We start from the raw sequence: 48,200 nt of genomic DNA, 5'->3' as shown, positions 1-48,200 counted from the left end.
CCCCACTGTGGCGCGGTGGGCTGGGCCGGGGTGGGGGTGTTTGGGTGGCCCACGGGGGGCGGGCCGCCCCCGGGGGGGGGGCGCCCGGCCTCCGGTCGGGCGGGCTCAGCGGCCCGCGTAGACGTCCTCGACGTAGCGGCGCTCGTCGATCAGGCCCTGGAGCCAGGCCTGGGCCCGGCCTTCGTCGGCGCCGGGGGTCCGGCTCAGGTAGAGCTCGCGGAAGGCGGCGCGGACGCCCGGGGCCATCCGGGCGCCGTCGCCGCACACGTAGACCTCGGCGCCGGCGGCGAGCAGGCTCCAGACCTCCGCGCCCTCGGCGGCGATGCGGTCCTGGACGAAGCGCCGGCCGTCGACGGGCTGTTCGCTGAAGACCGGGCGCATCGAGACGGCGCCGGCCTGCTCGGCGGCGAGCAGTTCGTCGCGGTGCAGGTAGTCGGCGTCGGGCGCGTCACAGCCGAAGTAGAGCAGGGCCGGGGCGAGTTTGGCGCCCCTGTCCGTGGCCTCGTCGGTGGGGGTGGCGGTGGCGGTGGCGAGCAGGGCGCGGCGGTCGGCGACCGCGCCGCGGAACGGCGCCAGGCCGGTGCCGGCCGCGATCATGATCACCGGGGCGCGGTGGCCGATCCGGAACGTCTCGCGGCACGGCTGGAGGCGCGCCAGCACGGTGTCCCCGACGGCCACCCGGTCGAGGTAGCCGGATCCGACGCCCCGGAAGGAGCCCCGGCCGGAGCGGGCCGGGGCGTCGAGCACGGAGACCATCAGGTCCACGTGGCGCGGGGCGCTGGTCGGCGAGGTGGAGATGGAGTACATCCGGGGTCGGATCGGCGGCAGCAGTTCCAGCAGCACCGGCCAGGTCAGGACCTCCCGCAGGGCCGGGTGGTCCTCGACCAGGTCCAGCAGCGTCCGCGGGTCGTCCTCGGGCAGCGCCCGCAGCGCGGCCCGCTCGGGCGGGCAGGGGTTGAGGTCGGCCAGCGTCGCGCGCTGGGCGGCGCTCGGGCGGTCCTGCAACTCGACGTGGTGGGTGAGCAGTTCGCGGACCGTCAGCGGCCGGTCCACGGCGAGGATGGTGCGCCGGTTCGCCACGATGCCGAGCAGGGTGTCCGGGTCGGCGCCGAACACCTTGGCGGCGCGCTCGACCAGGGCCGGGTCGTTGGCCGGCAGCACCGAGACGTGGTCCGCGGTGCGGTAGTCGACGCCCTCCGGCAGGGCCAGCCGGACCAGGCGCTTGACCCGGGGGTAGGCGGGGTCGGTGAGGCTGCCGACCGCCGTGACGGTCAGCCCGATCACGCGGCGCTTCGCGGCCAGGGCGTCCAGCGGGCCGCCGGCCAGCTCGGTCACGGTGTACGTCTCCAGGGCGGCGGCCTCGGCGGGCGCGGTGCCGGTGCCGGGGGCGGGGGCGACGACGGGTGCAGCGGCGTCGCCGTACCGCTCCAGCAGGGCCCGGCCCAGCGCCGTGGTGAACTCCGCCACCTTCCCGGCCAGATCGCCGGAGGCGTCGGCCGCGCCCCGGGCGAGCAGCCGGGTGCCGCCGAGGGCGGCGAGGCCCTCGTCGATCAGCGTCGGCACGCGCTGGTACGTGGCGGCGTACGTCCGGTCGCCGATGCCGAGCACCGCGTACCGGACGTCCTTCGCGAACCCGGCGGTGCTCTCGGCGCCCTCGCCGCCCTCGGCCTGTTCGGCCTGTTCGGCCTGTTCGGCCTGCTCGGTCGCCGTCCGGAGCCGGCGGACGAACTCCGCCGCGTCGTCCGTCGGCTGGCCGTTGTACGAGGCGGCGGTGATCACCACCGGCCGGTCGGTGGGCAGCCCGTCCGCGTAGGCGTCCAGCGGGGCGACGGCGGTGTCGCAGCCGAGCGCGGCCGCCGCGTCGGCCAGCTGCCGGGTGAACTCGCGGCAGGCGCTGTAGTTGGAGCCGTGCAGGAGCAGCAGACCGGTGCCCTGGCGGACCCGCCCGGGCAGGTCGGCGGCGCGGACGGGCGCGTCCGCCACCGCCGGGGGCGTGGGCGTGCGCGGGGCGAGGGCGAGGGTGAAGTCGTCGGGCTTGATGGTGAGCGTCTGCTTGATGGTCAGCTGGTAGTCGGCGTGGTCGATCAGCCGGTAGCGGTGGACCAGCATGCCGAGCAGCATGGTCGCCTCGTGCAGCGCGAACTGCCGCCCGATGCAGGCGCGTTCACCGGTGCCGAAGGGCTTGAAGGCGTGCGGTGAGCGGGCCGCCTCCGGCTCGGGGTCGAAGCGGGAGGGGTCGAACAGCTCCGGGTTGTCGCCCCAGACGGGGTCGCGGTGCAGCATCATCGTGGCCACCAGGACCGGCTCCCCGGCGCGGACCGGGATCCGGCCGCCGAGCAGGGTGTCCGCGCGGGCCTCGCGGCTGAACGCGGGGGCCGTCGGCCACAGCCGCAGCGCCTCGTTGAGCACCTGCCGGGTGTACCGGAGCCGGCCGATGTCCTCGTACGAGGGCTCCGGATCGGCCTGGTCGCCCCAGAGCGCGTCCACCTCGCGCTGGACCTCGCGGAGTACGGCGGGGTGCTTGACGAGGTAGTACAGGGCGAAGGAGAGCGCGCCCGAGGTGGTCTCGTGGCCGGCGATCAGGAAGGTGATCACCTGGTTGCGGATGTTCTCGGCGTCCAGTCTGCTGCCGTCGGCGGGGTGCACGGCGTCGAGCATCAGGCCCAGCAGGTCCTCGGCCGGGCCCTGTTCGGGGCTGCCGGCGCGGGCGGCGATCACCTCGTCCACCACCGAGGCCAGGTACCGGGCGTCGCCCCGGGCGGCCTGGTCGGGCTCGCTGTGGTCGAGTTCCGGGTCGCGCAGGAGCTTGTTCATCGCCCAGTTCAGGGAGCGGACCATCGCCTCGACGAAGGGGTGCGGCTCCTCCCGGTCGAAGGAGCCGAAGTCGAAGCCGAAACCGGCCAGCCCGATGGTGTCCAGGGTCATCCGGGTCATGTCGCCGGGCACGTCCACGACCAGCCCGGCGGCCGACCGGCCGTCCCAGGACTCGATCAGGCGGCGGGCCACCCGCAGCATCACGGGGTGGTAGGTGCGCATCGAGCCGAGCGCGAAGGCGGGCATCAGGATGTCGTGCGCCCTGGCCCAGTTCGGCTCCGCGTTGTACGCCGTGAACAGGCCGTCCCCGGTGAACTCGCGGACGTTCTCCAGGGCCGGTCCGATCGACTTGGTGAACCGCTCCTCGTCGGCCAGCTCCTCGACCAGGTCCAGGCCGCTGACGATCAGGGTGTCCCGCCCGTGCAGGCGCTGGACGAAGGCCGGGGCGTGCCGCCGGGCCAGCTCCATGGTGCGCAACAGGGGGGCGGCGATCGGCGGCGCCGACGAGATGTCGACCAGCGGCACCCCGGCGGGGCTCTGCCGGGGCACCAGGGTCCCGGGCGGGAGCCCGGCCCCGGCCGGATTCGCAGCCTCGGCTGCCGCCGGGGTCATCGTCTCGGTCATGGGTTGTCGCCTTCCGTGGCAGGAGAAACCTCGTCGTCCTCCACTCTCGCCCGATCAGGGCGGGAACCCGGGCCCGAGGACTACATGTTTGTGCAGTAGCGGCGGGCGCGGAAGACTTGTCAACGGACCGTCAGGTCTGCTGCACGCGCAAGTTGTACACGGGAGGGGCCGGGCATGAGACTGACCGACTGCGAGTCGACGGCGGAGAGCTGGCAGGACCTCGCCGTCATCTGGCGCAACCGGACGCTGCGGTTGCTCGACCACGTGCCGGTGGCGCTGGCGGTGTGCGAGTTCAGCGGCCGGATCATGATCGTCAACCGGGCGATGGCCGCCGAATTCGGCCTGCTGCCGGGACAGTTGCGCAACCGGAAGATCCTGGAGTTCTTCACCCTCCGGGACAGCGCCACCATACCGGCGCTCGCCGAGGCCGTCCGCCTGCACCGCCGCTCGCAGTACCCGGCGCCGGTCTCCTGGTCGGCCGCCGACGGCACCGAGCGGAGCGGCGAGATGACCGTCGCCCTGGTCGGCGACACCCCGGAGGACGCCCCGAACCTGCTGCTCTCGCTGCCGGTCCGCACCGGGCCCGCCGGCCCGCCGGCCGCCCCCCGCCCCGAGGTGAGCCCGATCGAGGCCCGGATCCTCGCCGCCGCCGCCCGCGGCGCCACCACGGCCCAGATCGGCCGGGAGATCGGCCTCACCCCGGACGGCGTCAACTACCACCTCGCCCGGCTCACCCGCCGCTGGCGGCTGCCCAACCGCACCGCACTGGTCGCCCGCGCCTACGCCACCGGCGTCCTGGCCCCCGGCGCCTGGCCACCGGAGCCGGCCCCCCGACCATGACGGGGGCGGCTCGCGGGGGGGAGGCCGGCGGGCTGGGTTGCGCGGGCTGGGTTGCACGGGGCTGGGCCGTTCGGTGATTTAGTTATATGCTCACAATGATTTCAACAATACAAATACTTGTGGAGCCCCCACCATGCCGGACGCCGCCCCACGACGGCCCTGGCTCGTGCTCGCCATCTGCTGCATGAGCCTGCTGATCGTCAGCCTCGACAACACGATCCTGAACGTCGCCCTGCCCGCCATCCAGCGCGACCTGCACACCTCGGTGTCCGGGCTGCAATGGACGGTCGACGCCTACACGCTGGTGCTGGCCAGCCTGTTGATGCTCTCCGGCTCCACCGCCGACCGGGTGGGCCGCCGCCGGGTCTTCCAGATCGGACTGGTGGTCTTCACTGCGGCGTCGCTGCTGTGCAGCCTGGCCCCCGGGCTCGGCTGGCTCGTCGTCGCACGGATGCTCCAGGCGGTGGGCGGATCGATGCTGAACCCCGTCGCCATGTCGATCATCAGCAACACCTTCACCGACTCCCGGCAGCGTGCCCGCGCCATCGGCGTGTGGAGCGGCGTCGTGGGCATCAGCATGGCCGCCGGACCGATCGTCGGCGGCGCCCTGGTCGAGTCGGCCGGCTGGCGGGCCGTCTTCTGGATCAACGTGCCGATCGGCCTGGCCGCGCTGTTCCTGACCCGCAGGTACGTGCCGGAATCACGGGCGCCGCGGCCCCGCCGGGTCGATCCGGTCGGCCAGGTGCTCGTCATCGTCCTGCTCACCGCGCTCACGTACGCGATCATCGAGTCGCCGGAGCGCGGCTGGACCTCGCCGCTCGTCGTCGGCTGCGCGGCGGCGGCGCTGGGCGCGCTGCTGGGCCTGCTGTGGTACGAGCCCAGGCGCGCCGACCCGCTGATCGAGCTGCGGTTCTTCCGGTCCGCGCCGTTCGCGGGCGCCACCGTGATCGCGGTCGCCGCCTTCGCCTCCCTGGGCGGGTTCCTGTTCGTCAGCTCCCTCTACCTGCAGAACGTGCGCGGGCTCACCCCGCTGCACGCCGGGCTGTTCATGCTGCCGATGGCGGTGACGGCGCTGCTGACCGCACCGTTGTCCGGCCGCATGGTCGCCTCCCGGGGGCCGCGCATCCCCCTGCTCCTCGCCGGGGCGGCCCTGTGCGCGAGCGCCGTGCTCCAGGCGCTCACCTACTCCGAGCACCTTCCGACGGCCGTGCTGGTCGTCGCGTACCTGCTCTTCGGCACCGGCTTCGGCCTGGTCAACGCGCCCATCACCAACACCGCCGTTTCGGGCATGCCCCGTTCGCAGGCCGGTGTCGCGGCCGCGGTGGCCTCCACCAGCCGGCAGATCGGCCAGTCCCTCGGCGTGGCCGTCGTCGGCGCCCTGATGGCGGGCGGCGCGTACGCGCACACGGCGGCCTTCACCGACGCCGGGCGGACGGCGTGGTGGATCATCGCAGGCTGCGGCGCTGTCGTGCTGGTCACGGGTACGCTCACTTCCGGCCGCTGGGCCCGGGAGACGGCCCTGCGCACGGCGGAGCGGCTCGCCGCCGAGGAGACGCCTGAGACGCCTGAGACACCGGAGGCGCCGGGGACGAGGGAGACGAAGGAGACGGTGAACACCTGATGGACCGCCCGCACACCGGCGAGCACCACGAGGGGGACGAGGCCGCCACCAGCACGGCGACCAGGGTCTGGCAGGGGCTGAACGCGCTCGTCCTGGAGCGCTACGACCGCCGCAAGACCGTCGCCGAAGCCCTCGGCATGAGCTTCAGCCGGGTCAGGGCGCTGCGCCGCCTCGGCGCCGACCCGATCACCCTGCGGGACCTGGCCGAGCGGCTGGGCAGCGACCCGCCCTACACCACCGTCATCGTCGACGACCTGGTGCGGCGCGGCCTCGCCGAACGCGTCACCAATCCCGCCGATCGCCGGTCCAAGCTGGTCCATCTGACCGAGGAGGGCCAGGCGAAGGCCGCCCTCGCCGCCAGGATCCTCACCACCCCGCCCGACGACCTGCTCGCCCTGCCCCCGGAGGACATCCAGGCGCTCGACCGCGTCCTGGCGAAGCTCCTGGACTGAACCCCCCGGGGCGGGTGCCGTCATGGCCGCCGACGGGCTGTGAGGCCAGCGTGAAGGTCGTGGGTGGGGCCGGTGATCGGCCGTTGATCGGGCGTAGACGGCAAGCCTGCAGCATCTGGAACCGGAGGGGACCGGTTCGGAGGCCACAGCCTGACCACCGGGACCCACGCGGTCGGACCACGGACCGCGCGGGTGCCCAGCGCTGATGCCGCCACCGGTCCCGACCCCCATCAGGAGTCCGGACCACGAAGGGCAGACGAGGCATGGACGGCGGGCAGTGGGTGCAAGCGGTGAGGCCGGCGGCGGGCTTCGGCGAGCAGTTGAGGGTACGGCGCGAGCGGATCGGCCTGACCCAACAGTGCCTGGCCGATCACGCCACCCTGAGCGTGCGGGCGATCCGGGACATGGAGAGCGGCCGAGTCAGAAGGCCGCGGAACGAGACCGTCCGGCTGCTGGCGGACGCGCTGCGGCTGGAGGGCCGCAGCCGGACGGACTTCGAGGAGGCCGCCCGTCGGCACCCGCTCGCCGATGAGCCGGCGGCCGTGGCGCCGGTCGCCCCGCCGGTGGCGCGCGGGGCCATCGTCGGCCGGGAGATGGAGGCCGAGGTGCTGTCCGACGCCTTCGCCGTGCACGGGGACCGGCTGGTCTCGCTGGTGGGGCTCGGCGGGGTCGGCAAGACCCGGCTCGCCCTGGAGGTGGCCCGCCGCCTGCACCTGGCCGCCTGCTGGTCGGTGCGCTGGGTGGACTGCGCCGGCGACCCGGCCCCCTGGCACGGCCGGATGGACGACATCGTCCGGGACATCGGCGACCGGCCCGCCCTGCTGGTGCTGGACGGCGCCGACGGCGGGGTGGACGCCGGCCGGCTGGACGGGCTGTTCCACCACTGCCCCGGGCTGCGGGTGCTGATCACCGCCCGGGAGGCCTGGCCGCTGCCCGGCGGGCAGGTCGTCCCGCTCGCGCCGCTGCCCGTACCGGCCCCCGAACTCGACGCCGAACCGGAGGCGCTGGCGCAGATCGGCGCCGTCCGGCTGCTGCTCTCGCACCTGCGCCGGCTGCGCCCCGGCTACACCCTGGAGCGCTCCGAGGCCCCCGCCGTGGCCGCGCTCTGCCGCCACCTGGACGGCCTGCCGGGGGCGTTGGAGCGCGCGGCGGGGTGGACGCTGGTGCAGTCCACCGCCCAGCTGCTGGCCCGGCTGTCGGCCGGCCCGTTCACGCTGGCGGCACCGCCGGTGGTGTACGGCACGCGCGGTGACGTCCGGGACGAGGTGGAGCCGGCGATCCAGCGGTTGACGGAGCGCCAGCGGGCCCTGCTGGACGTGCTCGTGGACGAGCCCGGCGACTGGTCGGGGGAGGACGCGGTGGTCCGCAGCGGCTGGGCGCCGCAGACCTGCCTGGCGACGGTGCACGAACTGCTGTCGCGCGGGCTGATCCGCAGCGTGCCCGCCCGCGACGGGGTGCGCTTCACGGTGCTCAACGTGTGCCGCCGCCTCCTCCAGGAGGAGCCCGGGCACCGGTTCGCGCCGGCCGGGGACGTCCAGCTGCTCGCCGTCGCGGGCTGACCACACGGCGGCCGGCCGGGTGTCGATACTGCCGCATCTTGCCCGCATCTTGCCGCACGAGCTGCCGGTCGCCGGGCCCGATCGTTCCTAGCGTTCTCCGCAGGGCTGGACCGTCGCGGAATACGCGCCGGAATTCCCGGGCCGCCGGCTGGGGCGTCGGCGGAATTCCATCGAGGATCGCTACCGACGAGGGCTGGATTGTGGAGCACAGAAATGCTGGAGAGAGAAGACTGGACGTCGTCGTGACGACGACGGCCTCGGATTCGCACACCTGGAACCTGGTGTTCCTGCAACTGCTGCTGGAGGAAATGGGCCACCGGGTGACGAACCTGGGCGCGTGCGTCCCCGACGCCCTGCTGCTCTCCGAATGCCGCCGGATCGAACCGGACCTGATCGTGGTCAGCAGCGTCAACGGGCACGGCTACCAGGAAGGACTGCGGGTGATCCCGGCCCTGCGCGCCTGCCCGGAACTGCGGCGCACCCCGACGGTCATCGGCGGCAAGCTCGGCATCGCCGGAACCGACGACCCCGACCGCGAGCGCACACTGCTCGCGGCCGGCTTCGACCGGGTCTTCGAGGAGGACTCCGCGGTGGCCGGGTTCCGCGAGTTCGTCGACGGGCTGCACTCCCGGGTCCTGCTGTGACGAGCTTCGGCGCGTTCGTGGCGCAGGCCGCGGAGGCCGGCGCACTGGTCGTCCAGCCCCGGATGGGGATGGCGCAGGCGGCCCGGATGCGGGAGGGCCTGCTCGCCACCCGGGCGGCGGCCGCCGTCACCGTCGGCACCATCACCCTGGACAGCTACACCCGCACCGGCGACCTCGACGCCGCGCGGCGGGCCCTGGCCGCCGGGGCCGGCCTCAACGGCTACCCGATCGCCACCCACCCGGTCGACGTCACCCGGGCGGTCCTGGCCGGGGTGGCGGACGCGGGCTTCCCGGTACAGGTCCGGCACGGCTCGGCCGCGCCGGAGCACATCATCGGGGCGCTGCTGGCGGCCGGCCTGGACGCCACCGAGGGCGGACCGGTCTCCTACTGCCTGCCGTACGGCCGCACCCCGCTGCACGAGGCGGTGGCCCGCTGGCAGCGCAGCTGCGAACTGCTCTCGTCCATGCGGGAGTTCGGTGCGGATCCGCATCTGGAGACCTTCGGCGGCTGCATGATGGGCCAGCTCTGCCCGCCCTCGCTGCTGATCGCCATCAGCGTCCTGGAGGCGCTGTTCTTCCGCCAGCACGGGCTGCGCAGCATCTCGCTCAGCTACGCCCAGCAGGCCAACGCCCGCCAGGACGAGGAGGCGCTGGCCGCGCTCGGCCGGATCGCGGGCGAACTGCTCGCGGACGTCGACCACCACCTCGTGGTGTACGCGTACATGGGCGTGTACCCGCGCTCGCCCGGCGGCGCCCGACTGCTGCTGGAGGACGCCGCGCGGCTCGCGGTGCGCGGCGGCGCCGCCCGGCTGATCGTCAAGACCACGGCCGAGGCGCACCGCATCCCGACGGTCGCCGAGAACGTCCGGGCGCTGGAGACCGCCGCCGCGGCCGCCACGGCGGAACGCGCCCGCCCCCGGCCCGCCGCCCCGCCGGACACCGGGATCGAGGCCGAGGCCAGGGCGCTGATCGGCGCGGTGCTCGACCTGGACGCCGACCTCGGGCGGGCCCTGGTGCGGGCGTTCGCGGCCGGCTACCTGGACGTGCCGTACTGCCTGCACCCCGACAACGCCGGGCGGACGCGCAGCTCGCTCGGCCCGGACGGACGGCTGCTGTGGTCCGCCGTCGGCTCGATGCCGATCGCCGGGCTCGCCGAGGGCGGCCGCGCGCCGATCCTCGGCTCGGCCGGGCTGCTGGCCGCGCTCTCCCAGGTCCAGCAGCGCTACGACGACCGGGCCGAACGCTCGCCCGCACCCGCACTGCGGGGGCTGCCCGCCGCGCGGTGAGACGCCCGGTGAGACGTCCGCTGAAACGCCCGGTGAGACGTCCGCTGAGACGCCCGCTGAGAAACCACGCTTCACGCTCCACGCTCCACGAGAGAACGAGAGAAGAGGACCCCGACCATGCCCGACACCACGCCCCTGCCGCCGACCGACCCGGGCCGGCACCTGACCGCGCCGGCCACCCGCAGCGCGCTCCGGATCCAGCAGCACCTGCTCACCGCGGCCCGCGAGTTCCTGCGCGGCCGGGGCTTCACCGAACTGCTGCCGCCGATCATCGGCCCGGTCACCGATCCCGGTGCGCGCGGCTCCAAGCAGGTGGACATCGACTTCTACGGCCACCGCTACAAGCTGATGACCAGCGCGATCCTGTACAAGCAGGCCTCGCTGCTCGCCTTCGACAAGATCTTCTGCATCGCCCCGAACGTCCGCCTGGAACCGCTGGAGACCGCCGGGACGAACCGGCACCTCGCCGAGTTCCACCAGTTGGACGTGGAGGTCGCCGGGGCGAGCCGGGACGACGTCGTCCAGCTGGCCGAGGACCTGGTGGTGCACATGGTCGACAGCACCGTCCGCGCGCTGCCCAAGGAGTTCGCCGAACTCGGCCGGGACCCGCAGGCCTTCGCCGAACTGCTGCAGGGCTCCTTCGGCCGCATCCGGCACGCGGAGGCGGTCGCCGAACTCCAGGGCATCGGGCACCCGCAGAGCCCCGAGGCCGAACTCGACTGGGAGGGCGAGGCGTTGCTGTCGGCCCGGCGGGACCGGCCGTTCTTCGTCACCGACTACCCGAAGGGCTCGCGCGGCTTCTACGACCGCGAGCACCCCGACGACCCGGGCCTGCTGCGCAACTTCGACCTGCTGGCGCCCGAGGGCTACGGCGAACTGTGCAGCGGCAGCCAGCGCACCAACGACTACGCGGAGATCGTCACCCGGATGCGGGAGACCGGCGAGAACCCGCAGAAGTACCGCTGGTACCTGGACCTGGTGCGCGAGGGCGTGCCGGCCAGCGCGGGCTTCGGCATCGGGGTCGAGCGGCTGACCCGGTACGTCGCCGGGCTGGACGCCGTCTGGCAGGCCAGCGCCTTCCCGAAGATCGCCGGGGTGGTGTCCCCGTGAGCGACCTCAGCGCGCCGGGATTCCCGGAGGAGGAGGTCCGGCACCGGGCCCGCGCCGGGGCGGCCGCCGCCTTCCCGCCCGCCGAGGAGTACGGACACGTGCTGTTCGGCGCCGGCCAGTCGGGCGCGGCGGACCGGGCGGCGCCGCCGGACGCCCTGGACGCGCTGCGGATCGTCCCGCCGCTGTTCCTGCCGCAGCGGCTGGCCAAGCTGATCGACCTCGGCCGCGAGCCCGACTACCGGGACGTCGAACTCGCCACCGTCATCGGCGGGTTCGCCTCAGCGCTGCCGGTGTACGTCTCCGCGACCGGCTCCACCCGGGCCGCCGGCGGTGACCTCGGGCTGGCGCTGAGCCGGCAGGCCGGGGCACTCGGCATCCCGATGGTGATCGGCGAGAACGTGGTGCCGGTCAACGGCTACGGCCGGCTCGGCGAGGCGGCCGACCGCACGCTGCTCGGCCGGCTGCGCGCCTACACCGAAGAACTTCCGGACGGCCTCGGCGGCGTGGCCGTCCAGCAGAGCACCGAGGACGCCGACGCCGAGGTGTGGAACCTCGTCCACAGCGACCCGGCCGCCCTGCCGCTGCTGGAATCCGGGCGGCTGGCCTTCGAGTTGAAGGTCGGCCAGGGCGCCAAACCGGGCCTGGGCGGCATGACGGTGCTGGAGGCCGAGGCCGCCGCCGCGCTGGGCGACCGCTTCGGGCTGGACCCGTTGTTCGGCGACGGGCGGGTGCTGCGCGCCGCCACCCCGGGCACCTTCACCGCGGAGATCCTGCGCCAGCAGATCCGGCTGATGCGCAACAACTACCCGCGGGTGCGGATCTGGGTGAAGCTCTACCCCGGCCGGGACGTGGCCGAGGCCGCCCGGGTGGCGCACGAGGCCGGGGCGGACGCCGTCGTGGTGGACGGCGCCGAAGGCGGAACCGGCTGGGCGCCCGGGGTGTTCCTGCCGCACGTCGGACTGCCGCTCGCGGAGTGCCTGCGCCGGCTGGCGGTCGCGCCGCCGCCCTCGCTGCTGGTCTCCGGGCGGATCTGGGAAGGCGCCAGGGCGGTCAAGAGCCTGGCCTCGGGGGCCCGTGCGGTGGGCCTCGGGCGGGCGGCGCTGATCGCCGTGGCGGAGGACCGGGAATCCGGGCTCCGCCGTTTCGTGGACTGTCTGGCGCTGGAACTCCGACTGCTGATCAGCGCGCTCGGAAAATACGCTCCGCAGGCCCTGGACCGGGAGGACGTCTGGTCCCCCGAGGAATGCGGAATCACCGCCGGCCGGTAGCCCCGGCCTGCCCGGGTCGATTCCTGCGGCATGTCCGGAAAGCGGCAGCGGAAAACTGCCGATTTCCTTCCTCCTTTCCTGCCGATAGGGCCGTCGAATTCCCCCTATCGTCGAACTCGTCGCCGATTCATCTCACTTCTGGGGCTGGATGATGTCCTCTCGCGGTTTTCCTACTGAGAATGCTGCGCCCGAAAGCACGGCGCCCGAAATCACGGTGCCTGAAATAACGGTGTCCGCTTTCGAGCCGCCCGCTTTCGAGCCGTTCGCCTCCGCCGTCCGCCGCTTTCCGGAGCGGCCGGCCGTCCGCACCGGCGGCCGGACCGTCAGCTACCGGGAGCTGGACGGCCTGACCGCCGCGCTCGCCGCCCGGCTCGCCCCCGGGGGGACGGTCGCCGTCACCGGCCGCGACCGGCTGGACCACGTGGTCGCGCTGCTGGCGGTCCTGCGGGCCGGCGCCACCTACCTGCCGCTGGACCGGGAGGCCCCGGAGGAGCGCAACCGCTGGATCACCGAGGACGCCGGGGCCTCCCTCGCCCTCGGCGGCGAGGAGCTCACCGAGCTCGGCGACGGTGCCGCAGCGGGTGCCGGTGCGGGCTACGTCATCTACACCTCCGGCACCACCGGCCGCCCGAAGGGCGTGCACGTCCCGCTCGCCGCGCTCACCGGCCACCTGGCCGCCGCCGTCCGGACCTTCGGCCTGACCGAGCAGGACGTGGTGCTGCAGTTCGCCCGTCCGACGGTGGACGTGGCCGTGGAGCAGGTCCTCGGCGCGCTGTCCGCCGGGGCCTGCCTGGTCCTCCCGGAGCACCAACTCCTCTCCCCTGCCGAACTGCTGGACCTGCTGGACGCCGAGGGCGTCACCGTCGCCAACCTGGCCGCCGGCTACTTCCAGGACGTGGTGGCGGCCCTGGGCGGCCGGGTGCCGCGCACCCTGCGGCTGATGATCTCGGGCAGCGACAAGCTGGAGCCCGCCACCGCCGCCGCTTGGTGGGCCGCGACCGGGGTGCCGCTGCTGAACGCGTACGGACCGACCGAGACCGTGGTCACCGCCACCACCCACCGGCTCGCGGGCGAGCAGCCCGAGGCGGGTGTGCCGATCGGGACCGCGCTCGGCGGGCGGCGGCTCTACGTGCTCGACGAGCGGCTGCGTCCGGTGCCGCCCGGCACGGCCGGCGAACTGTACGTCGGCGGGCCGCTGCTGGCCTCCGGCTACCTCGGCCGCCCGGGCCTGACCGCCGACCGCTTCGTCGCGGACCCGTTCGCGGACCCGTTCGTGGCCCCGCTCGCGGACCCGGGCGGGGCGGCGCCCGCAGCGCCGAGCGGCGCTCCCGGCGCGCGGATGTACCGCACCGGCGACGTGGTGCGCCGCACGACCGAGGACGGCCCGCTGGAGTTCGTCGGCCGCAGCGACCACCAGGTGAAGGTCCGCGGCTTCCGGGTCGAGCCGGGCGAGATCGAGCAGGTGCTGGCCGGGTACCCGGGCGTCACCGGCTGCGTGGTGGTGGCGCGCGAGGGTCGGCTGGCCGGCTACCTGACCGGCGCCGCGCCGCAGTACGCCGAGGCGCGGGCCTGGCTGGCCGAGCGGCTGCCCGAGCACATGATCCCGGCGACGCTCACCGCGCTGGACGCCTTCCCGCTGACCGGCGGCGGCAAGGTGGACCGCCAGGCGCTGCCCGAGCCGCAGGCAGCCCCCGAGGGCCAGCCGACCGGCCGCCCGCCGCGCACGCCCGCCGAGCAGCTGATCGCGGCGGTCTGGGCGGACGTGCTCGGGGTGCCCGAGGTCGGGGCGGACGACAACTTCTTCCACCTGGGCGGCGATTCGCTGACGGCCGTGCGCGTGGTGGGCCGGGTCTTCGACGTCTTCGGCATGGTGTCCCCGTACACCATCTTCGACGCGCCGACGCTGGCGGAGTTCGCCGCCGCGGTGACCGCCGCCTCCGGCGGTGAGCGCCCGGCGCTGGTCCGCTCGGGTGCCGCCGAGGCCCCGCTGTCCAAGTTCCAGCGCGGCCTCTGGTTCCTCGACCAGTGGAACCCGGACGCGCCGACCTACGTGGTGCCCTGGGTGTTCCGGTTCGCCGGGCCGGTCGACCCCGAGCTGCTGCGCCAGGCGCTGGCCGGGGTGGTGGCGCGGCACGAGAGCCTGCGGACGACCTTCGAGCTCGCCGAGGACGGCCCGCGCCAGGTCGTCCACCCGGCCGTGGAGCTGCCGTTCACGCTCACCGAGACCACCGCCGGCCAGGTGGACGACCTGGTGGCCGAGGCCGCGCTGGAGCCCTTCGACCTGGAGGCCGGGCCGCTGGTGCGGGCGCGGGTCTTCCGGGCCGCCGGCGCGACCACGCTGCTGCTGCTCTTCCACCACATCGTCTGGGACGAGGGCTCGTTGCCGGTGCTGGAGGCCGAACTCCAGGAGCTGTACGCCGCGGCGGCCGAGGGGCGCCCGGCCGAGCTGCCGGAACTCGCCGTCCAGTACGGCGACTACGCGGCCTGGCAGTACCAGGACGACACCGCCGAGCGGCAACTCGACTACTGGCGCGAGCAGTTGGCCGACGCGCCGGACGCCGACGCGCTGGCGCCGGACCACCCCCGCCCCGAGGAGCAGGCCTTCCGTGGCGCGTTCCACCGCTTCGCGATGGCGGATCCGGTGGCCGGGGCCGTCCGGGCGCTCGCCCGCAGCGAGGACGCCACCCCGTTCATGGTGCTGCTCGCCGGGCTGGCGCTCACCCTGCACCGCCGCTCCGGGCAGCGCGACCTGGTGCTCGGCTCGCCGGTGAACGTCCGTGGCCGGGCCGAACTCGACGGCCTGATCGGCTACTTCGTCAACCTGCTGCCGCTGCGCCTGAAGGTCGAGGAGGGCGTCTCCTTCCGCGAGCTGGTCCGGCACGTGCGCGAGGTGTCGATCGCCGGCTACCGGCACCAGGAGGTGCCCTTCGACGACATCGCGAACGCGGTGGTGGAGGAGCGCCCCGAGGACCGCAACCCGCTGTGCCAGGTGCTGCTGGAACTGCACCCGCTGGACACCCGCCCGCTGACCGTCGGCGGCTGCGAGGTCACCCGCGAACTGCACTCCAACCCCGTCTCCCGCTTCGACCTGTCCGTCTCGGTGGACGACCGCGGCACCGGCTTCACCGGCCGCTTCGAGTACGACAGCGACCTCTTCGAGGCCTCCACCATGGCCGGCCTGTGCGAGCAGTGGCTGGGCACCCTGGCCGCCGCCCTGGAGGTGCCGGGGCACGCCCTGTTCGAGGCGCAGGCCGCCCGGGCCCCGCAGGCCACCGCCCTGATCTCCGGTGAACGGACCGTCCCGTACGGCGAGCTGAACGCCGCCGCGAACCGGCTGGCCCGCCACCTGGTGGGCCTCGGCATCGGCCGCGGCGACACCGTCGCCGTACTCGCCGAGCGCGGGCCGGAGATGGTCACCGCGCTGCTGGCCGCCCTCAAGACCGGCGCCGCCTACACCCTGCTCGACCCGGACTTCCCGGCCGAGCGGCTGGCCGGCGCGGTCGCCGACACCGGCGCCGCCACGGTGATCACCCACGGCCACGCCACCGTGCCGTTCGCCGTCCGGCGCCAGGTGGACCTGGACGCCGCGGCCGCCGAACTGGCCCGGTGCGCGGCGCACGACCTCGGCCTGCCGGTCGACGGCGGCGACCTCGCCTGCGTGATGTTCACCTCCGGCTCCACCGGCCGCCCCAAGGGCGCGGCCGTCCCGCACCGCGCGCTCACCACCACCTACCTCGGCCAGGACTACGCCCGCTTCGGCCCGGACGAGGTCTGGCTGCAGTGCTCGCCGGTCTCCTGGGACGCCTTCGCGCTGGAGCTCTACGGCGCGCTCTGCTTCGGCGGAGCGTGCGTCCTGCAGCCCGGCCAGCGCCCCGACCCGCAGGCCATCGCCGAGCTGACCCGCCGCCACGGCGTCACCGAACTCCAGCTCTCCGCCAGCCTGTTCAACTTCCTGCTGGAGGAGCTCCCGGAGACCTACGACGGCCTCAAGCTGGCCATCACCGCCGGCGAGCGGGCCTCCGTCACCCATGTGGCCAAGGCCCTGGAGACCTACCCCGGCCTGGTGGTCGCCAACGGCTACGGCCCGGTCGAGAGCCTCGGCCTGACCACCTGCCACCAGGTCGGCCCGGAGGACGTCACCGGCAGCTCCGTCCCGATCGGCGTCGCGCTGAACGGCAAGGGCATCCTCGTCCTGGACGAGCTGCTGCGCCCCGTCGAGCCCGGCGTGACCGGCGAGCTGTACGCCTCCGGCGGCGGTCTCGCCTACGGCTACCTCGGCCGGCCCGGCCTCACCGCCGAGCGCTTCGTCGCCTCCCCGTTCGGCGCCCCCGGCGAGCGCATCTACCGCACCGGGGACCTCGGCTACGTCAGCACCGGGGGCCTGCTGGAGGTCACCGGCCGGATCGACGACCAGGTCAAGATCCGCGGCTTCCGGGTCGAGCCCGGCGAGATCGAGGACGCGCTCACCCGGCACCCCGCCGTCCAGGAGGCCGCCGTCACCGTCCACGAACCCGCCCCGGGCGACCACCGCCTGGCCGCCTACGTCACCGTCGGGGCCGACGCGCCGGACCCGGAGGTGCTCCTCGACCACCTGGCCGGCCTGCTGCCCGAGCACATGGTGCCAGCCACCCTGGACGTCCTGGACGCCCTGCCGCTCAACCACAACGGCAAGGTCGACCGGAAGGCGCTGCCCGCCCCCGCCGGGCGCCGGGCCGCCGCCCGCGACCCGCTGACCGAAGCCGAACGGCTGGTCGCCGAGGCCATGTGCGAGGTCCTCGACCTCACCGAGGTCGGCCGGGAGGACAACTTCTTCCGGATCGGCGGCAACTCGCTGGCCGCCGTCCGGGTCGCGATGCGGCTGTCCCGGGAGACCGGCACCCGCGTCCCCCCGCAACTGGTGTTCCGGGCCAGGACCGTGAGCGCCATCGCCGAACGGCTGGCCGCCCGATGACGGGCCGCACCGCACACGAAGGGAACGAGGCCGTGAGCCCGTCCGACCACCCGGCGCGCACCGCGCCCGCCTCGGGGCTGCAACGCGGCCTCTGGTTCCTCGACCGCCTCGATCCGCGGCAGGTCACCTACTGCACGCCCTGGACGGTCGACGTCACCGGCCCGCTCGACCTCCCGCTGCTCCAGCGCGCGCTGGACGCCCTGGTGGCCCGGCACGAGGTGCTGCGCACCACCTTCGCGCTGCACCCCGACGGCCCGCGCCAGCAGGTCCACCACACCCTCGCCGTGCCGCTCGCGGTGACCGACCTGCGCCCGCAGGGCGGCCCCGAGCAGGCCGGACGCCTGGAGGAACTGCTCACCGCCCGCTGCGCCGAACCCTTCGACCTGGCGGCCGGCCCGCTGCTGCGCGCCGAGGCCTTCCAACTGGCGGACGAGCGCACCACGCTGCTGTTCACCGTCCACCACATCGTCTGGGACGGCTGGTCCGCCGAGGTCTTCGAGCGTGAACTCGCCGACCTGTACGGCGCCGCGGTGCAGGGCCGGCCCGCCGAACTGCCGGAACTGACCGTGCAGTACGCCGACTACGCGGTGGAGGAGCTCGACACCTCCTTCGAGGAGCACCTGACCTACTGGAAGGAGCAGCTGCACGGCGCGCCCGCCCTGCTGGAGCTGCCCACCGACCGGCCCCGGCCCGCCGAGCGCGGCGCGGCCGGACGGACCGAGGAGTTCGGGCTCGCCCCCGGCACGGCGGCGAAGGTGCGCGCCCTGGCCGAGGCGGAGGGCGTCACCCCCTTCACCGTCCAACTGGCCGCCTTCGCCCTGCTGCTGAACCGCTGGACCGGCGCCGACGACCTGGTGATCGGCACCCCCGTCACCACCCGCAACCGGCCCGAACTGGAGCACCTGCTCGGCTACTTCGTCAACCTGCTGCCGCTGCGCCTGCGGCTCGCGCCCGGGCTGAGCTTCCGCGCCCTGCTGGAGCACGTCCAGGACGTCGCCTTCGAGGCCTACGGCTACCTCGACGTGCCCTTCGACCAGCTGGTCGACCAGCTCGGCACCGCCCGCACCGCGCAGCACCCGCCGCTGGTCCAGGTGGTGTTCGGCGCCCACGGCGAGGACCGCACCCCGCTCGTGCTCGGCGCGGCCACCGCCGAGAGCCGGGTGCGCTCCAACGGCACCAGCAAGTTCGACCTCACCTGGTCCGTCTTCGACAGCAGCGGGACGGGCAGCGGGGCCGGCAGCCGGACCGGCGACCCCGGCGACCCCGGCGGCTCCGGCGGCTCCGGCGGCGAACTGCGCGGCGAGGCCGAGTACCGCAGCGAGCTGTTCGACGCCGGGACGGTGCGCCGGCTGGCCGCCGACTACGGCGCCCTGCTCACCGCGGCCCTGGACGACCCCGACGCCACCGTGCTGCGGCTGACCGGCCGCACCGCCGCGGCCGAGGCCGTCCGGGCCACCGACACCCCCGGCCACTGCCTGCACCGGCTGTTCGAGCAGGCCGTCGACGCCCACCCCGACCGGCCCGCCGTCAGCGACTCCGGCCACACCCTGAGCTACGCCGAACTCGACCGCCGGGCCAACCGCCTGGCCCACGCCCTGCGCGCCCGCGGGGCCGGCCCCGGCGACCGCGTCGGCATGCTGCTGGACCGCACGGCCGACGTCCTGGTCACCGTCCTCGGCGTGCTCAAGACCGGCGCCGCGTACGTGCCCGTCGACCTCGCCGCCCCCGCCGACCGCGCCGCGCTCGTCTTCGCCGACGCCGACGTCACCCTCGTCGTCACCGACCGCCCGGACCGGGCCCCCGAAGGCCCCTGGCAGGCCTACGACCTGACCGCCGAGGCCGCCGACCTGGCCGCCCGGCCGGACCACCGCCCGCCGGCCGCCGGGCGCCCCGGCGACGTCGCCTACATCATCTTCACCTCCGGCTCCACCGGCCGCCCCAAGGGCGTCGCCGTCGCCCACGAGCACGTCAGCCGGCTCATGGCGGACGGCGCGGAGCACTTCGGCTTCGGCCCGGAGGAGACCTGGACGCTCTTCCACAGCTACGCCTTCGACTGGACGGTCTGGGAGATGTGGGGCGCCCTGCTGCACGGTGCCCGCCTGGTCGTCGTCCCCTACGTCACCAGCCGCTCGCCGGAGGAGTTCGCCGAACTGCTGGAGCAGGAGCGGGTCTCCTTCCTCTGCCTCACCCCCTCGGCGCTGCGCCAGCTGGAGCCCGTGCTGCGGCGCGGCCCGCGCGACCTGTCCGCGCTGAAGTGGATCATGCTCGGCGGGGAGGCGCTGGACCCGGGCGTCGTCCAGCGCTGGTTCGAACTCGACCCGCCGCCCCCGGCCCGGCTCTGCAACCTGTACGGCATCACCGAGACCACCGTCCACGTCACCACCCACGACCTGGCCGGCAGCGCCGGCTTCGAGCGCAGCCTGATCGGCGCGCCCATGCCGCACCTCACCGCCCAGGTCCTGGACGACTGGCTGCGCCCGGTGCCGCCCGGCGCGGCCGGCGAGCTGTACATCGGCGGCGGCAGCCTCGCCCACGGCTACTGGGGCCGCCCCGGCCTCACCGCGGGCCGCTTCGTCGCCGACCCCTACGGCCCGCCCGGCGCGCGGCTCTACCGCACCGGCGACGTCGCCCGCCGCCTGCCCGACGGCGGACTGGAGTACATCGGACGCGCCGACTTCCAGGTCAAACTGCGCGGCTTCCGGATCGAGCTCGGGGAGATCGAGAACGTGCTCGCCGCCCACCCGGACGTCGACGCCTGCGTCGTCACCGTGCACGACGACCGGCTCGCCGCGTACGTCACCGGGCGCGAGCCCGCCGACGTGCGCGCCTTCCTCGGCCGCGCGCTGCCCCCGTACATGGTCCCGGCGAGCTTCACCGTCCTGGAATCGCTGCCGCTCACCGTCAACGGCAAGGTGGACCGCGCCGCGCTGCCCGCCCCCGGCCAGCGCAGCACGGCCACCGGAGGCCGCCACGTCGAGCCGCGCACCCCGGAGGAGGAGGCCTTCGCCGCCGTCTGGACGGAGGTCCTCGGAGTGGACGGCATCGGCGTCCACGACGACTTCTTCCACCTCGGCGGCGACTCCATCCGGGCCGTCCAGCTCGCCGGCGCGCTGCACGAGCGCGGCTGGGGGGTGAGCCTGCGGGACGTCTTCAACGCGCCCACGGTCGCCGCCCTGCTGCCGCTGGCCGAGCCCGTCGCCGAAGGCCCGGCCGACCACGAGCCCTTCGCCCTGATCACCCCGGAGGACCGCGAGGACCTGCCGCCCGGCCTCGCCGACGCCTACCCGATGGTCTCCATGCAGCTCTCCATGGTCTTCCACATGGAGATCGCCGGCGGCACCGACAGCTACCACAACGTCAACTCCTACCGGATCTCGGGCGACCTCGACGAACAGGCCTTCCGCCGCTCGGTCGCCGAGGCCATGGAGCGCCACGCGGTGCTGCGCACCGGCCTCGACCTGTCCGGCTACGGCGAACCGCTCCAGCTCGTGTACGGGCGGCTGCCCGCGCCCGTCGAGTTCACCGACCTGCGCGGCGAGCCCGACCAGGACACGGCGGTCCGCGAGGTGTTCGACACCCACCGGTGGACGCCCTTCGACCTCGCCACCCCGCCGCTGTTCCGGATCACCGTGCAGCGCCTCGCCGAGGACGCCTTCCAGCTCACCATCTCCGAGCACCACGCCATCCTCGACGGCTGGAGCTTCACCTCGCTGTTCACCGAGATCCTGGAACGCCACACCGCCCTGGCCGCCGACCCGCTCGGCGCCCCCACCCCGCCGCCGCGCACCGCCTTCCGCGACTTCGTGGCCGTCGAACGGCAGGCCGCCGGGGACGAACGGTCGCTCGCCTACTGGCGCGACCGGCTGTCCGGCGTCAGCGGCCAGCTGTTCCCCGGCAGCGAGGACGTGCACGAGGCGCCGCGCACCGTCGAGCGGGTGCTGCCCGAGGCGCCCGAGCAGCTGCGGCAGGTCGCCGACGCACTCGCGGTGCCCCTCAAGTCGGTCGCCCTCGCGGCCCACCTGCACGCCCTCGCCGCCATCACCGGGCGACGGCGCGTCACCACCGGCCTCGCCGTGAACGGCCGGCTGGAACGGCTCGGCGGCACCGAGGTGTACGGGCTGTTCCTCAACACCGTCCCGCTGAGCTGCGAGCCCACCGACGACCTGCTCGCCCTGGTGCGCGAGGTGCACCGGGAGGAACTGGACATGATGCCGCACCGCCGGGTGCCCTTCGCCCGGCTCGCCCGGCTGATGACCGACACCGCGCTGGACAGCCAGTTCGGCTACCTGCGCTTCCACGCCCTGGGCCAGCTCAGCTCGGCCCGCATCGTGGACGGCCGGATCGGCTGCGAGCCGACCCTGCGCCACGAACCCAACAGCTTCGCGTTCGGCGCCTCGCTGATCCAGGACCCGGTCTCGCAGCGCGTGCTGCTCGCCGTGGACCACCAGCGCTCCCTGGTCACCGACACCACCGCCGAGCAGTTCATCGACACCTACACGGCAGCCCTGCACGCCATGGCCGCCTCCGTCCGAGAGTCCTGAGGAACCGTCATGACCGACCTCCTGCACCGCCTGCGCGATGCCGTCGCCGCCCACCCCGAGCGCACCGCCGTCCTCGCCGGAACGGCCCGCCTGGACTTCGCCGAACTCGACCTGCGCACCGCCGCGCTGGCCCGCGCCCTGCGCGCCCACGGCGTCGGCCGCGGCGACCGGGTCGGCGTCCACCTCGCCCGCACCGCCGACCTGCCGGTCGCCCTGCTCGCCGTCTGGCGGGCCGGCGCCGCCTACGTCCCGCTCGACCCGGCCTACCCCGCCGAGCGGCTGGCCTTCATGGCCGCCGACGCGCGGCTCGCGGCCCTGATCAGTGCGGACGGCCTCCCGGCGGCCCAGGGCGTGCCGGTCCTGCGCCCGGACGCCGCCGGGCCGGACACCGCCGCCGGGCCGGACACCGTCGAAGGCCTTGAGCTGCCGGAGGCGGCCGACCCGCTCGACCCCGCCTACGTCATCTACACCTCCGGCTCCACCGGGCTCCCCAAGGGCGTCGAGGTGCCGCGCGGCGCCGTCGCCGCCCTGGTGGAGGCACTGGAGGCCACCGGCGCCTACCGCGCCGAGCCCGGGGTGGTCGGCTGGAACGCCAGCGTCTCCTTCGACGCCTCCGTCCAGCAGTGGGCCCGGATCTGCCGCGGCGACACCGTCCTGGTCATCGGCGACGAAGACCGCGCCGACCCGGCCCGGGTGGCCGCCCTGCTGGCCGAGCACGCCGTCACCGACCTCGACCTGACCCCCTCGCACTGGGAGCTGCTGCGCGAGCCGCTCACCGGCGCCCGGGTGCCGCGGCTGTTCATGGGCGGCGAGCCCGTCCCCGAGCACACCTGGCGGGAGCTCGCCGACGGCGGCATCGACGCGCTCAACCTGTACGGGCCCACCGAATGCACCGTCGACGCCGTCACCGCGCCGATCAGCGGCCCCGGGCCGCACCTGGGCGAGCCGCTGCCCGGCGTGCGCCTCCACCTGCTGGACGAGAAGCTCGCCCCGGTCGCCGACGGCCTCGTCGGCGAGCTGTACCTCGCCGGGCCCGGGCTCGCCCACGGCTACCCCGGCCGCCCCGGGCTGACCGCCGGACGCTTCGTCGCCGACCCGACCGCCCCCGGCGAGAGGATGTACCGCACCGGCGACCAGGCCCGCCGGGGCGAGGGCGGCCGACTGGAGTACATCGGCCGGGTGGACCGCCAGGTCAAGCTGCGCGGCTACCGGATCGAGCTCGGCGAGGTCGAGCACGCGCTGGCCCGGCTGGACGGCGTCCAGGCCGCCGCCGTCACCGTCCACGAGCCCGCCCCCGGCGACCGCCGGCTCATCGGCTACGTCACCGGCGCCGCCACCGCCGCCGAACTGACCGAGCGCCTGCGGGCCACCCTGCCCGCGCACCTGGTGCCCTCGGCGATCACCGTGCTGGACGCCATGCCACTCACCCCGAACGGCAAGGTCGACCACGCGGCCCTGCCCGCCCCCGCGGCGCAGCCCGCCCCCGCGGCCGAGGAGACGCCCGCCGAGGGCGCCGACGGGCTGGCGGAGCAGGTCGCCGAGGTCTGGCGCACCGTGCTCGGCCTGACCGGCGTCACGCCCACCGACGACTTCTTCTCGCTCGGCGGCCACTCGCTCGCCGCGCTGCGCGTCGTCCACCTGCTGCGCCGCCGGCTCGGCATCGAGCTCCAGCTGCGCCACCTGCTGGACTCGGCCGACCTGGCCGCCTTCACCGCCACCGTCGGGAAGGCCGTCGAGGCCGGCACCGCCGCCCCCCGGCCCGCCCTGACCGCCCGCTCCCGGGTGAGCGGCGCATGACCACCGCCACGCGGGTGCGCCCCCGCGTCGAGGGGGACTGGCTGCTCGTCCCCGCGCCCCAACCGCACCGCCCGTTCCGGCTGTTCTGCTTCCCGCACGCCGGGGGAGACGCCACCGCCTACACCCCGCTCGCCCGCGCCCTCGCCCCGACCGCCGAGGTCTGGGCCGTGCGTCCGCCCGCCCGCGGCGGCCGCCTCGGCCACCCGATGCCCGCGAGCTTCGACCTGCTGGTCGACGCCGTCGTGGACGCCCTCACCCCGCACCTGACGGGCCGGTTCGGCTTCTACGGGCAGAGCTTCGGCGCCCTGCTCGGCTACGAGGTCGCCCGGGCGCTGCCCGCCGAGCGGCGGCCCGAACTGGTGGTCGCCGCCTCCGCCTCGCCGCCCGCCACCTGGGCCGGCCGGGACCGCCCGCAGCACACCGCCGACGACCTGCTGCGCCTCGCCGGTATGGGCGAACTCATCGAGGGCGACCAGGAGTTGAAGGAGCACGCGCTCCAGGGCATCCGTACCGACCTGGCCGTGGTCGCCACCTACCGCCCCCGCCCGCACCCGCCGATCGGCTCCGACCTGCACACCGTCGCCGGCGCCGACGACCCGATGCTCGCCTCCGCCGGACTCCAGGGCTGGGCCGTCCACACCCGCGGCGCCAGCGGCCACCACATCGTCCCCGGCGGCCACCTGCTCGCCACCGTCGACGGGCCCGGCCCGGTCGACCTGCTGACCTCCCTCATCGAGCGACCGGGCCCGGGCCACCGGGCCGGCGCCGCCGCCGACCAGTCCACGACGGAGTAGCCATGCTGACCACCACCCCGGTCGACCTCACCGACCCGGACCTGTGGGCCCGCCCCGACACCCCCGCCCTGGTCGCGGAGCTGCGCCGGGAGGCCTCCGTCCACCGCACCGACACCGTCGACGACGGGCCGATCTGGTCGGTGCTCTCCTACCGGCACTCCGCGGAGGTGCTGCGCAACGCCACGCTCTACAGCTCCGAGCAGGGCTCGCTGCTCGGCGCCGGCGAAGGCAACGTCCCGGTCGGATCCGGCCGGATGATGGCCCTCACCGACCCGCCCCGGCACCGCGAACTCCGCGCGCCCGCCAACCCGTTCTTCGCCCCCGGCCCGGTGCGCGGAGCATCCCGCGGCATCACCGAACTCGCCGCCTCGATCGTCGACCGGGCCGTCGAGCTCGGCGAGGTCGACCTCGTCGACGCCGTCTCCGCCCTGCCGCTGTCCGTCATGTGCGACCTCCTGGACGTCCCCGAGAAGGACCGCGAGATGGTCGAACGGGTCTGCGACGTCGCCTTCCTCGGCCGCACCCCCGAGGAGCGCCGGGCCGGCCACCAGCAGCTCATCCCCTACCTGCTGCACCAGGTGATGCTGCGCCGCACCGACCCGCGCGACGACCTGATCAGCAAGATGGCCACCTACCGGGTCGGCGGCAAGCTGCTGCCGATCGAGGACGTCGTCCTCAACCTGGACAACATCGTGGTCGGCGGCGTCCAGACCGTCCGCCACACCGCGGCCATGGGCCTCCACACCCTCGTCCAACACCCGGAACTGTGGCGGCAGTTGCAGCGGGGTGAGGTCGGCATGGACTCGGCGCTGGATGAACTCCTGCGCTGGACGTCCGTCGGGCTGCACACCCTGCGCACCGCGAGCCGCGACACCGAGCTCGACGGCCGCACCATCCGGCGCGGCGACCGGGTCGCGGTCTGGGTGTGGTCCGCCAACCGCGACCCGGAGGCCTTCGACCGGCCCGAGGAGATCCTGCTCGACCGCGCCCCCAACAAGCACCTCGCCCTCGGCCTCGGCGCCCACTACTGCATCGGCGCGCCGCTGGCCAAGGCCGAACTCGGCGCCCTGTTCACGGCGATGCTGGAGCGCGTCGCCGAGATCGAACCGACCGGGCCGGTCGTCCACAACCGCTCGATCATCAACTTCGGCCTGGACCACTTCCCGGTGCGCCTCACCCCGCGCTGAACCGGCCCGCCTCACCCCGCGCTGAACCTGCCCGCCGCGGACCGCCGACGGGGCCCGAACCGAACTGCCGCGTTCCTGCCGCGACTCCTGCCGTTGCGCCCCCCGGCCCGCCCCTACCTTCGAAGCAACCCAAGGAGGACACCATGAGCAACCCGTTCGAGGACGACAACGCCGGCTACCTGGTGCTGGTCAACGACGAGAACCAGCACTCGCTGTGGCCGGTCTGGATCGACGTGCCGGCCGGCTGGACCACCGTCCACGGCGAGGACACCCGCCAGGGCTGCCTCGACCACATCGAGGCCAACTGGACCGACATCCGGCCCGCCAGCCTGACCGCCTCCCTCGCCCGGCAGTGAGCGCGACCATGCTGAACTGGGAACTGAACCCCGGCCGCCCGGCCCTCGCCCACGCCCCGCGCACCGCCGACATCGGCGAGGCCGGCGCGTGGCTGCGCGAGAACGAGACCGAGCTCACCGAAGCCCTCCACCGGCACGGCACGATCTTCCTGCGCGGCCTGCCGGTCGCGAGCACCGAGGACGTCGCCGCCGTGCGCGACGTCCTCATCCCCGAGCGCACCCCCTACCGGGAGAAGGCCACCCCGCGCAGCGACTACGGCAACGGCGTCTTCTCCTCCACCGACCTGCCGTCGCCCCAGCCGATCCGGATGCACAACGAGAACAGCTACACCCTCACCTTCCCGGGCCGGCTGCTCTTCGCCTGCCTGACCGCCCCCGAGGAGGGCGGCGCCACCCCGACCGCCGACTGCCGCCAGGTGCTCGACCACCTGCCCGCCCACCTGGTCGAGCGGATGCGGACGTCCGGCTGGACACTCACCCGCAACTACTCGGACTACGTCTCCCTCGGCTGGCGCACCGCCTTCGCCACCGAGGACCGGGCCGCGGTCGAGGCCTACTGCCGGGAGAACGGCATCACCTGGGAGTGGCTGCCGGACGGCAACCTGCGCACCGGCCAGCTGCGCCCCGGCACCATCCACCACCCGGCGACCGGCGAGGAGGTCTGGTTCAACCACCTCGCCTTCTGGAGCGAGTGGTCGCTCGACCCGGACATCCGAGAGGCGATGACCGACGAGTTCGGCCCGGACGGCTTCCCGTTCAACACCGGCTTCGGGGACGGCGAACCGCTGGAGCGCGCCGACGTCGACGCCCTCAACGAGGCGTACCACGCCGCGACCGTGCGCGAGCGCTGGCAGGTCGGCGACGTGATGCTGGTCGACAACGTGCTGTGCGCGCACGGCCGGGACCCGTACCGCGGCGACCGCAGGATCGCCGTCGCGATGGGGCAGCCCCTGGACGTCCTGGACTGCCGGCCCAGCGTCCGGCCCACCCTGGCCTCCGCCTGACCGTCTGCCCAAGAACACCCCGTGCCGTGACGTGAGTAGAGGAAGCACCGTGATCCCGGTTTCGTACGCACAGCAGCGTCTCTGGCTGATCGACCAGATCGAGGGGCCGACCGCGCTGTACAACCTTCCGTTCGCCCTGCGCCTGCGCGGCGAGCTCGACACCGCCGCGCTGCGCGCCGCGACGGTGGACGTGGTCGCCCGGCACGAGGCCCTGCGTACGGTGTTCCCGGTGGACGGGGGAGTCCCGGTGCAGCAGATCCTGCCGGCCGAGGAGGCGCAGCCGCGCTTCCTGGTCGTGGACTGCACACCGGACGACTACCCCGCCCGCCGGGACGCGGCCTCCGCCGAGACCTTCGAGCTGAGCCGCGAACTGCCCATCCGGGTCACGGTGTTCACTCTCGCTCCGACCGAGCACGTGCTGCTCGTCGTCCTGCACCACATCGCCGGTGACGGCTGGTCGCTCGGCCCGCTGCTGCGCGACCTCGCCACCGCCTACCGGGCCCGGCTCGCCGGCCGCGCCCCCGACTGGGAGCCGCTGCCCGTCCAGTACGCCGACTACGCGCTCTGGCAGCGCGACCTGCTCGGCGACGAGCGCGACCCCGAGAGCCTGCTCGCCCGCCAACTCGACCACTGGCGAACCGCCCTGGCCGGACTCCCGGAGGAACTGGAGCTGCCGACGGACCGCCCCCGACCGCCCACCCCCACCGGCGCCGCCGACTCCGTCGACCTCGCCTGGGACGCCGACCTGCACACCGCCCTGCTCGGCCTCGCCCGGACGCACCGCACCACCCTGTTCACCGTCCTCCAGGCCGGCCTCGCCGCACTGTTCACCAGGCTCGGCGCCGGCACCGACATCCCGCTCGGCACCGGCCTCGCCGGCCGCGCCGACGAGGCCCTGGACGACCTGGTCGGCTTCTTCGTCAATTCGCTGGTGCTGCGCGCCGACACGTCCGGCGACCCGAGCTTCGCCGAGCTGCTCGGCCGCGTCCGGGAGGCCCAGCTCGACGCCTTCGCCCACCAGGACATCCCCTTCGAGCGCCTCGTCGAGGAGCTCAACCCGACCCGCGCCCTCGGCCGCCACCCGCTGTTCCAGACCCTGCTGGTGCTCCAGAACCACGGACAGGACGCCGAACTCGACCTGCCCGGGCTGGAGTCCGCGCCCGAGCCGATCGGCCTGCGGGTCGCCAAGTTCGACCTCAACATCGGCATCGCCGAACGCCACGGACCCGACGGCGCCCCCGCCGGGCTCACCGGCTCGATCGAGTACGCCGCCGACCTCTACGACCACGCCACTGTCGCCGCCCTGGCCGCCCGGCTCGGCCTGCTGCTGACCGGTGCCGCCGCCGACCCGCACGCCCCCATCGGCACCCTCGACGTCCTCGCGCCCGAGGAGCGCACCCGCATCCTCACCGAGTGGAACGCCACCGGCGCCCCGGCCCGGCCCGGCACCCTCGCCGAGTCCTTCGAGCGCCAGGCCGACCGCACCCCGCACACCACCGCCCTCGCCCACGACGGCGGCACCCTCGACTACGCCGAACTCGACGCCCGGGCCAACCGCCTCGCCCACCACCTGATCGCCCTCGGCGTCGGCACCGAGACCCCCGTCGCGATGCTGATGGAGCGCTCCGTCGAGGTCGTCGTCGCCACCCTGGCGATCCTCAAGGCCGGCGGCTGCTACGTGCCCATGCACCCCGGCCTGCCGCCCGAGCGGATGACCGACGTGCTCGCCGACACCGGCGCCCCCGTGCTGCTCACCGACCGCGCCGACCCGGGCTTCCCGCACCGGGCCGTGGTGGTCCGCCCCGGCGACGAGGCGGCCGCCCCCGCCCACCGCCCCGGCGTGCCCGTCCACCCGGACCAGCTCGCCTACGCGATGTACACCTCCGGCTCCACCGGCCGCCCCAAGGGCGTCGCCGTCCGCCACCGCGACGTCCTCGACCTCGCCGCCGACCGCCGCTGGCAGGACGGCCGGCACGAGCGGGTCCTGCTGCACTCCCCGCACGCCTTCGACGCCGCCACCTACGAGATCTGGACGCCCCTGCTGGCCGGCGGCACCGTCGTGGTCGCCCCGCCCGGCGCCCTCGACGCCACCTCCCTGCACGCCGTCACCACCCGCCACGGCGTCACCGCCGTCTTCCTCACCAAGGCCCTGTTCGACCTCGTCGCCGAGCAGGCCCCGCAGACCTTCGCCGCCCTGCGGGTCGTCTGCACCGGCGGCGAGGCCGCCTCCGGCACCCTGATGCGGCGCGTCCTGGACGCCTGCCCCGACCTGCTGCTCGCCCACGTCTACGGGCCCACCGAGACCACCACCTTCGCGACCCACCACCCGCTCGTCCACGCCGACCTCGACGGCCCCCGGGTGCCGATCGGCGGCCCGCTCGACGCCATGCGCAGCTACGTCCTCGACGCCCGGCTGTGCCCCGTCCCGCCCGGCGTCCCGGGAGAGCTGTACATCGCCGGTGCCGGCCTGGCCCGCGGCTACCTGAACCGGCCGGCCCTGACCGCCGAACGGTTCGTCGCCTGCCCGTACGCGCCCGGCGAGAGGATGTACCGCACCGGCGACCTGGTGCGGCTGCGCGCCGACGGCGCCGTGGAGTTCCTCGGCCGGATCGACGGACAGGTCAAGCTGCGCGGCTTCCGGATCGAACTCGGCGAGATCGAGGCGACGCTCTCCCGCCACCCCGCCGTGCGCCAGGTCATCGTGATCGCCCGCGAGGACCGCCCCGGCGACACCCGGCTGGTCGCCTACTGCACCGCCGACGCCTCGCTCACCCCGGCCGAGCTGCGCACCTTCGCCGGCACCACGCTGCCCGGCTACATGGTCCCCTCCGCCGTCGTCCTCCTCGACGCCCTGCCGCTCAACGCCAACGGCAAGGTCGACCGCCGGGCCCTGCCCGCCCCGGACGTCGCCGCCGACGGCACCGGCCGCGAGCCCCGCGACGAGCGCGAACGGGCGCTGTGCGAGCTCTTCGGCGACCTGCTCGGCATCGACGACATCACCATCGACGACGACTTCTTCGCGCTCGGCGGGCACTCGCTGCTCGCCACCCGCCTCACCGGGCGGGCCCGCGCCGAACTCGGCATCGAACTCGCCATCGGCGACCTCTTCCAGGCCCCCACCGTCGCCGGGCTCACCGACCGGCTCGCCGACCGCGCGGCCGACGCGCCCGCCCCGGCCCGCCCGGCGCTGCGGCCCGGCCCCCGGCCCGACCGGGTGCCGCTCTCCTTCGCCCAGCGCCGCCTCTGGTTCCTCGCCCAGGCGGACGGCCCCGCCAGCACCTACAACGTGACCCTCGCCCTGCGGCTGCGCGGCCCGCTCGACCCCGCCGTCCTCGCGGACGCCCTCGGCGACACCGTCCGGCGGCACGAGGCCCTGCGCACCGTCTTCGGCGAACAGGACGGCGTCCCGTACCAGCACGTCCTCGACGGGCCGACCGCCCCGCTGCTCACCGTCACGGACCGCCCGAGCGACGAACTCGCCCGCCACACCTTCGACCTGGCCGCCGACCTGCCCCTGCACGCCTACCTGCGGCCCGAGGGCCCGGACGAGCACGTCCTGGTCCTCGTCCTGCACCACATCGCCGGGGACGGCGCCTCGCTGGGCCCGCTCTACCGCGACCTCACCGACGCCTACCGGGCCCGGCTCGCCGGCCGCGCCCCCGGCTGGGAGCCGCTGCCCGTCCAGTACGCCGACCACGCGCTCTGGCAGCACGCCCTGCTCGGCGACGAGGACGACCCGCAGAGCCTGGCCGCCCGCCAACTCGCCTACTGGCGCGACGCACTGGCCGGCCTGCCGGAGGAGCTGCCGCTGCCGCTCGACCGGCCCCGGCCCCCGGTCGCCAGCCACCGCGGGACCGTCCTCCCGCTGGAGCTCGACGCCGAACTGCACGCACGCCTCGGCGCCCTCGCCGTCGAGCACGGTGCCACGCTGTTCATGGTCCTCCAGGCCGCCTACGCCACCCTGCTGCACCGCTTCGGCGCCGGCACCGACCTGCCGATCGGCACCCCGGTGGCCGGCCGCCTCGACGAGGCCGTCACCGACCTGGTCGGCTACTTCGCCAACACCCTGGTGCTGCGCACCGACGTCTCCGGCCGCCCCAGCTTCGCCGAACTGCTGCACCGCGTCCGCGACACCGACGTGGCGGCGTACGAGCACCAGGACACGCCGTTCGAGTCGCTGGTCGAGGCGCTGAACCCGGCCCGGTCACTGGCCCGACACCCCCTGTTCCAGGTGATGCTGGCCTTCGCCGGCACCCCCGAGGACGGGCCGGACCTGCCCGGCGTCACCGTGACCGAGGAGCCGGTCGACTTCGGCACCGCGACCTTCGACCTCACCCTCAGCCTGGTCGAGCGGCTCGCCGCCGACGGCTCCCCGGCCGGGCTGAGCGGCGGCCTGGAGTACGCGACCGACCTGTTCGACCGGGAGACGGTCCGGCGGCTCGCCACCGCCCTGGAGCTGATCCTGCGCCAGGCGGTCGAGGACCCCGAGCGCCCGGTCGCCGCCCTGGAGGTGCTCGGCGAGGCCGAGCGGGACGCTCTCGCCGCATGGAACGACACGGCGCTGCCGGACGCGGGCGCGCCCTACCTGACGGTGTTCGAGGAGCAGGCCGCGCGCACCCCCGGGGCCGTCGCCCTGGTCTGCGGCCCCGAGTCGCTGACCTTCGCGGAGCTGAACGCCCGGGCCAACCGGCTGGCCCGCGCCCTCGCCGACGAGGGCGCCGGGCCGGACACCGTGGTCGCCCTCGCCGTGCCGCGCTCGGTGGAGTCGGTGGTCGCCACGCTGGCGACACTGAAGGCCGGCGCGGCCTTCCTGCCCCTGGACCCGGAGTACCCGGCGGAGCGGATCGCCCACATGCTGGCCGACTCAGCCCCGGCGGTCGTGCTCACCGACCACCGCTGGCCGCTCGCCGAGTCGCTGGACGGACGCACCGTGCTGCCCGTCGACGACGAGCTGTGGGCCTTCCACGACGACCACGACCTGCCCGGCACCGCCCACCCGGGGCACGCCGCCTACGTCATCTACACCTCCGGCTCCACCGGCAGGCCCAAGGGCGTCGTGGTCTCCCGCGGCAACTTCGCCAATCTGCTGGCCTTCCACCGCGCCGAGGTCGGGGCCGCCGTCGAGCGAGCCCGGCCGGGCCGCCGGCTGACGGTCGCGCTCACCGCCTCGCTGTCCTTCGACGCCTCCCTGGAGGGCTTCCTCTGGCTCGCGGCCGGGCACGAGCTGCACCTGATCGGCGACGACGTGCGCCGCGACGCCGCCGCGCTGGTGCGCCACGCCGAGCGCACCGGGATCGACGTCCTCGACCTCACTCCCACCTACGCGGACCAGCTGATCGAGGAGGGACTGCTCACCCGCTGCCCGCCGGCCCTGCTGCTGCTCGGCGGCGAGGCCACCGGCCAGGCCCTGTGGACCACCCTGCGGGACGCCCCGGACCTGATCGCGTACAACCTGTACGGCCCGACCGAGTGCACCGTCGACGCCCTGTACCACCGCCTCGCCGACAGCGAGCGCCCGCTGATCGGCCGCCCCCTCGGCAACCTCCGCGCCTACGTGCTGGACTCCCGGTTGAACCCGGTGCCGGCGGGGGTGCCCGGTGAGCTGTACCTGGCGGGGGCGGGTCTGGCCCGGGGGTACCTGAACCGGCCGGAGCTGACCGCCGAGCGGTTCGTGGCCTGCCCGTTCGAGCCCGGGGAGAGGATGTACCGCACCGGCGACCTGGTGCGCCGCCGCCCGGACGGCGACCTGGACTACCTGGGCCGCACCGACCAGCAGGTCAAGATCCGCGGCTTCCGGATCGAACTCGGCGAGATCGAGACCGCGCTGACCTCGCAGCCCGGGGTGCTCCAGGCCGCGGTGCTGCCGTACGAGCAGGGCCCGGGCGGGGCCCGGCTGGTCGCCTACCTGGTCGGCCCGGCCGCGTCGGACCCGGCCGAGCTGCGCGCTGCCGTCGCGGCCGAACTGCCCGCCCACATGGTGCCGGCCGCCTTCGTGGGGCTGGAGGCGCTGCCGCTCAACGCCAACGGCAAGCTGGACCGCTCCGCGCTCCCGGCGCCGGACTTCGCGGAGTTCGCGGGTGGCCGGGCGGCGCGGACGGCGGAGGAGGAGATCCTCTGCGGCCTGTTCGCCGAGGTCCTCGGTGTCGAACGGGTGGGCGCCGACGACGACTTCTTCGCGCTCGGTGGTCATTCCCTGCTGGCGACGCGGTTGTTGAGCCGGGTGCGGTCGGTGCTGGGGGTGGAGCTGGGGGTGCGGGATGTGTTCGAGGCGCCGACGGTGGCGGGGCTCGCGGCCCGTTCGGGCGCGGCGGCCGGCCGGCCGGTGCTGTCGGGGGGCGTCGAGCGTCCGGAGCGGGTGCCGCTGTCGTTCGCGCAGCAGCGGCTGTGGCTGATCGACCGGATGGAGGGCCCCAGCGCGCTCTACAACCTCCCCGTGCTGCTCCGCTTGGGCGGCGAGCTGGATGTGGCGGCGCTGGAGGCGGCGCTGGGTGATGTGGTGGCGCGGCACGAGAGCCTGCGCACGCTCGTGGCCGAGGCGGACGGCGAGCCGTACCAGCGGATCCTGCCGCCCGAGGAGGCCCGGGTCACCGTCGAACGCCGGGACTGCCCGGCCGACGCGCTGGCCGACGCCGTGGACGAGGAGTCCCGCCGCCCCTTCGACCTGGCGGCCGAACCCCCCTTCCGCGCGACCCTGCTGAGGACGGCCGAGGAGAGCCACGTGCTGCTCCTGGTGCTGCACCACATCGTCAGCGACGGCTGGTCGATGGGTCCGCTGCTGCGGGATCTGTCGACGGCGTACGCGGTGCGGTCCGGTGGCGAGGTGCCGGTGGTGGAGCCGCTGCCGGTGCAGTACGCGGACTACGCGCTCTGGCAGCGCGGACTGCTGGGGGAGGAGTTGGATTCCGGGAGTGTGCTTTCACGTCAGTTGGATTACTGGCGTGGGGTGTTGGACGGTCTTCCGGAGGAGTTGGCGTTGCCGGTGGATCGTGCGCGTGGTGTGGTGGCGTCGCATCGGGGTGACCGGGTGGTGCTGCCGTTGGGTGTGGAGCTGCATCGTGGGTTGGTGGGGTTGTCGCGTGCGCATCGGGTGACGTTGTTCATGACGGTGCAGGCGGCGTTGGCGGCGTTGTTGACCCGGTTGGGTGCGGGGACGGATGTGCCGATCGGTACGGTGGTGGCCGGTCGTTCGGATGAGGCGTTGGACGAGTTGGTCGGGTTCTTCGTCAACACGCTGGTGCTGCGGACCGATACGGCGGGTGACCCGAGTTTCGCGGAGTTGCTGGGTCGGGTGCGGGAGTCGGATCTGGGGGCGTTCGGGCACCAGGACGTGCCGTTCGAGCGTCTGGTGGAGGAGCTGAACCCGGCGCGGTCGCTGGCCCGCCACCCCCTCTTCCAGGTGATGCTGGTCCTGCAGAGCAACGAGCAAGCCGAACTGGAGCTGCCCGGACTGCACGTCGAGACCCTGCCGGCCGGGACCGGGGTCGCCAAGTTCGACCTCAACGTGATCATGGAGGAGGTCTTCGGCCCGGACGGCGAACCTGCCGGGATCGACTGCGCGATCGACTTCGCGACGGATCTGTTCGACCGGGAGACGGTGGAGTCGCTGGCGGTGCGGTTCGGGCGGTTGCTGCGGGCGGTGGTTGAGCGCCCGGAACTGCCGGTGGGCCGGGTGGAGTTGTTGGCGGCGGAGGAGCGGGCCGGGCTGGTGGGTGGCGGGTTCACGTCGCTGCCGTCGGGGGTGTCGCTGGTGCCGGCGGTGTTCGAGGCGCAGGTCGCGCGGACTCCGGAGGCGGTGGCGCTGGTGTGCGGGGCCGAGACGTTGACCTTCGCCGAGTTGAATGTGCGGGCGAATCGGCTGGCGCATCGGCTGATTGCCGCGGGGGTGGGGCCGGAGTCGGGTGTGGCGCTGGCGCTGCCGCGTTCGGTGGAGTCGGTGGTGGGGTTGCTGGCGGTGCTGAAGGCCGGCGGGGTGTACCTGCCGCTGGACGCCGAATACCCCGCCGACCGCACCGCCGACACCCTGGCGGACTCCCGTCCGTCGCTGGTGCTGACCGACCCGCGGTGGCCGCTGCCCGAGGTCCTGGCGGGCCTGCGGACGCTGGACGTCACCGAGGACGGCCCCGGCCCCGAGAGCGATCCGGCCCCCCGCGTCACCGCGCAGGACGCGGCGTATGTGATTCACACGTCGGGTTCGACGGGTCGTCCGAAGGGCGTGGTGGTGTCGCACGGGAGCCTGGCCGCTCTGCTGGCGGCGCATCGTGTCGGTGTGATGGCGGGTCGGGTGCGGTCGCGGGTGGCGTTGACGGCGTCGTTGTGCTTCGACGCTTCCTGGGACGGCCTGTTGTGGCTGGTGGCCGGGCATGAGCTGCACCTGATCGGTGATGAGGTGCGCCGGGACGCGGCAGCGCTGGTGCGCCATGTCCGCGAGCGCGGTATCGGGGTGCTGGAGGTGACGCCGTCCTTCGCCGAGCAGTTGGTGGAGGAGGGGTTGTTGGCCGAGTCGGCGCCGGAGCTGTTGCTGCTCGGTGGTGAGGCGGTGGGCCAGGCCCTGTGGACCATCCTGCGGGAGGCGTCGGCGACGGAGGCGTACAACCTGTACGGCCCGACGGAGGCGACGGTGGACACGCTCGTCCACCCGCTGGCCGCCACGGAGCAGCCGGTGCTGGGCCGTACGGTCGCCGGGACGCAGGCCTATGTGCTGGACGAGTGGTTGAACCCGGTGCCGGCGGGGGTGGCGGGGGAGTTGTACCTCGCAGGGGCGGGTCTGGCCCGGGGGTATCTGAACCGGCCGGGGCTGACCGCGGAGCGGTTCGTGGCCTGCCCGTTCGCGTCCGCTGGGCCCCTCCGGCCCGATGGCGGGCAAGGAGGGAGGATGTACCGTACGGGCGACCTGGTGCGCCGTTCGCGGGACGGTGAGTTGGAGTACCTGGGCCGCACCGACCAGCAGGTCAAGATCCGCGGCTTCCGGATCGAACTCGGCGAGATCGAACAGGTGCTGGTCCGCCACGAAGCCGTCCGCCAGGCGGTCGTCACCACCCGGGAAAGCGACGACGGCGACCGCCGGCTGGTGGCCTACTGCGCGGTGACCGAGCAGATCCCTGGGATCGCCCTCGACCTGCGGGAGTTCGTCGCCCGGGCACTGCCCGGCTACATGGTGCCGGCCGCCGTCGTCCCGCTCACCGCCCTGCCGCTCACCGGCAGCGGAAAGGTGGACCACCGGGCCCTGCCGGCGCCGGACTTCGCGGAGTTCGCGGGTGGCCGGGCGGCGCGGACGGCGGCGGAGGAGATCCTCTGCGGGCTGTTCGCCGAGGTCCTGGGGATCGCCGGGGTCGGCATCGACGACGACTTCTTCGCGCTCGGTGGTCATTCCCTGCTGGCGACGCGGTTGTTGAGCCGGGTGCGGTCGGTGCTGGGGGTGGAGCTGGGGGTGCGGGATGTGTTCGAGGCGCCGACGGTGGCGGGGCTCGCGGCCCGTTCGGGTGCCGGGGTCGGTCGTCTGGTGCTGTCGGGAGGTGTCGAGCGTCCGGAGCGGGTGCCGTTGTCGTTCGCGCAGCAACGGTTGTGGCTGATCGACCGGATGGAGGGCCCGAGCGGGCTCTACAACCTCCCCGTGCTGCTCCGCTTGGGCGGTGAGCTGGATGTGGCGGCGCTGGAGGCGGCGCTGGGTGATGTGGTGGCGCGGCACGAGAGTCTGCGCACGCTCGTGGCCGAGGTGGACGGCGAGCCGTACCAGCGGATCCTGCCGCCCGAGGAGGCCCGGGTCACCGTCGAGGTCCTGCCCGTGGGCACCGACCCCGAGAGCTGCGTCGACCGGCCGTTCGACCTGTCCGCCGACCTGCCCATGCGCGTCCAGGTGATTCCGGGCGGGTCCGACGGAGACCTGCTGGTGCTGGTGCTGCACCACATCGCCGGTGACGGCTGGTCGATGGGTCCGTTGCTGCGGGATCTGTCGACGGCGTACGCGGTCCGGTCCGGGGGCGGGGTGCCGGTGGTGGAGCCGCTGCCGGTGCAGTACGCGGACTACGCGCTCTGGCAGCGCCGACTGCTGGGGGAGGAGTCCGACGAGAACGGCCTGCTGTCACGTCAACTCGACTACTGGCGCGGGGTCTTGACCGATCTCCCGGAGGAGTTGGCGTTGCCGGTGGATCGTGCGCGTGGTGTGGTGGCGTCGCATCGGGGCGACCGGGTGGTGCTGCCGTTGGGTGTGGAGCTGCATCGTGGGTTGGTGGGGTTGTCGCGTGCGCATCGGGTGACGTTGTTCATGACGGTGCAGGCGGCGTTGGCGGCGTTGTTGACCCGGTTGGGTGCGGGGACGGATGTGCCGATCGGCACGGTGGTGGCCGGTCGTTCGGATGAGGCGTTGGACGAGTTGGTCGGGTTCTTCGTCAACACGCTGGTGCTGCGGACCGATACGGCGGGTGACCCGAGTTTCGCGGAGTTGCTGGGTCGGGTGCGGGAGTCGGATCTGGGGGCTTTCGGGCACCAGGATGTGCCGTTCGAGCGTCTGGTGGAGGAGCTGAATCCGGCGCGGTCGCTGGCCCGCCACCCCCTCTTCCAGGTGATGCTGCTGCTGGAAGGCGACCGGACGGCCTCGGCGCCGCTCACCCTCGGCGCCCTGCCCGCCACCGTGCAGTCGACGGCCGGATCGGTGGCCAAGTTCGATCTGAGCATCGGCATGGGCGAGACCTTCGACGCGGACGGCGAGCCCGCCGGCCTGGAATGCGCGATCGACTTCGCGACGGATCTGTTCGACCGGGAGACGGTGGAGTCGCTGGCGGTGCGGTTCGGGCGGTTGCTGCGGGCGGTGGTGGAGAGTCCGGAACTGCCGGTGGGCCGGGTGGAGTTGTTGGCGGCGGAGGAGCGGGCCGGGCTGGTGGGTGGCGGGTTCACGTCGCTGCCGTCGCGGGTGTCGCTGGTGCCGGAGGTGTTCGAGGCGCAGGTCGCGCGGACTCCGGAGGCGGTGGCGCTGGTCGTCGGCTCGGAGCGCCTCACGTTCGCGGAGTTGAATGTGCGGGCGAATCGGCTGGCGCATCGGTTGATCGCTGCGGGGGTGGGGCCGGAGTCGGGTGTGGCGTTGGCGCTGCCGCGTTCGGTGGAGTCGGTGGTGGGGTTGCTGGCGGTGTTGAAGGCCGGCGGGGTGTACCTCCCGCTGGACGCCGAGTACCCCGCCGACCGCATCGCCCGTACGCTCGCCGACGCGCAGCCCGTCCTCGCCGTGACCGACGATCGCTGGCCGCACCCGGAGTTGCTGGCCGGGCTGACCGTGGTGGAGGCCGGTGACGTGGCCGGTCCGGAGTCGGAACCGGTCGCGCGGGCTTCGGCCGGGGACGCGGCGTATGTGATTCACACGTCGGGTTCGACGGGTCGTCCGAAGGGCGTGGTGGTGTCGCACGGGAGCCTGGCCGCTCTGCTGGCGGCGCATCGTGTCGGTGTGATGGCGGGTCGGGTGCGGTCGCGGGTGGCGTTGACGGCGTCGTTGTGCTTCGACGCGTCGTGGGACGGCCTTCTCTGGCTGGTGGCCGGGCATGAGCTGCACCTGGTCGGTGATGAGGTACGCCGGGACGCGGCAGCGTTGGTGCGCCATGTCCGCGAGCGCGGTATCGGGGTGCTGGAGGTGACGCCGTCCTTCGCCGAGCAGTTGGTGGAGGAGGGGTTGTTGGCCGAGTCGGCGCCGGAGCTGTTGCTGCTCGGTGGTGAGGCGGTGGGCCAGACCCTGTGGACCACCCTGCGGGAAGCTCCGGCGACGGAGGCGTACAACCTGTACGGGCCGACGGAGGCGACGGTGGACACGCTCGTCCACCCGCTGGCCGCCACGGAGCAGCCGGTGCTGGGCCGTACGGTCGCCGGGACGCAGGCCTATGTGCTGGACGAGTGGTTGAACCCGGTGCCGGCGGGGGTGGCGGGGGAGTTGTACCTGGCGGGGGCGGGTCTGGCCCGGGGGTATCTGAACCGGCCGGGGCTGAGCGCCGAGCGGTTCGTGGCCTGCCCGTTCGTGTCCGGGGAGAGGATGTACCGCACCGGCGACCTGGTGCGCCGTTCGCGGGACGGTGAGTTGGAGTACCTGGGCCGCACCGACCAGCAGGTCAAGATCCGGGGCTTCCGGATCGAACTCGGCGAGATCGAACAGGTCCTGAGGCGGCACCCCCGGGTGTCGGCGGCCGTCGTCCGCCCGGTCGAGGACCGGGCAGCGGGCACTCGTCTGGTCGCCTACGTGGTGGCCGACGGCCGGCTGGACCAGGCAGGTCTGCGGGCCTTCGCGGGCGGGTTCCTGCCCGGCTACATGGTGCCGGCCGTCGTCGTCCCGCTCGACGCGCTGCCGCTCACCGGCAGCGGCAAGCTCGACCACCGGGCCCTGCCCGCCCCGGACTTCGCCGAACTCGCCGGGGGCCGCGCGCCGCGCACCGAACAGGAGCGGGTCCTCTGCGGGCTGTTCGCCGAGGTCCTGGGGATCGCCGGGGTCGGCATCGACGACGACTTCTTCGCGCTCGGCGGTCACTCCCTGCTCGCGATGAAGCTGCTCGCCCGGATCCGCGCCACCCTCGGCGCCGACCTCGGGATGCGCGCGCTGTTCGAGGCCCCGACCGTCGCCGGACTGGCCGGCCGGCTCGGTGCCGGGCCAGCTGCCGACGCCCTGGACGTGCTGCTGCCGCTGCGCACCGGTGGCGGCCTGGCCCCGCTGTTCTGCGTCCACCCGGCCGCCGGCATCAGCTGGGTCTACTCCGGCCTGCTGCCGCACCTCGGCGCCGACCGGCCGGTCTACGGTCTGCAGGCCCGCGGCCTGCGCGGGGAGGCACCGGCGAGCGTCACCGAGATCGCCGAGGACTACGTGCGGCAGATCCGGGCGGTGTGGCCGTCCGGCCCGTACCACCTGCTCGGCTGGTCCTTCGGGGCGGTGGTCGCGCAGGAGATGGCCGTCCGGCTCCAGGTCGAGGGCGCACCGGTCGGTGTGCTCGCCCTGCTCGACGGCGCACCGGTCACCGGCCACGGTCCGGCGGCCGCCGACGGGCCGGAGGAGGACGAACCCGTCGACACCCTGGCCGAGTTGCTGCTGTCACTGGGCTACGACCCGGAGGCCGGGCGCGGCCAGGCCGAGCTGGCCGCCGTCCTGGGGGAGGCCGCCGCCGAGCTGCCCGGCATGTTCGAGCGGCACCGCAAACTCATGGCCGAGCACGTGCCCGGCCGCTACCGGGGCGATGCCGTCTTCTTCGGCGCGACCCTCGACAAGCCCGCCGACTGGCCCTACGAGCGGTCCTGGCGGCCGTACCTGGACGGCCGGATCGAGCCCCACCGCCTCGCCTGCGCGCACGGCGAGTTGACCCGTCCGGAACCCCTCGCACGGATCGCCTCCGTGCTCGCCGAGAAGCTTGGAGAGTGACCCGCGATGTCCGTCACCACCCCCGCCATGGCTCCGCCGGAGCCGTCCCGCAGCCGCTGGGGGCTGTGGGCCCAGGCCGACTTCCGTCGGCTCTGGATCGGTGAGACCACCAGCGGTCTCGGTACGGCGGTCGGCAACGTGGCGCTGGCCCTGGTGGCCGTCGTCACCCTGCACGCCAGCCCGCTCGCGGTCGGCCTGCTGACCGCCTCGGCCTGGCTGCCCTGGCTCTTCCTCGGGCTGCCGGCCGGTGCCTGGGTGGACCGCTGGCCCAAGCTGCGGGTGATGCTGGTCTGCGACCTGCTGCTGCTCGTCCTGTTCGTCAGCGTGCCGGTGGCCGGCTGGTTCGGCGTGCTGACCATGGCCCAACTGGTGCTGGTGGCCCTGCTGACCGGCGGGGTGAAGGTGTTCTTCTCCACCGCGTACGGGGCGGTGCTCCCGTCGCTGGTGGCCAAGGAGGACGTGCTGGAGGCGAACGTCAAGCTGCGTTCCGGGGAGTCGGCGGTGGAGATCGCCGGTCCCGGTGCGGCCGGCCTGCTGTCGCAGGTCTTCGGCGCGACCAGCGGCCTGCTCGCCGACGCGGTGAGCTACCTCGTCTCGGCGGTCTGCGTGGCCCGGATCACCGTGGTGGAGCAGCCTCCGCCGCCGTCGCAGCGGCGGGGCATCCTGAAGGAGATCGGCGAGGGCGTGGGCTTCCTGGCCCGCGACCCGTACCTGCGGACGCTGGCCTGCTTCGGGGCGGTCGGCAACCTCGGGCTGAACGGCATCCAGGCCGTCCAGACGGTCTTCCTGGTGCGCAGCGTCGGCATCGGATCCGGCGAGGTGGGCCTGGTGTTCGCGGTGGTGAGCATCGGCGGGCTGGCCGGCGCGGCGGTGGCCGGGCGGCTGGCCCGGCGGCTGGGCAGCGCCCGCGGGCTGCTGCTGTGCGAGCTGGTGGTCGCGCCCTTCATCTTCCTGCTGCCGATGGCCGGCGACCAGCTGCCGCTCGCGGTCAGCGCGCTCGCGTGGTCGGTGGCCGTCTGCGGCGTCGTGGCCGGAAACGTGCTGGCCGGCAGTTTCTACCAGTCCTACTGCCCGCCCGCGATGATCGGGCGGATCAGGGCCAGCGCCTCGACCGTCAACTACAGCGCGATCCCCCTCGGCGCCCTGCTCGGCGGCTGGCTCGGCGAGGTGCTGGGCCCGCGCACCACGATCTGGATCATGGCGGGTGTGCTGCTGTCCGCAGGCGCCGTGCTGCTGGCGAGCCCGCTGCGCGGAATGCGCGACTTCCCGGCGCGCCCCGAACACGGCGACCACCGCGCCGACGACGCGCGGCCCGAGCCCGCCGTCTGACCCCGCCGCCTGAGCCCGCCGTCTGACCCCTCCGCCTGACCCGCATACCCCGCCCCGACCGCCCGATCCCTCACCCCGGAGCCCTCCGATGACCCGCACTGCCCGCCCGCGCCACTACCTGATGTGCCGTCCGACCCACTTCGAGGTCACCTACGCGATCAACCCGTGGATGGACCCGGCGAAGCCGGTCGACACCGGGCTCGCCGTGGCGCAGTGGGAGCGGTTGTACGCGCTCTACCAGGAGCTCGGTCACCGGGTCGACCTGATCGACCCGATCCCGGGCCTGCCCGACATGGTCTACGCGGCCAACGGCGCCACCGTGGTGGACGGCAAGGTGCTCGGCGCCCGCTTCCGCAACGCCGAGCGGGCCGCCGAGGGCCCCGCCTACCTGGAGTGGTTCCGCGCCCGGGGCTTCGAGACGCGCGATCCGGAGCACGTCAACGAGGGCGAGGGGGACCTGCTGCTGACCGCGGGCTCCGTGCTGGCCGGGCGGGGCTTCCGCAGCGTGGCCGACGGGCACGCGGAGGCCCAGGAGTTCTTCGGGCGCCCGGTGATCGGCCTGGAGCTGATCGACCCGCGCTACTACCACCTGGACACCGCGCTGGCCGTGCTGGACGGTGACGAGATCATGTACAACCCGGAGGCCTTCTCGGCCGGCAGCCGTGCCGTCCTGCGCCGGCTGTTCCCCGACGCCCTGCTGGTGGACGGCGCCGACGCGGCGGTGTTCGGCCTCAACGCCGTGAGCGACGGCCTGCACGTGGTGCTGCCGGAGGCGGCCGTCGGCCTGGCCGCGCGGCTGCGCGAGCGCGGATTCCGGCCGATCGGGATGGACCTCAGCGAGCTGCTCAAGGGCGGTGGCAGCGTGAAGTGCTGCACCCTGGAGATCCGCGCGGCGGCCTGAACGGCAGCCTCGACGGGCGGCCTGAGCGGGCGGCAGTGATCACCGGTGCTCGGTTGTAGATCCGCCGTTGAACGCCCCCGGCCAGACTGGTGCCACACCACGACGGAAGCCCTTCCCCACCAGGGAAGCGAGCCAAGGGAGCACCAGAGATGACGCAGCGTCCGGCCACCGCCCCCATCCGCCTCCGCCTGTTCACGGTCGGTCTCGGGGTGGCCGTCGCCCTGGGTGCCGGTCTCTCCGCCACGGCCGCCGTGGCGGAGACGGCCGGCACCGGGACGGCGACGGTGGTGGGCGGCGGCGCAACGCCGACGCCCACCCCCGCCCAGCCCAGCCCCACCGGCACCGTCCACGGCAGCACCGGCGACTGGAACAGCACCGGTTCCTGACTACACCGGTTCCAGACCGCACCGGCTCCTGGCCTCACTGGCTCCAGACCGCACCGGAACAGCGGCAGGATCGATTCTTCAGTAGCTGGTCATCAGCTCGTCAGCGGCCCGGCCCGCAGCTCGTCACCGGAGCGCCCGCCGCCCCCCGGCCACCGCCCCGACGCCCATCCGAGACGGACGGAGCCGCCGGCGTCGACGGAGCCGAAGCGGCAGAAGAGGCCGAAGCAGCCGTAGCGGCCGAAGGGTTCGAACCCTCCCCCCGGGGCAGCAGCCCCGCCACCTCCTCCGCCTCCGGCAGCCCCAGCCGGACGAAGATCCGGTGCGCCTCCCGCAGCCGGCCCCACGCCGCGGCCTCCCGCCCGAGGTCCGCCAGCGTCCGGCCCAGCACCACCAGCGCGTGGCCCTGGTCCCGCTCGGCCCCCAGTTCCTCGCACAGCGTCAGCGCCTGCCCGGCGTGCTCCAGCGCCTCGTCCGTCCGGCCCAGCGAGCGCAGACTGTCCGCCATCCGGTAGCGGGCGTGCGCGGCCCGGGCCCGCAGCCCGGCCGCCGAGGCCACCGCCAGGCACTCGCCGAACCAGGTGACGGCCTCCTCGTGCTGCCCCAGCCCGTGCAGTGCCAGCCCCAGTACGTACAGCGTGTACGCCCGGCCGGGATCGTCGTGCCGGGTCCGCAGCTCGGCGAGCGCCTCGTGGCAGATCGGTACGGCCTCGGCGGCCCGCCCGCTGCGCACCCGGGCCAGCGCGGCGTTCACCGTCGTCACCAGCGCCCCGGAGCGGTGGCCGAGTTCGCGGGCCAGCAGCAGTGCCTCGTCGTAGTGCCCGACGGCCTCGTCGTAGCGGCTGAGGAACTGGCAGACCAGGCCGAGGTCGTTCAGCGCCTGGCGCAGGATCACCGTGTCGCCCGCCGAGCGGGAGGCGGCCACCGCCAGCCGGGAGGCCGCCTCGGCCTCCTCCAGGCGGGTGGCGGCCAGGGCGACGTTGCCGCGGAGGAAGTGCGCCCGACCAGCTGCCCGGTGGTCGGTGTGGTGGTCCGCGGCGGTGGCCAGGGCCTCTGCCGTACTGGCGAGCTGGCGGCTGGGCGGGGCGAGGACGAACGGCGTGAGCGCGATCAGCAGGTCGATCGCGGCGCGCAACGCATCCGGTGCCGCGCCGCCGTCGGCCGGGGCCGGCGCGGTGTCGTCCGTGACGGTCCAGCACGCCACCTGGGCGGCGAGCGCGATCGCCCCGGAACCCTCCGCCTCGGCCCAGGCCCGGGCGCCGTCCGGGCCGCCGAGGTCCACGCCCGCGCTGCGGGCCGGCCCGAGCGCACCGGCGGCCGGATCTCCCGGGACGGCGTGCTGGAAGGCCGCGCACGCGGTGGCCAGCAGGTGGTCCAGCAGCCGGTCACGGGCCTCCACGGCCGCGCCCGGGTGGTCCGGGCGCCGCCGGGCGAAGGCGCGCAGCAGGTCGTGGTAGCGGTAGCGGCCGGGGAACGGCGACTCCATCATCGCCACGTCCACCAGGGACTCCAGCAGGTCCTCGGCGTCGTACTCGTCCAGGTCCAGCAGGGCGGCCGCGGCGGGCAGCCCGATGTCGGGGCCGTCCACCGAGGCGGCCAGCCGGAACGCCCGGGCCTGGGCGGGCGTCAACTGGCGGTAGCTCAGTTCGAAGGCGGCCTCCACCGCCAGGTCGCCGATGCGCAGCTCGTCGATCCGCCGCCGTTCGACCGCCAGCCGGCGGCCCAGTGTCTGGACCGTCCAGCTCGGCCGGGCGGCCAGCCGGGCCGCCACGATCCGCACCGCGAGCGGCAGGTGGCCGCAGACGAGCAGCAGCTCCCGGGCGGCCTCCGGCTCGGCGGCCAGCCGCTCGGCGCCGATCGTGCGGCCCAGCAGTTCGAGTGCCTCCGCCGGCTCGAACACGCCGAGGTCGGCCTGGACGGACGAGGGCAGGCCCGAGAGGCGGGTACGGCTGGTGGTGAGCACGGCGCAGCCGACCGCGCCCGGCAGCAGGGGCCTGATCTGCGCGGTGTCGTGGACGTTGTCGAGCACCAGCAGCAGCCGCCGGCCGTCGACCACCGAGCGGAACAGCGCCGAGCGGGCGTCCAGCCCCTCGGGCACCCCGTCGGTCGGCACGCCGAGCGCCACCAGGAAGCTGCTGAGCACCGCCTCCGGGTCGGCCGGGGTGGTGTCGGCGCCCCGCAGGTCGACGTAGAGCTGCCCGTCGGGGTAGGAGTCCCGGGCCCGGTGGGCGACGTGCAGGGCCAGCGCGGTCTTGCCGACCCCGCCCATGCCGACCACGGTCGCGATCACCAGCGCCTGCTGGCCCGGGGCGCCGAGGGCCTCGCCCAGCCGCTCGACCTGGACGGTGCGGCCGGTGAAGTCCGCCGCGTCGGGCGGCAGCTGGGCCGGTCTGGGCGCCGTCGTGCTGGTGCCGGCGGGCGCGGCGGGCGCACCCGCCGCCGTGGGGCCGTCCGGCGGATCCTGCGCCTCGGGCCCGGGCCCGGCCGGCTTCACCGGGCCGGGGAGCAGCGCCGCGGCCGGCGCCGGGGCGGCGAGCGACAGGTCGCCCTCCAGGATCCGCCGGTGCAGCTGGTCCAGCTCCGCCCCGGGCTCCACCCCCAGCTCGTCCAGGAACAACTGGCGCACGCCCCGGTACACCGCCAGCGCGTCCGCCTGCCGCCCGGCCTGGTACAGCGCGCGCATCAGCAGCCCGTACGCCCGCTCGTGCAGCGGGTGCTCGGTGGTCAGCGCGGTCAGCTCCGGGATGCACCGGGAGAAGCGGCCCAGCGTCAGATCGAGGGCGATCCGCTCCTCCAGCAGGGTCAGCCGGAGCTCCTGCAACCGTTGGCGCTGCCGCTGCGCGAACGGGCCGGGGATGCCGGCCAGCGGCTCGCCCTGCCACAGCTCCAGCGCCTGGTTCAGCAGGTCACGCGCCTGCTGCGGCTGTCCGGCGGCCGCCGTGCGCTCGGCCTGCGCCGCCAGCTCCTCGCCCTGCGCCGCGTCCACCGAGTGCTTGGGCAGCACCAGCCGGTAGCCGTCCCCGACCGAGGTCAGCACGGTCGGCGCGTCCGGCTCGTCGCCGTGCAGGATCTTGCGCCACCGCCAGGCGTACGTCCGCACCGTCGTCACCGCGGTGCTCGGCGGCTCCTCGCCCCACAGGGCGTCGATCAGGTCCGTGGCGCTCGCGCCGTGCCCCGGCCGGAGCAGCAGCACCGCCAGCATCGCCTGCTGCTGGGGACTGCCGACCTTCAGCACGGTCGTGCCGCGCTGCGCTCTCATCAACCCCAGCACCGAGAACCGGAAATCACTCATTCGTGCACCTGCCCGCTTCATGTGCCCGCCCCCGCCCACGCACGCGTCCGCCCCCCGATTGATGAGTCCCTATCAACCCACGCCAGCCGGTGGGCTGTCGAGAGATCGTCGACCCCGTAGTGATCCGGTGTTGATCGCCCACCGTCACAATCACTGGTGTGGCCCCCCAGCCGTCGGCCCGGTACGACCCGCCGGGCCCGCCACACCCCCCGGGTGCCGCCGCCCGGGCGACCACCACGTTTCTCGGAGGCCGACGCCAGTGAACACCGACCTGCTCTACCGGTTGCTCGACGTCGACCCGGTCGCCGGACCGGTCGAACTGCTCCACCGCGCCCGCGGCGCCCGCGACCTCCCCTACCTGGTGCTCGCCGCGCTCGTCCGGGAGGACGTCCGGATGGGCGAGCACGCCCGCGCCGAACTGCAGCGCGCCCGCGACCGGGCCGACTGTTACGCCCGGCTCGCCCGCGACCTCGCCGACGTTACCGGGGTGCGCCCGATCCGCGACCTCCCGCTGGCCGGCTACTACCCGTCCGACCTGCCCCGGCCGCTGGGCGAGCTCACCCTCGTCAGCCCCACCGAGGCCGCGCTCTGGCAGGCCGTCAGCCGGCTGGTCACCGAGCACCCGGTGGAGTCCGTGGAGGTCACCCTGCTCGGCGAGCGCCCCCGGCACACCTCCGTCACCCTGCGCTGGCCGGCCGAGGACCCGCTGCTCGACCCGTGGTACCAGGTCCGGCTCGGAACCGCCGCGCTCACCGGCGACCTCGCCACCGTCCCGGTCCGGCCCTACCTGGCCGCCGACGACCACGTCGAATGCCTGATCGCCCTCGCGGAGGAGGGGCTCGGCCGCGCCTTCCGGGCAGGTGACGTGATCGACGTGGCCCGCCTGGCCCGGCAGTCCTTCGAAGCCGTCGAGACCGCCGCCGTGGTCGCCGCCTACCGGCTCGCCCCGGAGGCCGTCGCGCTCCTCGACCTCGCCGCCGAACACGTGCCGCTGGGCTCCCTGGGCGGCGTGCGCACCGTCCTGGAAGCCGAGGTCGCCCCCGAACTCCACCGCCGCGAAGCCCTCACCCGCCCGCTCCGACCGCGGCACGGCACCCTGCTGCGCCGCACCGTCATCCGGCACCAGTGGGACGAGGCCCGCCTCCTCCCGGCCGGACCCGCCACCCTGCTGCTCACCCCCGTCGCCGACTTCCTCCTCGCCCCGGAGGGCGTCCGCCCGACGGCCCCCGCCCGCGCCGCCGCCCTCACGGCCCTACGAGCCTGGGACACCACCGCCCCCGCCACCCCGGACGGCACCCCCCGCGCCCGCCTCCCGGAGTCCAAACACGGCTGAACACCACCGCCCCCCGGGCCACCCCCTCCGCCGACGGGGGCCCACAACGGCTTGGGGCGCCGCTCTGCGACGGCGCAGTCAACTCCCGTTCTCAGACCGGCCGGACGTCACCGTGTAGAAGCCGCGCCCGGGTCGCTGCGTGCGACCGTCCCTGGTTTCCGGCACAGCCCGGGCGTCCGGTGCCGGAGGCAGTCTGCCGGTGCGCGGCTCATCGGCGTCGTTCCGGGGACTGCCGCAGCCGAGTAGCCGCAGTCCTTCGAGCGCCTTGGCAACGGCAGCCAGTTCCGTCTCCCCTCGACGGATTCGATCCTGCACGGCGGGCTGCCGCACCTCCAACAGGGCGACCGTCGATGCCACACCGCTGTCCGTATCGAAGGCGTTTCCGCTTCTCACAACCACTTCCATGCCTCATCGGCCAGCGGTCGTCACAGTGAACCTACGACTCACCCGCAGGCCGCGCGCGGCCTGCGGGCAGGGGTCGCAAGGACAGTGGTCATTCGCGTGCGACTCGCATGAGGCCTCCGTGTCGGCCCTGGGCGCCGACCAAGCACGGCTACCCCACGCCGACCGGGTGGCACTGGGCGGCCTCCACGTTCGGACTCGGGACGAACGCACAGGTTGAGTGGCCGCCAAGGGCAGCAATCCCCCCAACTCATTCGTTCCTCTCATGTCTGGCTGCTGCCGGTGGCGTGCAGTGGAGACGGGCGCGGGCGGGACCGGACGATCGTCCGGTCCCGCC

Annotated in this window: 22 protein-coding genes; 20 read left to right on the top strand and 2 right to left on the bottom strand. The window is 74.4% G+C overall.

The window, feature by feature from the left end; all coding sequences use genetic code 11:
- Positions 1 to 105: 105 nt before the first annotated feature.
- Positions 106 to 3,438 (bottom strand): cytochrome P450, encoded by a 3,333-nt coding sequence (locus ACFWPI_RS32185; protein WP_380376851.1) that lies wholly within the window; start codon positions 3,436 to 3,438, stop codon positions 106 to 108.
- 174 nt (positions 3,439 to 3,612) lie between these two features.
- Between ACFWPI_RS32185 and ACFWPI_RS32180 the strand changes: the two genes are divergently transcribed.
- From ACFWPI_RS32180 to ACFWPI_RS32090, 19 genes are all read left to right on the top strand, one after another.
- Positions 3,613 to 4,278, top strand: a complete 666-nt coding sequence (locus ACFWPI_RS32180; protein ID WP_380376847.1) for a PAS domain-containing protein — start codon at positions 3,613 to 3,615, stop codon at positions 4,276 to 4,278.
- Positions 4,279 to 4,411: 133 nt separating this feature from the next.
- On the top strand, positions 4,412 to 5,899 hold the full coding sequence (locus tag ACFWPI_RS32175) for an MFS transporter (protein ID WP_380376844.1): 1,488 nt from the start codon (positions 4,412 to 4,414) through the stop codon (positions 5,897 to 5,899).
- Positions 5,899 to 6,351 carry a MarR family winged helix-turn-helix transcriptional regulator gene (locus tag ACFWPI_RS32170; protein WP_380376841.1) on the top strand — a complete coding sequence of 151 codons (453 nt, stop codon included), beginning with the start codon at positions 5,899 to 5,901 and terminating at the stop codon, positions 6,349 to 6,351. The genes ACFWPI_RS32175 and ACFWPI_RS32170 overlap by 1 nt, the downstream gene beginning before the upstream one ends.
- A 263-nt stretch (positions 6,352 to 6,614) precedes the next feature.
- Positions 6,615 to 7,910 (top strand): helix-turn-helix domain-containing protein, encoded by a 1,296-nt coding sequence (locus ACFWPI_RS32165; RefSeq protein WP_380376838.1) that lies wholly within the window; start codon positions 6,615 to 6,617, stop codon positions 7,908 to 7,910.
- 242 nt (positions 7,911 to 8,152) lie between these two features.
- A complete protein-coding gene (locus ACFWPI_RS32160; RefSeq protein WP_380343369.1) occupies positions 8,153 to 8,554 on the top strand; it encodes a cobalamin B12-binding domain-containing protein in 402 nt (133 codons plus the stop codon).
- On the top strand, positions 8,551 to 9,840 hold the full coding sequence (locus ACFWPI_RS32155; RefSeq protein ID WP_380376835.1) for a methylaspartate mutase: 1,290 nt from the start codon (positions 8,551 to 8,553) through the stop codon (positions 9,838 to 9,840). Before ACFWPI_RS32160 ends, ACFWPI_RS32155 begins: the two co-directional genes overlap by 4 nt.
- A 117-nt stretch (positions 9,841 to 9,957) precedes the next feature.
- The gene (locus ACFWPI_RS32150; RefSeq protein ID WP_380376833.1) at positions 9,958 to 10,950 is read left to right on the top strand and encodes an asparagine synthetase A; all 993 of its coding nucleotides are present in this window, start codon (positions 9,958 to 9,960) and stop codon (positions 10,948 to 10,950) included.
- The gene (locus ACFWPI_RS32145) at positions 10,947 to 12,218 is read left to right on the top strand and encodes a glutamate synthase-related protein (protein WP_380343375.1); all 1,272 of its coding nucleotides are present in this window, start codon (positions 10,947 to 10,949) and stop codon (positions 12,216 to 12,218) included. The genes ACFWPI_RS32150 and ACFWPI_RS32145 overlap by 4 nt, the downstream gene beginning before the upstream one ends.
- Positions 12,219 to 12,447: 229 nt before the next feature.
- Positions 12,448 to 17,169, top strand: a complete 4,722-nt coding sequence (locus ACFWPI_RS32140; RefSeq protein WP_380376829.1) for an amino acid adenylation domain-containing protein — start codon at positions 12,448 to 12,450, stop codon at positions 17,167 to 17,169.
- Between the two features lie 32 nt (positions 17,170 to 17,201).
- Entirely contained in the window at positions 17,202 to 21,710 is a 4,509-nt protein-coding gene (locus ACFWPI_RS32135) for an amino acid adenylation domain-containing protein (protein ID WP_380376827.1), read from the top strand.
- Between the two features lie 9 nt (positions 21,711 to 21,719).
- Positions 21,720 to 23,507 carry a non-ribosomal peptide synthetase gene (locus ACFWPI_RS32130; protein WP_380376824.1) on the top strand — a complete coding sequence of 596 codons (1,788 nt, stop codon included), beginning with the start codon at positions 21,720 to 21,722 and terminating at the stop codon, positions 23,505 to 23,507.
- Positions 23,504 to 24,301, top strand: coding sequence for a thioesterase II family protein (locus tag ACFWPI_RS32125; protein WP_380376821.1), 798 nt, complete (start codon positions 23,504 to 23,506; stop codon positions 24,299 to 24,301). Before ACFWPI_RS32130 ends, ACFWPI_RS32125 begins: the two co-directional genes overlap by 4 nt.
- A 2-nt stretch (positions 24,302 to 24,303) precedes the next feature.
- Complete coding sequence (locus ACFWPI_RS32120) at positions 24,304 to 25,488, top strand: cytochrome P450 (RefSeq protein ID WP_363370834.1); 1,185 nt, start codon at positions 24,304 to 24,306, stop codon at positions 25,486 to 25,488.
- Positions 25,489 to 25,631: 143 nt separating this feature from the next.
- Positions 25,632 to 25,844, top strand: coding sequence for an MbtH family protein (locus ACFWPI_RS32115; protein WP_063350320.1), 213 nt, complete (start codon positions 25,632 to 25,634; stop codon positions 25,842 to 25,844).
- A gap of 8 nt (positions 25,845 to 25,852) precedes the next feature.
- The gene (locus tag ACFWPI_RS32110; protein ID WP_363370831.1) at positions 25,853 to 26,848 is read left to right on the top strand and encodes a TauD/TfdA family dioxygenase; all 996 of its coding nucleotides are present in this window, start codon (positions 25,853 to 25,855) and stop codon (positions 26,846 to 26,848) included.
- 49 nt (positions 26,849 to 26,897) lie between these two features.
- Positions 26,898 to 40,223 (top strand): amino acid adenylation domain-containing protein, encoded by a 13,326-nt coding sequence (locus ACFWPI_RS32105; protein ID WP_380376819.1) that lies wholly within the window; start codon positions 26,898 to 26,900, stop codon positions 40,221 to 40,223.
- Positions 40,224 to 40,229: 6 nt separating this feature from the next.
- Positions 40,230 to 41,552, top strand: a complete 1,323-nt coding sequence (locus ACFWPI_RS32100; RefSeq protein ID WP_380376817.1) for an MFS transporter — start codon at positions 40,230 to 40,232, stop codon at positions 41,550 to 41,552.
- An 88-nt stretch (positions 41,553 to 41,640) separates the two neighbouring features.
- Complete coding sequence (ddaH, locus tag ACFWPI_RS32095; protein WP_363370824.1) at positions 41,641 to 42,453, top strand: dimethylargininase; 813 nt, start codon at positions 41,641 to 41,643, stop codon at positions 42,451 to 42,453.
- 149 nt (positions 42,454 to 42,602) lie between these two features.
- Complete coding sequence (locus ACFWPI_RS32090) at positions 42,603 to 42,839, top strand: hypothetical protein (protein ID WP_380376814.1); 237 nt, start codon at positions 42,603 to 42,605, stop codon at positions 42,837 to 42,839.
- A gap of 100 nt (positions 42,840 to 42,939) precedes the next feature.
- Here the strand turns inward: ACFWPI_RS32090 and ACFWPI_RS32085 are convergent, their stop codons facing one another.
- On the bottom strand, positions 42,940 to 46,128 hold the full coding sequence (locus tag ACFWPI_RS32085; protein WP_380376813.1) for a BTAD domain-containing putative transcriptional regulator: 3,189 nt from the start codon (positions 46,126 to 46,128) through the stop codon (positions 42,940 to 42,942).
- Between the two features lie 259 nt (positions 46,129 to 46,387).
- Here ACFWPI_RS32085 and ACFWPI_RS32080 point away from each other — a divergent pair, with 259 nt between their 5' ends.
- Positions 46,388 to 47,461, top strand: a complete 1,074-nt coding sequence (locus ACFWPI_RS32080) for a hypothetical protein (RefSeq protein WP_380376811.1) — start codon at positions 46,388 to 46,390, stop codon at positions 47,459 to 47,461.
- Positions 47,462 to 48,200 lie beyond the last annotated feature (739 nt).

The organism is Kitasatospora sp. NPDC058492 (genome assembly GCF_042720685.1).
Lineage (GTDB): Bacteria > Actinomycetota > Actinomycetes > Streptomycetales > Streptomycetaceae > Kitasatospora.
This window is presented reverse-complemented; position numbering and strand designations above follow the sequence as displayed.

Excerpts from the sequence above, each read along its gene's own strand:
- ACFWPI_RS32130 (WP_380376824.1), top strand. The coding sequence starts at position 21,720 with ATGACCGACCTCCTGCACCGCCTGCGCGATGCCGTCGCCGCCCACCCC.
- ddaH (WP_363370824.1), top strand. The coding sequence starts at position 41,641 with ATGACCCGCACTGCCCGCCCGCGCCACTACCTGATGTGCCGTCCGACC.
- ACFWPI_RS32085 (WP_380376813.1), bottom strand. The coding sequence starts at position 46,128 with ATGAGTGATTTCCGGTTCTCGGTGCTGGGGTTGATGAGAGCGCAGCGC.
- ACFWPI_RS32180 (WP_380376847.1), top strand. The coding sequence starts at position 3,613 with ATGAGACTGACCGACTGCGAGTCGACGGCGGAGAGCTGGCAGGACCTC.
- ACFWPI_RS32165 (WP_380376838.1), top strand. The coding sequence starts at position 6,615 with ATGGACGGCGGGCAGTGGGTGCAAGCGGTGAGGCCGGCGGCGGGCTTC.
- ACFWPI_RS32175 (WP_380376844.1), top strand. The coding sequence starts at position 4,412 with ATGCCGGACGCCGCCCCACGACGGCCCTGGCTCGTGCTCGCCATCTGC.
- ACFWPI_RS32090 (WP_380376814.1), top strand. The coding sequence starts at position 42,603 with ATGACGCAGCGTCCGGCCACCGCCCCCATCCGCCTCCGCCTGTTCACG.
- ACFWPI_RS32110 (WP_363370831.1), top strand. The coding sequence starts at position 25,853 with ATGCTGAACTGGGAACTGAACCCCGGCCGCCCGGCCCTCGCCCACGCC.
- ACFWPI_RS32120 (WP_363370834.1), top strand. The coding sequence starts at position 24,304 with ATGCTGACCACCACCCCGGTCGACCTCACCGACCCGGACCTGTGGGCC.
- ACFWPI_RS32115 (WP_063350320.1), top strand. The coding sequence starts at position 25,632 with ATGAGCAACCCGTTCGAGGACGACAACGCCGGCTACCTGGTGCTGGTC.
- ACFWPI_RS32185 (WP_380376851.1), bottom strand. The coding sequence starts at position 3,438 with ATGACCGAGACGATGACCCCGGCGGCAGCCGAGGCTGCGAATCCGGCC.
- ACFWPI_RS32170 (WP_380376841.1), top strand. The coding sequence starts at position 5,899 with ATGGACCGCCCGCACACCGGCGAGCACCACGAGGGGGACGAGGCCGCC.
- ACFWPI_RS32150 (WP_380376833.1), top strand. The coding sequence starts at position 9,958 with ATGCCCGACACCACGCCCCTGCCGCCGACCGACCCGGGCCGGCACCTG.
- ACFWPI_RS32125 (WP_380376821.1), top strand. The coding sequence starts at position 23,504 with ATGACCACCGCCACGCGGGTGCGCCCCCGCGTCGAGGGGGACTGGCTG.
- ACFWPI_RS32100 (WP_380376817.1), top strand. The coding sequence starts at position 40,230 with ATGTCCGTCACCACCCCCGCCATGGCTCCGCCGGAGCCGTCCCGCAGC.